The sequence below is a fragment of the Pseudomonas baltica genome, from assembly GCF_031880315.1.
Taxonomy (GTDB): domain Bacteria; phylum Pseudomonadota; class Gammaproteobacteria; order Pseudomonadales; family Pseudomonadaceae; genus Aquipseudomonas.
In genome coordinates this window covers 1,723,689-1,780,714 of record NZ_CP134771.1, presented here as the reverse complement: position 1 = coordinate 1,780,714, position 57,026 = coordinate 1,723,689, and the positions used below count along the sequence as shown (strand labels likewise).

At 61.3% G+C, this 57,026-nt stretch carries 50 protein-coding genes, 1 tRNA gene and 1 pseudogene (2 of these 52 cut by a window edge); 25 read left to right on the top strand and 27 right to left on the bottom strand.

Annotated features, from left to right (window positions below; genetic code table 11):
- Nucleotides 1-156, bottom strand: the 5' portion of a protein-coding gene (gene alkB, locus REH34_RS07790) for a DNA oxidative demethylase AlkB (RefSeq protein ID WP_409373262.1). The gene continues 549 nt to the left of window position 1, outside the view; the window shows 156 of its 705 coding nt (coding positions 1-156); it begins with the start codon at nt 154-156; its stop codon lies off the left edge, out of view.
- A 298-nt stretch (nt 157-454) separates the two neighbouring features.
- Here alkB and REH34_RS07785 point away from each other — a divergent pair, with 298 nt between their 5' ends.
- A complete protein-coding gene (locus tag REH34_RS07785; protein WP_226505127.1) occupies nt 455-1,099 on the top strand; it encodes a LysE family translocator in 645 nt (214 codons plus the stop codon).
- A 48-nt stretch (nt 1,100-1,147) separates the two neighbouring features.
- On the opposite strand, the gene REH34_RS07780 is transcribed toward REH34_RS07785, so the two are convergent.
- On the bottom strand, nt 1,148-2,788 hold the full coding sequence (locus REH34_RS07780) for a phosphoethanolamine--lipid A transferase (protein ID WP_311971298.1): 1,641 nt from the start codon (nt 2,786-2,788) through the stop codon (nt 1,148-1,150).
- A gap of 239 nt (nt 2,789-3,027) precedes the next feature.
- On the opposite strand from REH34_RS07780, the gene REH34_RS07775 reads away from it, so the two are divergent.
- Nucleotides 3,028-3,522 (top strand): SRPBCC family protein, encoded by a 495-nt coding sequence (locus tag REH34_RS07775; RefSeq protein ID WP_311971297.1) that lies wholly within the window; start codon nt 3,028-3,030, stop codon nt 3,520-3,522.
- Between the two features lie 5 nt (nt 3,523-3,527).
- Here the strand turns inward: REH34_RS07775 and REH34_RS07770 are convergent, their stop codons facing one another.
- Together REH34_RS07770 and REH34_RS07765 are read right to left on the bottom strand one after the other, a co-directional pair.
- Nucleotides 3,528-4,712: an ATP-binding protein gene (locus tag REH34_RS07770; RefSeq protein ID WP_311971296.1), complete on the bottom strand. Its 1,185-nt coding sequence runs from the start codon at nt 4,710-4,712 to the stop codon at nt 3,528-3,530.
- A 138-nt stretch (nt 4,713-4,850) separates the two neighbouring features.
- Nucleotides 4,851-7,460 (bottom strand): EAL domain-containing protein, encoded by a 2,610-nt coding sequence (locus REH34_RS07765; RefSeq protein ID WP_311971295.1) that lies wholly within the window; start codon nt 7,458-7,460, stop codon nt 4,851-4,853.
- Between the two features lie 376 nt (nt 7,461-7,836).
- On the opposite strand from REH34_RS07765, the gene REH34_RS07760 reads away from it, so the two are divergent.
- Nucleotides 7,837-9,174: a DEAD/DEAH box helicase gene (locus tag REH34_RS07760; RefSeq protein WP_311971294.1), complete on the top strand. Its 1,338-nt coding sequence runs from the start codon at nt 7,837-7,839 to the stop codon at nt 9,172-9,174.
- Between the two features lie 221 nt (nt 9,175-9,395).
- Nucleotides 9,396-9,521, top strand: a complete 126-nt coding sequence (locus REH34_RS07755; protein WP_260524817.1) for a PA1414 family protein — start codon at nt 9,396-9,398, stop codon at nt 9,519-9,521.
- Between the two features lie 142 nt (nt 9,522-9,663).
- On the opposite strand, the gene REH34_RS07750 is transcribed toward REH34_RS07755, so the two are convergent.
- From REH34_RS07750 to speB, 5 genes are all read right to left on the bottom strand, one after another.
- Complete coding sequence (locus REH34_RS07750; protein WP_226505133.1) at nt 9,664-10,938, bottom strand: glucarate dehydratase family protein; 1,275 nt, start codon at nt 10,936-10,938, stop codon at nt 9,664-9,666.
- Between the two features lie 17 nt (nt 10,939-10,955).
- Nucleotides 10,956-12,269 (bottom strand): MFS transporter, encoded by a 1,314-nt coding sequence (locus REH34_RS07745; protein ID WP_311972058.1) that lies wholly within the window; start codon nt 12,267-12,269, stop codon nt 10,956-10,958.
- 416 nt (nt 12,270-12,685) lie between these two features.
- Entirely contained in the window at nt 12,686-12,982 is a 297-nt protein-coding gene (locus tag REH34_RS07740; RefSeq protein WP_311971293.1) for a carbohydrate-binding protein, read from the bottom strand.
- 33 nt (nt 12,983-13,015) lie between these two features.
- Nucleotides 13,016-14,524 (bottom strand): cytosine permease, encoded by a 1,509-nt coding sequence (locus REH34_RS07735; RefSeq protein ID WP_226505135.1) that lies wholly within the window; start codon nt 14,522-14,524, stop codon nt 13,016-13,018.
- Between the two features lie 181 nt (nt 14,525-14,705).
- Nucleotides 14,706-15,656 (bottom strand): agmatinase, encoded by a 951-nt coding sequence (gene speB, locus REH34_RS07730; RefSeq protein WP_226505136.1) that lies wholly within the window; start codon nt 15,654-15,656, stop codon nt 14,706-14,708.
- Nucleotides 15,657-15,884: 228 nt separating this feature from the next.
- Here speB and REH34_RS07725 point away from each other — a divergent pair, with 228 nt between their 5' ends.
- Entirely contained in the window at nt 15,885-16,778 is an 894-nt protein-coding gene (locus REH34_RS07725) for a LysR family transcriptional regulator (RefSeq protein ID WP_226505333.1), read from the top strand.
- Between the two features lie 163 nt (nt 16,779-16,941).
- Nucleotides 16,942-17,235: a hypothetical protein gene (locus tag REH34_RS07720; RefSeq protein ID WP_226505137.1), complete on the top strand. Its 294-nt coding sequence runs from the start codon at nt 16,942-16,944 to the stop codon at nt 17,233-17,235.
- Between the two features lie 41 nt (nt 17,236-17,276).
- Here the strand turns inward: REH34_RS07720 and REH34_RS07715 are convergent, their stop codons facing one another.
- Together REH34_RS07715 and REH34_RS07710 are read right to left on the bottom strand one after the other, a co-directional pair.
- Nucleotides 17,277-17,741 carry a Crp/Fnr family transcriptional regulator gene (locus REH34_RS07715; protein ID WP_226505138.1) on the bottom strand — a complete coding sequence of 155 codons (465 nt, stop codon included), beginning with the start codon at nt 17,739-17,741 and terminating at the stop codon, nt 17,277-17,279.
- A gap of 69 nt (nt 17,742-17,810) precedes the next feature.
- The gene (locus REH34_RS07710) at nt 17,811-19,859 is read right to left on the bottom strand and encodes a S9 family peptidase (protein ID WP_311971292.1); all 2,049 of its coding nucleotides are present in this window, start codon (nt 19,857-19,859) and stop codon (nt 17,811-17,813) included.
- A 244-nt stretch (nt 19,860-20,103) separates the two neighbouring features.
- Between REH34_RS07710 and REH34_RS07705 the strand changes: the two genes are divergently transcribed.
- From REH34_RS07705 to REH34_RS07695, 3 genes are read left to right on the top strand one after another with little or no spacing between them, the layout of a single operon-like run.
- A complete protein-coding gene (locus REH34_RS07705) occupies nt 20,104-20,586 on the top strand; it encodes an MFS transporter (protein ID WP_226505140.1) in 483 nt (160 codons plus the stop codon).
- A 22-nt stretch (nt 20,587-20,608) separates the two neighbouring features.
- A complete protein-coding gene (locus REH34_RS07700; RefSeq protein WP_311971291.1) occupies nt 20,609-21,394 on the top strand; it encodes a class II glutamine amidotransferase in 786 nt (261 codons plus the stop codon).
- Between the two features lie 10 nt (nt 21,395-21,404).
- The gene (locus REH34_RS07695) at nt 21,405-21,935 is read left to right on the top strand and encodes a DUF2937 family protein (protein WP_226505142.1); all 531 of its coding nucleotides are present in this window, start codon (nt 21,405-21,407) and stop codon (nt 21,933-21,935) included.
- Nucleotides 21,936-21,962: 27 nt separating this feature from the next.
- On the opposite strand, the gene REH34_RS07690 is transcribed toward REH34_RS07695, so the two are convergent.
- The 3 genes from REH34_RS07690 to REH34_RS07680 form a co-directional block, all read right to left on the bottom strand.
- A complete protein-coding gene (locus tag REH34_RS07690) occupies nt 21,963-23,141 on the bottom strand; it encodes a VWA domain-containing protein (RefSeq protein ID WP_311971289.1) in 1,179 nt (392 codons plus the stop codon).
- Nucleotides 23,142-23,171: 30 nt separating this feature from the next.
- Nucleotides 23,172-24,017 (bottom strand): MoxR family ATPase, encoded by an 846-nt coding sequence (locus REH34_RS07685; RefSeq protein WP_226505144.1) that lies wholly within the window; start codon nt 24,015-24,017, stop codon nt 23,172-23,174.
- A gap of 128 nt (nt 24,018-24,145) precedes the next feature.
- Entirely contained in the window at nt 24,146-25,225 is a 1,080-nt protein-coding gene (locus REH34_RS07680) for a DUF748 domain-containing protein (protein ID WP_311971288.1), read from the bottom strand.
- 124 nt (nt 25,226-25,349) lie between these two features.
- Here REH34_RS07680 and cysK point away from each other — a divergent pair, with 124 nt between their 5' ends.
- The gene (cysK, locus tag REH34_RS07675) at nt 25,350-26,324 is read left to right on the top strand and encodes a cysteine synthase A (RefSeq protein WP_226505146.1); all 975 of its coding nucleotides are present in this window, start codon (nt 25,350-25,352) and stop codon (nt 26,322-26,324) included.
- Between the two features lie 183 nt (nt 26,325-26,507).
- Nucleotides 26,508-27,446 (top strand): aspartyl/asparaginyl beta-hydroxylase domain-containing protein, encoded by a 939-nt coding sequence (locus REH34_RS07670; protein WP_226505147.1) that lies wholly within the window; start codon nt 26,508-26,510, stop codon nt 27,444-27,446.
- A gap of 65 nt (nt 27,447-27,511) precedes the next feature.
- On the opposite strand, the gene REH34_RS07665 is transcribed toward REH34_RS07670, so the two are convergent.
- Nucleotides 27,512-27,913 (bottom strand): heme-binding protein, encoded by a 402-nt coding sequence (locus REH34_RS07665; protein ID WP_226505148.1) that lies wholly within the window; start codon nt 27,911-27,913, stop codon nt 27,512-27,514.
- 310 nt (nt 27,914-28,223) lie between these two features.
- Between REH34_RS07665 and REH34_RS07660 the strand changes: the two genes are divergently transcribed.
- A complete protein-coding gene (locus REH34_RS07660) occupies nt 28,224-28,742 on the top strand; it encodes a GNAT family N-acetyltransferase (RefSeq protein ID WP_311971287.1) in 519 nt (172 codons plus the stop codon).
- A 30-nt stretch (nt 28,743-28,772) separates the two neighbouring features.
- On the opposite strand, the gene REH34_RS07655 is transcribed toward REH34_RS07660, so the two are convergent.
- From REH34_RS07655 to REH34_RS30155, 4 genes and pseudogenes are all read right to left on the bottom strand, one after another.
- Nucleotides 28,773-29,645: a formate/nitrite transporter family protein gene (locus REH34_RS07655; RefSeq protein WP_311971286.1), complete on the bottom strand. Its 873-nt coding sequence runs from the start codon at nt 29,643-29,645 to the stop codon at nt 28,773-28,775.
- Between the two features lie 69 nt (nt 29,646-29,714).
- A complete protein-coding gene (locus REH34_RS07650; protein ID WP_311971285.1) occupies nt 29,715-30,617 on the bottom strand; it encodes an alpha/beta fold hydrolase in 903 nt (300 codons plus the stop codon).
- 129 nt (nt 30,618-30,746) lie between these two features.
- Nucleotides 30,747-31,502: a methyl-accepting chemotaxis protein gene (locus REH34_RS30160; protein WP_409373316.1), complete on the bottom strand. Its 756-nt coding sequence runs from the start codon at nt 31,500-31,502 to the stop codon at nt 30,747-30,749.
- 102 nt (nt 31,503-31,604) lie between these two features.
- A pseudogene (locus REH34_RS30155) lies at nt 31,605-32,405 on the bottom strand (MCP four helix bundle domain-containing protein); the annotation flags it as partial.
- Nucleotides 32,406-32,662: 257 nt separating this feature from the next.
- On the opposite strand from REH34_RS30155, the gene REH34_RS07640 reads away from it, so the two are divergent.
- Together REH34_RS07640 and REH34_RS07635 are read left to right on the top strand one after the other, a co-directional pair.
- Nucleotides 32,663-33,337 (top strand): UPF0149 family protein, encoded by a 675-nt coding sequence (locus REH34_RS07640; RefSeq protein WP_226505152.1) that lies wholly within the window; start codon nt 32,663-32,665, stop codon nt 33,335-33,337.
- A gap of 65 nt (nt 33,338-33,402) precedes the next feature.
- Nucleotides 33,403-33,479 (top strand) — tRNA-Val (locus tag REH34_RS07635).
- Between the two features lie 84 nt (nt 33,480-33,563).
- Here REH34_RS07635 and REH34_RS07630 read toward each other — a convergent pair.
- A complete protein-coding gene (locus REH34_RS07630; protein ID WP_311971284.1) occupies nt 33,564-34,178 on the bottom strand; it encodes a hypothetical protein in 615 nt (204 codons plus the stop codon).
- Between the two features lie 167 nt (nt 34,179-34,345).
- On the opposite strand from REH34_RS07630, the gene REH34_RS07625 reads away from it, so the two are divergent.
- Nucleotides 34,346-35,791 (top strand): surface-adhesin E family protein, encoded by a 1,446-nt coding sequence (locus REH34_RS07625; protein WP_311971283.1) that lies wholly within the window; start codon nt 34,346-34,348, stop codon nt 35,789-35,791.
- Here REH34_RS07625 and REH34_RS07620 read toward each other — a convergent pair.
- The 5 genes from REH34_RS07620 to REH34_RS07600 are packed head-to-tail and all read right to left on the bottom strand — an operon-like array spanning nt 35,776 to nt 41,469.
- Nucleotides 35,776-36,909 carry an MFS transporter gene (locus tag REH34_RS07620; protein ID WP_311971282.1) on the bottom strand — a complete coding sequence of 378 codons (1,134 nt, stop codon included), beginning with the start codon at nt 36,907-36,909 and terminating at the stop codon, nt 35,776-35,778. The two genes, REH34_RS07625 and REH34_RS07620, sit on opposite strands and share 16 nt — an antisense overlap.
- Nucleotides 36,910-36,927: 18 nt before the next feature.
- Nucleotides 36,928-38,166, bottom strand: a complete 1,239-nt coding sequence (locus REH34_RS07615; protein ID WP_311971281.1) for a hypothetical protein — start codon at nt 38,164-38,166, stop codon at nt 36,928-36,930.
- Nucleotides 38,163-39,269, bottom strand: a complete 1,107-nt coding sequence (locus REH34_RS07610) for an aminotransferase class I/II-fold pyridoxal phosphate-dependent enzyme (RefSeq protein WP_226505157.1) — start codon at nt 39,267-39,269, stop codon at nt 38,163-38,165. Before REH34_RS07610 ends, REH34_RS07615 begins: the two co-directional genes overlap by 4 nt.
- Nucleotides 39,270-39,298: 29 nt before the next feature.
- On the bottom strand, nt 39,299-40,261 hold the full coding sequence (locus REH34_RS07605; protein ID WP_226505158.1) for a C-terminal binding protein: 963 nt from the start codon (nt 40,259-40,261) through the stop codon (nt 39,299-39,301).
- Nucleotides 40,262-40,293: 32 nt separating this feature from the next.
- On the bottom strand, nt 40,294-41,469 hold the full coding sequence (locus REH34_RS07600) for a radical SAM protein (RefSeq protein WP_311971280.1): 1,176 nt from the start codon (nt 41,467-41,469) through the stop codon (nt 40,294-40,296).
- A gap of 268 nt (nt 41,470-41,737) precedes the next feature.
- On the opposite strand from REH34_RS07600, the gene REH34_RS07595 reads away from it, so the two are divergent.
- The 5 genes from REH34_RS07595 to REH34_RS07575 all read left to right on the top strand — a co-directional run bounded on the left by REH34_RS07595 (nt 41,738) and on the right by REH34_RS07575 (nt 47,179).
- Entirely contained in the window at nt 41,738-43,216 is a 1,479-nt protein-coding gene (locus tag REH34_RS07595) for a PLP-dependent aminotransferase family protein (protein ID WP_311971279.1), read from the top strand.
- 96 nt (nt 43,217-43,312) lie between these two features.
- Complete coding sequence (locus REH34_RS07590; RefSeq protein WP_311971278.1) at nt 43,313-43,819, top strand: hypothetical protein; 507 nt, start codon at nt 43,313-43,315, stop codon at nt 43,817-43,819.
- 241 nt (nt 43,820-44,060) lie between these two features.
- Entirely contained in the window at nt 44,061-44,897 is an 837-nt protein-coding gene (locus REH34_RS07585; RefSeq protein WP_311971277.1) for an aldo/keto reductase, read from the top strand.
- Nucleotides 44,898-45,162: 265 nt separating this feature from the next.
- Nucleotides 45,163-46,317: an L-dopachrome tautomerase-related protein gene (locus REH34_RS07580; protein ID WP_311971276.1), complete on the top strand. Its 1,155-nt coding sequence runs from the start codon at nt 45,163-45,165 to the stop codon at nt 46,315-46,317.
- A gap of 25 nt (nt 46,318-46,342) precedes the next feature.
- A complete protein-coding gene (locus REH34_RS07575; RefSeq protein WP_311971275.1) occupies nt 46,343-47,179 on the top strand; it encodes an aldo/keto reductase in 837 nt (278 codons plus the stop codon).
- 146 nt (nt 47,180-47,325) lie between these two features.
- Here the strand turns inward: REH34_RS07575 and REH34_RS07570 are convergent, their stop codons facing one another.
- On the bottom strand, nt 47,326-48,957 hold the full coding sequence (locus REH34_RS07570) for a methyl-accepting chemotaxis protein (protein ID WP_311971274.1): 1,632 nt from the start codon (nt 48,955-48,957) through the stop codon (nt 47,326-47,328).
- A gap of 393 nt (nt 48,958-49,350) precedes the next feature.
- Here REH34_RS07570 and REH34_RS07565 point away from each other — a divergent pair, with 393 nt between their 5' ends.
- The 3 genes from REH34_RS07565 to REH34_RS07555 are packed head-to-tail and all read left to right on the top strand — an operon-like array spanning nt 49,351 to nt 52,708.
- Nucleotides 49,351-50,298, top strand: a complete 948-nt coding sequence (locus tag REH34_RS07565) for a TAXI family TRAP transporter solute-binding subunit (RefSeq protein ID WP_311971273.1) — start codon at nt 49,351-49,353, stop codon at nt 50,296-50,298.
- A 2-nt stretch (nt 50,299-50,300) separates the two neighbouring features.
- Nucleotides 50,301-52,328 (top strand): TRAP transporter permease, encoded by a 2,028-nt coding sequence (locus REH34_RS07560; RefSeq protein ID WP_311971272.1) that lies wholly within the window; start codon nt 50,301-50,303, stop codon nt 52,326-52,328.
- Complete coding sequence (locus tag REH34_RS07555; RefSeq protein WP_226505335.1) at nt 52,325-52,708, top strand: DUF1850 domain-containing protein; 384 nt, start codon at nt 52,325-52,327, stop codon at nt 52,706-52,708. Before REH34_RS07560 ends, REH34_RS07555 begins: the two co-directional genes overlap by 4 nt.
- A 7-nt stretch (nt 52,709-52,715) precedes the next feature.
- On the opposite strand, the gene REH34_RS07550 is transcribed toward REH34_RS07555, so the two are convergent.
- Nucleotides 52,716-53,135, bottom strand: coding sequence for a GFA family protein (locus tag REH34_RS07550; RefSeq protein WP_226505168.1), 420 nt, complete (start codon nt 53,133-53,135; stop codon nt 52,716-52,718).
- 200 nt (nt 53,136-53,335) lie between these two features.
- Between REH34_RS07550 and REH34_RS07545 the strand changes: the two genes are divergently transcribed.
- Nucleotides 53,336-55,516 carry a TonB-dependent siderophore receptor gene (locus REH34_RS07545; protein WP_311971271.1) on the top strand — a complete coding sequence of 727 codons (2,181 nt, stop codon included), beginning with the start codon at nt 53,336-53,338 and terminating at the stop codon, nt 55,514-55,516.
- A gap of 164 nt (nt 55,517-55,680) precedes the next feature.
- Nucleotides 55,681-57,026 carry the 5' portion of an AAA domain-containing protein gene (locus tag REH34_RS07540; RefSeq protein WP_311971270.1) on the top strand. The gene runs 2,149 nt beyond the window's last position, so only the first 1,346 of its 3,495 coding nucleotides appear in the window; it begins with the start codon at nt 55,681-55,683; its stop codon lies off the right edge, out of view.

Genomic DNA, 57,026 nt, shown 5'->3' with positions numbered 1-57,026 from the left:
CGCGGCGATGTAGGGCAGGGCGAAGCCTTCGAGCACGAATGCCTGACCGCCGATGGCGCGCACGCCACCCGGTGCGCCGGGCAGATCGTCGAACAGGCCTAGGGTGTATTGCACCTGGGTTTTCTCCGATTTTTTGGGGGGAGCCAGTAGGTTCATCGGGCGGGGATAGCGGCCCCTACGCGAGCACGCTTTGCTCCCACAGCTGCACGACTCAGGATCGGTTTGCACTGTGGGCGTGTTCGACGGCGAAGATGCCCGCAGCATCGCACCCGCTCCTGCGGCTGACCATAGACTCTTGCACCTGGTACGACTATGCGTCTGCTGGCACCGCGGGAGCAAGGCTTGCCCGCGAAAATGCGCATGCATGAGAACCCAGGACTCGCACCCATCGTTCAAGTTTGCAGGACATGCAGGTATTCTGCCCGGCTTGATAACTGATGCGATGGAACCCGCCATGCAATTCACCAGTGGCTTCTTGCTGAGCCTGTCGTTGTGCCTGGATATCGGTGTGGCGAACATCGCCATGATCACGCTGGCCATGCAGCGGGGCTTTTTGCCTGGGTTCTGGTTGGGCCTTGGCACCTGTTTCGGTGATCTGGCCTATGCCGTACTGGCACTGGCAGGCATGACGGTGCTGCTGCAATACCAAAGCGTGCGCTGGGTGCTGTGGCTCGGCGGTTCGGCGTTGTTGATCTGGTTTGCCGTGCGCATGCTGGTGTCGGCAGTCACTAGCAGCAACGAGCTGGCAGTGGCGGGCGAGGCCGGGCAGCGGTCGTCGATCAGAGCGTTTGGCCGTGGGGTGTTCCTGGCGATGTCGTCACCCAGTGCGATTCTGTGGTTTGCGGCGGTCGGCGGCGTGTTGATTTCCCGCGCTGGGGCCTCGGGGCCGATGGGCACCGGGTTGTTTCTGGGCGGGTTCTTCAGTGCCGGGGTGTTGTGGTGTCTGGCGTTATGCGGCGTCGCCAGTCAGGGCGGCAAGCTGCTGGGCGCGCGCCTGCTGAAGGTGTCGTATCTGGTGTCGGCGGGGATTTTCGTGTGGTTCGCGGTGTTCGTGATCATGTCGGGGTACCGCGAGTTCATTCTTGGGGCCGCATCATGAAGTTGAAGTGATGCGGCCGGCCTCTTCGCCAATCCAGGCCCCGGTGAATCAGCGCTTGCAACTGTGGAAGATATCCAGCGCCGGCTGATAGACCGCCGTTTGCACCGAAAACAGCCCCAGCACCGAGTGGAACATGTAGTCCTGGCTCAAGTCCGCCTGGTCGCGCTTGTTCGCCAGGCAGTCGCGATCAACACCTGCCGCCGGCAAGGTGCCGTCACCGAACCACATCACCATCGGCACGTGAATCTGCGCCTCTGGCGCAATCGCGTAAGGCGCTGCATGCAGGTACATGCCGTTCTCGCCCAAGGATTCGCCGTGATCGGAGATGTAAATCATCGAGGTGTCGTACTTGTCCTGATTCTTCTTCAGGAAGTTCACTACCTGCGCGAGGAAGTGGTCGGTGTAAAGAATCGTGTTGTCATACACGTTGACCAGTTCGTCCTTGCTGCAACTGCCTAGCTGGTTGGTGTGACAGACCGGCTTGAAGCGCTCCTGATCGGTAGGGTAGCGATCGTAATATTCCGGGCCGTGACTGCCGTCTGCGTGCAGGACGATGATGGCGTTGTCCTTCAGGCTGTCGACATAAGGCTGCAGGCCCACCAGCAGCGATTCGTCCAGGCAGCGATTGCCATCGCAGAAGGCGCTCGGCTGGTTCTTGGGGATGTCCTTGTGCGGCACGCGCAGGCAGGCACCCTTGCAGTCGCTGTTGTTGTCGAGCCACAGCACCTGGACGCCGGCGCGCTGCATCACGTCCAGCAGGCCCTCGTAGGTCTTGCCTTTCTTGTCGCTGTAATCCTTGCGCGGGAACATCGAGAACATGCAGGGTACCGACACCGCAGTCGAGGTCCCGCAGGAATGCACCTGGGTGTAATTGAGGATATTGAGCTTGGACAGCTCCGGGTTGGTCTCGCGCGCATAGCCATTGAGCGAGAAGTGGTCGGCGCGAGCGGTTTCACCGACCACGAAGATCATCAGCTGTTTTTTCGGGCGCTGCAGGGCCGCGTTGCTCAGCACGGCGTCTTCGCCGATCTTCTGCACCACCAGGTTTTCCTTGATGGCGAAGCGTTGTTTGATCAGGCGGTTGCTGGCGTAGATATAGTTGGTCGGGTTGATGAAGTGCGTGAGCTTGTCCTGCTGGCGGAAGATCGGCGCGTAGGTGGAATAGAAGCTGCCCACCGATGCTGCCACCAGCACCAGACAACCAACGATCACCAACACCTTGTTGATCAGCCCCGGTAACCAGCGCCGATACACCACTGGCCAGCAGCAGACCAACAGCGCGGGAACGACGCCGAGCAGCAACAGATAACCGAACAGTTTCGGGCTGAGCAGCGCGGCGGCCTCGCCAGGATTGGTTTCGAGGACGTTCTGCATCATGTCGGTATCGATGGCGATACCGTAGGTGTCCATGAAATAGGCCGCCGCCGCCGAGCACAGGAAGATCACCACCAGCACCGGTTTGAACACAGGCCGAAACGACACCACTGTCAGTAACACGGTGAAGGCCGCCCACAGGAATACGGCGAACGACAGGTTGAACGCCAGCGCCTTGAGACCCGAAAAATTCACCAGTGCGTCAACGGCTTTCCAGGTGGCCAGATTGTAGATCGCCACTAACACTGCGGCGCAGAGCATCACCAATCGTTGGCTGCTGATGGAGGGGAGGCGACGGCTTATAACGCTGATCATCGATGGCTCTTGTTGTTAGAGGGAGTGGCGGAAGAGGGACGCCAGGGGCTAACTGGCGCGCCCGTCGACTGTAGATTGCCACTTATCGAAAAATTGTGAAAAGGCTACGACCAGGCACGCAGCGGCGATACGAAATGACCTCTTCGTCGTGAATTTTGGCATTGCCGATTTTAGCTTTGAGGCGCCATCATGGGCCGGCGAATCGTCAGCGTTCCAACCCGAACGAAGGAAATAACAATATGAGCCTTCAATCCCTCGCCGTTGCTTCACCTGCCTACGAACTGTCCATTACCCGCCTGATCGACGCCCCTTGCGCCCGCGTGTTTCGCGCCTGGACCCGCGCCGAACTGCTCAAGCGCTGGTGGGGACCCCACGGCATGACCACCCCTGAATGCACCCTGCAGCTATGGCCCGGCGGCCTGTTCAGCACCCTGATGTGCGCCCCGGATGGTAGTGAGTATCCGACCCAAGGCGTGTTCCTGGAAATCGAAGCGCCGCGCCGGATCGTGTTCACCGATGCCTTTTTGCCCGGTTGGATACCCTCGGCCAAGCCCTTCATGACCGCCGTCATCGAACTCGAGGACGTGCACGGCAAGACCCGCTACACCGCTAGCGCCTGGCATTGGAGCGCCGAAGATTGTCGCAGTCATGAGGCAATGGGGTTTCATCAGGGCTGGAATGAAAGTCTGGATCGGCTGGTGGAGCTAGTCACCCGCGAGTTACGCGATGATTGATCGGCTCACTCCGGCTTGAGCGCCAGCCTGAAAGTGAACAGCGTGCCCGTCTCGGCCGTCGAAGACACCTCCATATGACCGCCATGGGCGCGGGCGATCTGATCGGCGATGTACAGCCCAAGGCCCAGGCCGCTGGGCGGTGCATCGGCGTTATGGCGGGTGAAGGGCTGAAACAGTTGCGCCAGCACCGGCGCCGAGATGGGCGTGCCCTGGTTGTGCACGCTCAGGCGAAATATCCCGTCTTCGACGTCCGCTTCAATGATCACCGGACCCTCTTTCGAACCATGGTGAATGGCGTTGGCCACCAGGTTGGAGAGCAGTTGGGTGATACGCTCGCGATCGCCTTTGAGATCGCGCAGGTCGCCAATATGCAGATTGAACACCCGCTGCGGATTGACTCGATGAACTTCGGCGACCACATGTTGCAGCGCCTCGGCCAGATCGGGCATCGGCACCATGTTCACGGTGATGCCGGAGCCCAGGCGACCGCGGGCGAAGTCGAGCACGTCCTCGACCAGCCGCGAAGCGCGATTGCTGCTGGTAATGATGTGCTCGATGATGCTGATGCTGCGCTCGTCCACGGCGCGGCGCAGAAGCATTTCGGCCCCGGCGTTGATGGCGAACAGTGGATTGCGCAGGTCATGGCCCAGCACGGCGATGAACTGCTCGCGCAATTCGGCCACCTGACGCTCCTGCAGCAGCGCCTGTTCGGTCTCGACGAAGGCTTCTTCACTTTCCATCTGGATCGATAGCAGGCGCGCGAAGGACTCGATCATCGGCTGAATGGCCGAACCCTTGAGTTGTACGGGATTGGGGTCGAGCGCGCAGATGGTGCCGAAAAACTCGCCGTTGGTGCGGAACACCGGCACCGAAATATAGCTCTCGAACTTGTAGATGCGCGGGGTGTGATGATCGCAGTAAAGCGGGTCGGTGCTCGCCTGATCCATGATGATGGTGCGGTGGTGATCGCGAATCTCGTCACACAACGTGGTGTTGAGCTCGAGTTCGCCACCCACTTGCAGACCAAATCCAAGGTTGTCGAGCACCGCGCAGGCGATCCAAGCCGTATCCGTCACCCTCGCGACGGCCGCAAAGCGCATGCCAGTGGTCTCGCAGATCACCTGCAATAACGCGGGCACGGCATTGATTCGGCCGATGGTGGCGATATCGGCAGCAACGGTTTTCGCCATGGAGCAGTGGATTTCCCAGAAAATGGAAGCGGCTCGCGTCGGTTCGAGCATACAGTAGCTGGGAGTCTAAGCGAGACCGTAGTGCGCTGTAAAAAGATGTTTTCGGACCGCATTATCTGCTGTCAGGGCCCGCATGGCTCATGCGCTACGACTGGGCAACCGAGCTTCATCCTGCTGGGCCGACAGCCTGCCCAGCGCCAGTTTGTCGATCGGCCTGCTCATATAGAAGCCTTGCACCTCGTGACAGGCATCGGAGCTCAAGAGCGCCAGTTGCTGCTCGGTCTCTACCCCTTCGGCGGTGACCTTCAAACCCATGGCCTTGCCCAGGTTGATGATCGCCTGTACCACCGCGCGATCGTTGCTGCCCAGGGCCATGGCGGCGATGAAGCGCTTGTCGATCTTGATGCTGTCGAAAGGGTAGGTACGCAGATAGCCGAGAGACGAGTAACCGGTACCGAAATCATCCATGTTCAGGCGCACGCCCAGCTCCTTGAGGGCGTTCATGATGTGCAGGGCATTGTCGATATCGTTGAGCATGACGTTTTCGGTGATCTCCAACTCCAGGCGATGGGCCGGCAGGCCGGTCTGGATCAAGGTCTCGCGTACATCCGCGACCACATCGCTGCGGGAAAACTGCGCGGGCGACAGGTTCACCGAGACCATCAGATCGCCCGGCCAGTGGCGCGCCGTCTCGCAGGCTTCGCGCAGCACCCAGCGGCCGAGGGGCACGATCAGCTCGGTCTGTTCGGCCAAGGGAATGAAGGCATCGGGGCTGATCAGGCCCTCGATCGGATGATCCCAGCGTACCAGTGCCTCGACGGAGACGATGGTCATGCCGTCGAGCTCGTAGCGCGGTTGATAGTGGAGGATGAACTCGTGGTTCTTGACCGCCAGGCGCAGTTCGTTTTCGAGGTGGCGGCGATGCTGGATTTCCTCGTTCATCTGCGCCGAGAAGTAGCGCCAGGTGTTCTTGCCTTCGGCTTTGGCGGCGTACAGGGCGATGTCGGCGCAGCGGATCAGTTCAGTCGGATCCGGCCCCTGCAGATGGCTTTGGGCGATGCCCATGCTGGCGCCGATGTACAACTGTTGATCGCCATGGACGATGGGCTGGCGCATGCTTTCGATCAAGCGCGCACAAAAGCGATCGATCTCCTTGTCGTTGGTCAGGCCGCTGAGCACCATGAGGAATTCGTCCCCGCCCAGGCGCGCCACCAGGTCCTGCTCGCGGGTGGCGTCGCGCAGGCGCTTGGCGACTTCGAGCAACACGGCATCGCCGACGGGGTGGCCGAGGGTATCGTTGATCGGCTTGAAATCGTCCAGATCCAGCAACAGCAAAGTCAGGCCATGGGCATTGCCGTGGTTGCCGGGCGGATGCGACAACCGACCAAGGGCCTCTTCCAGGTGGCGAGCCAGCAAATTGCGGTTGGGCAGACCGGTGAGGGCGTCGTGCATCGACAGGTGCTGGATCTGCGCATGGGCGGCCACTTCGTCGGTGATATCGCTCGCCGTGCCGCGAAACCCCGCTACCTGGCCATCCTGCAGTATCGGCCGAGCCGACACCCGGCAGTAACGTGGTTGCGCACAATGATCTCGGTAAGTGCAGCGCAGATGAGCCGTGTGGGGCTGGCTGTTGCGCAGATCGGCCAGCCAGGTGTCGATCGGCAACGTGTCGCAATGCAGCAGCTGCTCGAGGGGTTTGCCCAGCCAGTCGTCACTGGTAAAGCCGGTCACCGCCACGAATCGCGTCGACAGGTACAGGATCCGGCCTTGCTCATCGGTTTCCCAGATCCAGTCCGAGGCAGCCTCTGCCACCGCGCGAAACCGCTCCTCACTGGCTTCCAGCGCCTGGTTGCTGACTTTCAAAACCCGGTAGTTGGAGTCCATTTGCTGTGAGGTGCGCAAAGCGAACCGGAAGAAGTAACCCAGCAGCAGGCATAGCACCATACCGGCAGCCAATAGGGGAGGGACCACCGACCACAGCAGCTCGTTGCCCGGTCGCGGCTGATCCCAGGTCAGGCGATAGCCGGTGTGGCCCAGATTGAGTTGCGGACGCGACGAGGTCTGCACCCCTGGCGCCTCGATCGCAAGGCCCGTGAGGCCATAGGCTTGACCCAGTTTGAGCAGTTTGGCCGGGGTCAACTGGTCGACGAAAATCATCACCGACAGGGAGGCCGGATCGACCCGCGTGCCGTCGTCACCGGGTTGAATCGCCGCAGCCGTGACCAGCGCCGGCCAGCCATTGAACAGCGCGAAGCGGTCTACTGCCCGGGCCTGTGCGGCGGCATCCTGAGCGGCGTCGATCAGGCTGCCCAGCGAGGTGTCCAGGTACCGCGACAGCGCAACCTCGGTGAGGCGTCCGTTGAGCAGGCCGTATTTGGTGCTCTTGCGGTCGATCACGAACACGCCTTCGTAGCCGTTGCTGATGAACAGCGGATCGCCCAGATTGCGCTCTTTATAGGCCCACTGAGTGTCGGCAATGCCGTTGAGGTGGTCGTAGGCGCTGTCCCAGACGGCAAAGGAGCTGATCAATGCCGCCGACGTCGCAGTGCGGGTTTCCAGGGCCTTTTGGGTATAGAAGTAGCTTTTCTGCAGCTCTTCGCTGTTGAGGTTGCGGGCGATGTTGATCAGGGCGCCCATGCCGAGCAAAAACGCTGCGGCGAACAACAAGCCGATCAATGCCACCAGCGTGCGGGTATGGGGCGTTTGGGGTAGGGCAGGTAAAGACGAATCCGCATTGGTTTTATTCATTATTGTGCTGATCCTTGCGATTGTGCGTTGGATTGACTGACCCTGGCACTTTTGCTTCCTGCAAAGGGCGCCCTGAAGCGTCGGCAGCCCTTGTTCGTAGAGTCTGGTTGTCATACGTAAATGTGTCGAACTCGACGACAAGATGCGCTGAAAAAGCAGACGAGTGGTGGAAGGACCTTTGGTAATAAATTGTCACGTTTGTGGGAATTTGCCCCATTGACCAAAGCGGGTGGTTGCAGGATCAGCGCTGCGAGCACCGCCTCCAATCGGTAGCCAAGTCGGAGATTTAGCCTTGGCGAGTAAAGAAATTCGGCCTTTGGCGTGGAAACCGTTACGCTATGCCGTTGAATTTCCGAACTGCGCCGAGGTAACACCCGTGTTTTCCCAATTTGCCCTGCACGAACGCCTGCTCAAAGCCGTGGCCGAACTGAAATTTGTCGAGCCTACGCCAGTGCAGGTCGCGGCCATTCCGCTCGCGCTGCAAGGCAAGGACCTGCGGGTAACCGCCCAGACCGGCAGCGGCAAGACGGCAGCGTTTGTGCTGCCATTGCTCAATCGCCTGATGGGGCCGGCCCAGGTACGCGTCGATATCCGCGTGCTGATCCTGTTGCCGACGCGCGAACTGGCGCAGCAGACCCTCAAGGAAGTCGAGCGCTTCTCGCAGTTCACCTTCATCAAGGCCGGCCTGATCACCGGCGGTGAGGACTTCAAGGTCCAGGCAGCCATGCTGCGCAAGGTCCCGGACATCCTGATCGGTACCCCGGGCCGCCTGCTGGAGCAACTCAACGCCGGTAACCTGGACCTGAAAAAGGTCGAGGTGATGGTCCTCGACGAAGCCGACCGCATGCTCGACATGGGCTTCTCTGAAGACGTCCAGCGCCTGTGCGACGAAGCTGTCAACCGCCAGCAAACCCTGCTGTTCTCCGCCACCACCGGCGGTGCCGGCCTGCGCGACATGATCGGCAAGGTGCTCAAGGACCCTGAGCACCTGCTGATCAACAACGTCAGCGAGCTGGCCTCGGGCACTCGTCAGCAGATCGTCACTGCCGACCACAATGTGCACAAGGAACAGATCCTCAACTGGCTGCTGGCCAACGAGACCTACCAGAAGGCGATCATCTTTACCAATACCCGGGCCATGGCCGACCGTATCTATGGCCGTCTGGTGGCGCAGGAATACAAGACGTTCGTCTTGCATGGCGAAAAAGATCAGAAGGACCGCAAGCTGGCGATCGACCGCCTCAAGCAGGGCGGCGTGAAGATCCTGGTGGCCACCGATGTCGCGGCCCGTGGCCTGGATGTCGAAGGCCTCGACCTGGTGATCAACTTCGACATGCCCCGCAGTGGTGACGACTACGTGCACCGTATCGGCCGTACGGGCCGGGCTGGCAACGAAGGCCTGGCTGTGTCGTTGATCTGTCATGGCGATTGGAATCTGATGTCGAGCATCGAGCGCTACCTCAAGCAGAGCTTCGAGCGCCGAGTGATCAAAGAGGTCAAAGGCACCTATAGCGGCCCGAAAAAGGTCAAGGCATCAGGCAAGGCCGTCGGCGTGAAAAAGAAGAAGGCCGACGGCAAGAAAGCCGACAAGAAGACTGCCGCCAAGGGCCCGACCAAGCGCAAGACGGTCAATCGTCCGAAAGCCGACCCGTTGGTGAGCGGTGATGGCATGGCGCCGCTCAAGCGCCGCAAGCCAGAGGCTGCGGCCGAGTAAGGCGAGGCCCCGTAGCGAGGGGGCTTGCCCCCGATTGGGCTGATCAGCCATCACGATAGTGCTGGCTCCCCCTTTCGGTGGCTAGCCTGCTCGCTAAGGGCTCTGAAATGAAATGTGGCGATATTTGGTGATTTAAGGCAAGCGCTGCTATGGACATCGGACTATCATCAGTTTGAAGCGCAGCAGTTCTGCCGCTCAGTATCACCCTGAAGGGGGGCTGTATGAGAAATCCACTGTACAACTGGCTCCATGACCTCGCCGTCGCACTCGGCCTGGTGCCTCCACCTTTGCAACCCGTGCCTATTCCCACCGAAGACAAGCGCCGTCAGCCGCCACGCCGCCGCTGAATATATCCAAAGTCCGCACGGCTCTTTCGCGGTATAGCCTTGCTCCCAGAGGTGTGCGCCCACAAGCGGAGCACACAGTGGGAGCAAAGCTTGCTCGCGAAGAGGCCCGCAGGATGCCTTCACCAGCAAGCCCTCACGCTGATCAAAACCGAGGCTTGACCTGCGTCCAGTCAGGTTTGTACTTGCGCATCTGCTTCACATCATCCCGGCTGCGAATCCCGCAGCTCAAGAATTGCTCGTGCAGCTTGCCCAACTGATCGTAATCCAGCTCCAGGCCCAACCCAGGGGTCTTGTTGATCTGCACGGCGCCGTTGACGATCTTCAGCTTGCCGCCCTTGATCACTTCCTCGTCCGGTTCCTGCCACGGGTAGTGGGTATCGCAGGCGTAATCCAGATTCGGCGTCGCCGCCGCCACGTGAGCCATGGCCATCAGGCTGATCGCCAGGTGCGAGTTGGAGTGCATCGACACGCCCAGGCCCCATACGTCGCACATCTTCGCCAACGCCACCGTGTCGCGCAGGCCGCCCCAGTAATGGTGGTCGGCCAGTACGATCTGCACGCTGTTCAATTCCACGCTGCGGCGGAACTCGTCGAAGTCGGTGACCACCATGTTGGTCGCCAGTGGCAGACCGGTGCGCTTGTGCAGCTCGGACATTCCGTCCAGGCCCGGGGTCGGGTCTTCGTAGTACTGCAGGTCGTCGCCCAGCAGCTCGGCCATGCGGATGGCGGTTTCCAGCGACCAGTTGCCATTGGGGTCGATGCGCAGCGGGCAGTTGGGGAAGGCTTTTTTCAGCGCCTTGATGCACGCCACTTCGTGTTCCGGGTCCAGCGCGCCGGCCTTGAGCTTGATGCTCTGGAAGCCGTTCTCGTCGATCATGCGCTTGGCCTGGGCGACGATCTGCGCTTCGCTGAGGGCTTCACCCCAGGAATCCGGCGCGTAGGGGGAGTCGATATGCTGGGCGTACTTGAAGAACAGATAGGCACTGAACGGCACTTCGTCACGGCAGCGGCCACCGAGCAGGTCCACCAGCGGCAGGTTCAGCGAACGTGCTTGCAGATCGAGGAACGCCACTTCGAAGGCCGAATAGGCGTTGCTCACCGCCTTGCTGGCGTGGGAGCCCGGGGCCAGTTCGGCACCGGCCAGGCTGGCGGGCCGATGTTTGGCCACCACGCTTTTGACCACTTCGCGCAGGTGGTTGAGGTTGAACGGATCCAGGCCGATCAGTTCGCCTTTGAGGGCTTCCTGGATCGCCAGTGCCGGCGCATCGCCGTAGCTTTCACCGAGGCCAATGTAGCCGTTGTCGCTTTCGATTTCGATGATCGAGCGCAGTGCATAGGGCTCGTGGATGCCGCTGGCATTGAGCAACGGCGGGTCACGGAAGGCAATCGGGGTGACGGTTACGCGTTTGATTTTCAAGACTCAGCTCCTAAGACTTAGTGAACCATGGCCGGGCCGGCCGGCTGCGAGCCGGCCTTGTCACCCTTGGGTTTGGTGCGCGCGAAGAAGATCACGATGGCGGCCAGCAACGAGGTCGCGGCCAGGCCATACAGGCCACCCTGGATCGACCCGGTTTTCTCTTCCAGAAAGCCGAACACGGTCGGCGCAACGAAACCGCCGAGGTTGCCCAGCGAGTTGATCAGCGCAATCACCGCCGCTGCCACGCGAGCATCCAGGTAGCCCTGCGGAATCGGCCAGAACAGCGCCGATGCCGCCTTGAAGCCGATTGCCGCAAAGCAGATGGCCACGAAGGCGAACACCGGGCCGCCGTAGGTGGAAGCGAACATGCCGATCGCCGCGATCACCAGGCAGGTCGAGACCCAGGCCTGCTGAAACTTGAACTTCGCAGCCAGGGCGGCAAAACCGTACATGGCGATGATCGAGATGATCCACGGAATGGAGTTGAACAGGCCGACTTCGAAGTCGCCCATGTTGCCCATCTTCTTGATCATGCTAGGCAGCCAGAAGGTGGCGCCATAAATGGTCAGGGCAACGGAGAAATAGATAAAGCAGAACAGCGCGATCTGCCGGTCCGCCAGCAAGCGCATCAGCGACGGACGCACAGTGTATTCGGCGTCCTTGAGGCGTTGTTCTTCTTCGATACAGTCGATCAGTGCGGTTTTTTCGGGTTCAGTCAGGTACTTGGCTTCGCTGATATGCGAATCCAGCAGGGCGTAGACGAAAAAGCACAGCACCACCGAAAAGCCGCCCTCGATGATGAACATCCACTGCCAGCCATGCAGGCCCAGACCGGAGACGCTGAGCAGGGCGCCGGTCACAGGCCCTGAGATCACCGAGGCGATGGCCGAGCCGCTGAGGAAGATCGCCATGGCTTTGCCGCGTTCGCTCGAAGGCAGCCACTGGGTGAAGTAGTAAATGATGCCTGGGAAGAAGCCCGCTTCCGCCGCGCCGAGCAAGAAGCGCAGCACGTAGAAGCTAGTCTCGCCCTTGACGAACGCCATGGCCATGGCCACCACGCCCCAGGTCAGCATGATGCGCGCCAGCCAGGCACGGGCGCCGAAGCGTTGCAGCAGCAGGTTGGAAGGTACTTCAAAAATCGCGTAGCCGACGAAGAACAATCCGGCGCCCAAGCCATAGGCGGCCGCGCCGATGCCGAGGTCGGTTTCCATGTGCGTGCGCACGAAGCCGACATTGACGCGGTCGATGTAGTTGACGATGAACATGATCACGAACAGGGGTAATACGTGCATCTTTACTTTCGCCACCGCCGACTTGAGCGTTTCGCTCATCGGGGTGCCGGACACTGCAGACGGAGTCTTCACATTACATCTCCCACGCGGTTGTTTTTTGAGTGCGGGTCAGCGTATGGGTGAGTCAGGGATAGCGGATAACGTGCGGGAGGAGGGGCGTTTGCAGCGGACGTGCGGGTTGGGCGTAGGACATGGTGACACCTGGGCTCGTTTGTTTTTATGTGGCGGAGATTAGCCTGATTTGTCTGTCATCGTACAACTGTGGGAGTGGCGCCGCAATGGCTTTTTGCACTCGTGGCGGGAGGTATGGACTGATGCAAAGAGGGCGATTCGTCGCCAAAGCCCGCGCGCCGATTGGCAAACCCCAGGGTATGCCATCAGCAACGCGCGCTCTGCCGCGAAAAGAGCAGTGGATCGCTAGATCATCTACGGAGGCCATTCATCGCCATAAGGGCTCAGGAGGCCACCCGCGTCCATAACGTAATTGCCTCGGTCGGCTTCCAGCCGATATTGGAGGTGTGTCTCTGGGTGCATTTGTACACGTTGCCCAGATAAGTCACGCGATCGTCCACCTCGTAGAGCTCGCCAGCCTCTATCCACTCTGGCGCTCCTGGAGTGCCCTCAGTGCTGACGTTCAATTCGTTGCTGGCGGGTGAGTACTGCCCGAGTGTGTCGATCGCCTTCACTACATAACGATAAGCAGTGCCAGGTGCCAGGCCGTGGTCAGTGAACTCCAGCGTGCGCTGAGGCAAGCGCGCAACTTCTTCGCCATTACGATCCTTGGGCTACAAGGAGGGCGTTGACTTCAGGCCTGCACCGTGCGGCGCTTGGGCAACGGTATGCCCCGGCCCATAGACTGCGGCAGGTTCCGGAAACAGCTTCAGCAACAGGCCATACAGCAGCGCCGCCAGCCCCAGGGTTACCAGCAAGCTGATATCGATGCCATCCGCCAGATTGCCCAGTGGCCCGACGAATTGCCCCGGCAAGTTGACGAAGCACAAGCCCACCAGCGCGCTCGGGATCCAAGCCCCCAGCCCGCGCCAGTTCCAGCCATGGTTGAACCAATAACGGCCACCGGTCTCGCCGCGCGTGAACACTTGCAGGTCCTGCGGGCAGTACCAGCCGCGGCGCACCAACAGCCCGATGAGCATGATCACCATCCACGGTGTGGTGCAGGTAATGATCAGCACTACGAAGGTCGATACGCTCTGCACCAGGTTGGCGGCGAACCGGCCGATAAAGATGAACGCAATCGACATCGCCCCGATTAGCAGCGTCGCCTTGACCCGCGACAGCACTCGCGGGAACACGCTGGACATGTCCAGGCCCGTGCCATACAGCGCCGTGGTGCCGGTGGACATGCCGCCGATCACCGCCAGCAGGCACACAGGCAGGAAGAACCAGGTCGGCGATACCGCCAGCAAGCCACCCACATAGTTGTTGTTGGTGATGTAGTCCGGCGCCTGCGCCGCGACGATGGTCGCGGTCGCGAGGCCGAATACCGAGGGCAGCAAAGTCGCCAGTTGCGCCAGGATCACCGCACCCAAGATTCGGCTCTTGGCCGTGGTGCGCGGGATATAGCGCGACCAGTCTCCCAGGAAGGCGCCGAAGGAGATCGGGTTGCTCATGGCCACCAGAGAGGCGCCGATGAACGCCGCCCAGAAACCTGCCTGGCCGTGGGCGAGACTGCCGGCGAAGTTGACGTCGAAGCTGGGGGCGAACGCCACGATGCCCAGCAGGAACAGCGCGCTGGCCGTCCATACCGCCACCTTGTTGACCCACAGCATGAAGCGAAAGCCATAGATGCACACGGTCAGCACCAGCAGGGCGAACAGGCCGTAAGTCAGCGCCAGTGACAGATCATTCTCAGGCAGCCCGACCAAGCGCTTGGCGCCGCCGACCAAGGCATCCCCCGAACTCCACACCGACAGCGAGAAGAACGCGATGGCGGTCAACAGCGACAGAAACGAGCCGACGATACGCCCGTGCACGCCGAAATGCGCCCCGGAGGACACCGCGTTGTTGGTGCCGTTGATAGGGCCGAACAGGCCCATGGGCGCCAGAATGACTGCGCCTACCAGCGTGCCTAGCAGGATCGCCGCCAGGCCGGCCTGGAACGACAGCCCGAACAACACGGGGAAGCTGCCCAGCACGGCGGTGGAAAAGGTGTTGGCGCCGCCGAATATCAGTCGGAACAGGTCCAGCGGGGTGGCGGTACGTTGATGGTCCGGAATCTGTTCGACGCCGTTGGTTTCGATTTCATTGATGCGCTGCGCATTTTTATTGTCGTGCATGATCAGCTCCGAGCATGCGGTGGATTGGTGGCAGTGTTTTTTGGGTGGGGCGATTTTTATTAGGTCTGTGGTGAATGGGCCGGCCTCTTCGCGAGCAAGCTATGCTCCCACAGGTGTACGACGTACCACTGTGGGAGCAAGGCTTGCCCGCGAAAGCGATTTCAAGACCGAAAACGATGCATCAGCGGTGCACGACCCCTGGTAGCACGCAGAGCATTTCGTACAGCAGGTTGGCACCCAGCAAGGAGGTATTGCCGGTGGTGTCGTAGGGCGGCGACACTTCCACCAGGTCGCAGCCGACCAGATCCAGGCCCTGGCAACCGCGGATGATCTCGATGCCCTGAATGGTGGTCAGACCGCCGATTTCCGGGGTCCCGGTGCCCGGCGCCCAAGCCGGGTCGATGCCGTCGATATCGAAACTCAGGTACACCGGGCCGTCACCGACCTTGGCGCGCACTTCTTCCATCAGCGGTTTGAGCGACTGGTGCCAGCACTCCTCGGCCTGGACCACGCGGAAACCCTGCTTGCGGCTCCAGTTGAAATCCTCGGCGGTATAGCCCTGGGCACGCAGGCCGATCTGGACCACGCGATCGCAATCCAGCAAGCCTTCCTCGACGGCGCGGCGGAAGGTGGTGCCGTGGGCGATCTTTTCGCCGAACATATGATCGTTGACGTCGGCATGGGCATCGATATGCACCAGTCCGACCTTGCCGTGCTTCTTGTGAATGGCCCGCAGGATCGGCAGGGTGATGGTGTGGTCGCCACCCATGGTCAAGGGGATCACATTATGTTCGAGGATTTCGTCGTAGGCTTCTTCGATGATCCGTACCGAGTCGAGAAGATTGAACGTGTTGATCGCGACGTCGCCGATGTCGGCCACTGACAGCGAATCGAAAGGCGCGGCGCCGGTGGCCATGTTGTAGGGACGGATCATCACCGATTCGGCGCGAATCTCGCGCGGCCCGAAGCGGGTGCCGGGGCGCAGCGAGGTGCCGATGTCCAGTGGAATGCCGACAAAGGCTGCATCCAGACCTGCGGCGCTCTGCAAGTGCGGCAGGCGCAGCATGGTAGCGATACCGCCAAAGCGCGGCATTTCGTTGCCACCCAGGGGTTGGTGATAGATTTTTTCCACGGCTGATATCTCCCATCTCAAGCTTGAGGCCCGTTCAGGAACGGGCACGCATCGCCGGAGTCTGGGCATTGCGGGGAAAGGGAAGAATCGCTGTCGAGAAATACTTAGTTCAGGATTTTCTGAAGTAAACTCCGCCCCGAGGGAGTGCGCTCCTTCCATCGTGTCAGCGCCATTATTGCGGCTGACTCACCGTTATCGGGGGCGAGCCCCCTTGCTAGAGGGGTTGTGATGGGTAACGCGCTGCCGGATCTGAAGCTGCTGCGAATTTTCGTCAGCGTCGTGCGCCATCAGGGGTTCGCCACCGCCCAGCAGGAGCTGAACCTGTCGACCTCGGCGATCAGCACCTACATGAGCCAACTGGAAACCGCGCTGGGGATCGTCCTTTGCCACCGCGGTCGCGGGGGGTTCAGCCTGACCAGCAAAGGCGAGCTGTTCCACCAGGAAACCCTGCGCCTGTTGGCTGAAATGGAAGGCTTCGAGCAATACGCCGCGGCGCTCAAGGGCGAATTGCGCGGTACGCTCAACCTAGGTGTGATCGATTCCACCGTCAACGATCACTCCTTGCCGCTGGCTGAAGCCATTGGTGCCTATAGTCAGGAGCATCCGGCGGTGCACCTGCACCTGTCGGTACTCAGCCCCTATGAATTGCAGCTGGCGGTGCAGGACAATCGCCTCGACCTGGCCATTGGCGCGTTTTCGACGCGTATGAGCGGGCTGGTCTATCAGCCGCTGTATCGCGAACAGCATTGGTTGTACTGCAGCAGCCGCCATCCGCTGTTCAGCGAGCGGCGCATTCCACCACAGGTGATCACCCAGCAACGCATGGTCGGGCGCGGTTACTGGAGCCAGGCGGAGCTGGCGCGTCATGGTTTCAAGCACAGCGCGGCGACGGTCGACAGCATGGAGGCGCAGCTGATTCTGGTGCTCTCCGGCGCCTATGTCGGCTACTTGCCGGAGCACTACGCCCAGCCCTGGGTCGATAAAGGCGATTTGCGCGTGCTGTCGCCAGCGACCTTCGGCTACCAGGCACCCTTTACCTTGATACTGCGCCGTGGCCGCAGCCGCGAGCCCTTGATTCAGACATTCCGTGATCTGCTCAAGACTCAGCTCATTCAGGTCTGACGATGTGTATCGACACCGTCGGCCCTTTCGCGAGCAGAGCTCGCTCCCACAGGTGCTCACGCTCCAGTGATTCGCTTGGTTTTGAATGAAAGTGTCGCCGCGACAAGCGCAATTTGCCCCGACAGGGAGTAGCCTTGTGATCGGCATGGTGCTGGAGTGTTACATGAGGTCTGGTTTTATTCTGGTCATTGCGACCTTCGCCTGTTTCACCCTGGCTCAGGCCCACGCTGTAGAAGCGCCTGAAGGGCCGGTGCTGCCCGTGCCGCAGAGCCCGACCGCGGCGGCCGCAACCCCTTATCCGCAGGTCTCGACACAGGCAGTGTTGACTGGCAGCCCGCTCACTGACAGCCAGCCAGCATTGCCACCGATACAAGTGCCGACGCCACCTGCCCGCGAAGCCGCCAGTACCCCGGATACCGGGGAGGATGCCAACAAGAGCAAGCCACCTGGGGGCTGATGTCGTCAGTACTGGCCTGCTCGGTCAGTGCATTTCCCGGATCACGACACCCGCTGCCCATCCGCCATGCGCAAGCGCTTGGACATCGATACCGCCAACACGCGGATGATCTTGGCGCCCACCTTGGGCACATCGTTGAGCATTTTTTCCAGCGAGTCCTTGCCCAGGTTCAACAGCTTGCAGTCCTGCGCGGCGATACAGCTGGCCGAACGCCGTTCGCCATCGAGCACCGCCATCTCGCCGAATGCGCGGCCTTTGCGCAAGGTTGCCACTTCCACTTGCTTGCCTTCGCTGTCGGTCTTCTGGATCGACACCTGGCCATAGTGAATGATGCACATGAAAGTGCCGGCATCGCCTTCGCGAAAGATCGCTTGATCCTTGGCGACGTCGACGATGCTGAAATAGCCCGAGGCTACCTTCAGGTCGTCAGGATGAATCTGCACGAACATGCCGCAGTCCATCAGCATGTCGCGAATTTCGTTGTTCAGGTAGGTCGGATCAGGCATGGCATCAGGTCTTTGCTATGGGTGAAAACCCCGGGGCGAACGCCGAATCGCCCGCAGGGTAGTAGGAATTTATACCAGCTCGAGCACCTTGAACACGAATCCATACTCCAGTGCCACATCTCGCAAGCCCTGATAGCGCCCGCTCATGCCGCCGTGCCCGGCACCGAGCTCGGTCTTGAGCAGCAGTAAGTGATCATCGGTGCGGGTGGCGCGCAACTTGGCGACCCACTTGGCCGCTTCCCAATACTGCACGCGGCTGTCGTTGTAACCGGCAATCACCAATGTGGCCGGATACGCCTGGGCGCTGACGTTCTCATAAGGAGCGTAGCTCTTGATGCGCGCATAGACGTCAGCTTCTTGTGGATTTCCCCATTCGTCATATTCGGTGACCGTCAGCGGCAGGTCCGGGTCGAGCATGGTGTTGAGCACGTCGACGAACGGGACTTCGGCAATCGCTGCCCGGAACAGTTCAGGGCGTTGATTGAGCACCGCACCGATCAGCAGGCCACCGGCACTGCCACCGCTGATCACCAACTGGGCGGGGCTGGTCAGTTGCTGCTCGATCAGGTGCTCGGCGCAGGCGATGAAGTCGCTGAAGGTGTTGGCCTTGTGTTCCTGCTTGCCGGCGCGGTACCACGCTTCGCCCAGCTCGCCGCCACCGCGTACGTGGGCGATGGCGAAGGCGACGCCGCGCTCCAGCAGGCTCAAGCGAGCATGGGAGAACCACGGATCGAGGCTCTCGCCGTAGGCGCCATAGCCATAGAGGTACAGCGGCGTAGCGGTGCCCACGGTATCGCGGCGCTGCACCAGGCTGATCGGCACCTGAGTACCATCGGCTGCGGTCGCCCACAGCCGCTGGCTCAGGTAATCGTCGGCGTTGAACGGGCCGAGCACCGGGGTTTCCTTGAGCACCACTTGGGCGCCGTCGGCGAGGCTGAGCTGGCGCACCTGAGCGGGGCGATTGAGGGCCTCGTAGCGCAGGCGGATGCGGGGGTTGTCGAATTCCAGGCTGTCGGAGATATACAGGCTGTAGGCCGCATCCGGCAGTTGCACGCGATATGCGGCGGCGCCTTGCGGGTGCACCTCGATAATCGGCAAGCCACCTTCGCGCAAGCTGAGGCTGTAGGCCTGGGCATTGAGGGTGACGCCTTCGAGCATGCTGTCCTGACGGTGTTCGATCAGGGTTTGCCACTGTTCGCGGCCCGGCACCTGGCCGGTGTCCGCTGCCTGGTAGAGTGCGAAGTTGATGCCGGCCTGGTTGCTGCGGATAAACCAGGTCCACTGGCCTTCGAGCTGGCCGTGGTCGGGGTAGTACTCGTGATCCTCGACCCGCGGCGCCAGGCAGGTGAAATCGCCCAGCGGTGTCTCGGCGTCCAGCACCCACGCTTCACTGGTGGTCTTGCTGTTGAGCAGCAGGATCAACTGGCGCTCGGAGCTGGCGCGGTAGCAGTGCAGGAAGAAGCGCCCGTCGGTTTCCTCGAACACCGGCTCGGCGATGTCGCTGCCCAGGCGATGGCGATACAGCTTCCAGGGGCGGTGGGTATCATCCAGTTCGCCGAAAAACAGGGTCTGGCTGTCGTTGGCCCAGGTCATGCTGCCGTCACATTGCTCGAACGGCAGCTCGGTGATCGCGCCGCTGCTCAGCTCCTTGATGTACAGGCGATAGGTTTCCTCGCCGTTGGTATCGAGGCTGTAGGCCAGGCGCTGTTGGTCCGGGCTGATGCTGAAGGCGCCCAGCGAGAGGAAGCCGCCTTCGGCCAGCACGTTGGGGTCGAGCAGCAACTGCTCGTGCTGTTCGTCGACGGTCGGCGAGTCATCGGCCGGGCGCGGGCAGCGGTAGTGGCGAGCGTATTCATCGCCGGCGGTGGTGCGGGTGTAGTACAGCCAAGGGCCCCAGGGCGAGGCGAGCGACAGATCGGTTTCGCGGATCCGGCCTTTGATTTCTTCGAACAGCTGCTCGCGCAATTCGGCTTGATCGGCCAGTTGCGCTTCCTGATAGGCGTTTTCGGCCTTGAGGTAGTCGAGCACGGCATCGGTGTCGCGCTCTTGCAGCCAGGCATAGGGGTCGTCACCCGCGGCGCGACGGGCGATGGGAGGCAGGGAGGGGGTCGAGGCCATGAGGATTCCTGAATTATCTGAAAGTCGAGCGCCTGGGATGGGCTTGCAAATGATGGCGTTCATACGGGCCTCTTCGCGGGCAAGCCTTGCTCCGACACCTGTACGGTGCGGGACCTCATTGCACTGTGCAAGCAAAGCTTGCTCGCGAAGAGGCCATCAGCAGCACCACGACGCTCTCGGGGAAGCTTTGCTTCCATAAAGCCGTTATCATAAGCGTCTCTTTGCCAGCCTTACCACGGACACCATGACCGAGCACGATTATTTCCTCGCCTGGGGCATCTACGCTATCGCCGCTGTCGGCTGCTTGTTGGTCTGGTTTCGCCTGACCCGCTGGATGTGGCGCTATCTACGCGAGCCGCTGCGCGTGCTGGCCCTGGTGCTGCTGGCCACGCCGACCATCGTCGATCCACTCAAGGAGCTTTACGCGCCGGCCATCGCCATCACGGCCCTGGATCTGCTGGTCAAGGCAGGTAACAACATCCTGCAGGCCGCGTCCGATCTGGCCATGTATGGCATGTTCGCCTTTGGCCTGTACCTGATCTTCGTGCTGATTCGCTGGCCGATCGTCAGTGCCTCGCGCCGACGCAAGGCCGAGCAGGCGGTCGCCGCCGAGCGTCGCGCCGCCGAAATCAAGGCCGAGGAAGAGGCCCAGGAACGATTCGAGGCACGCGGCGAGCGCCGTCCCGCTGCGGCCAATACAGGTTATCGCGTAGAACCGCGCCTCTAACGCTGATTGCGAGAACCCGCACATGTGCGAATTGCTGGGCATGAGTGCCAACGTTCCGACCGACATCGTTTTCAGCTTTACCGGGCTTATGCAGCGCGGCGGCCGCACCGGGCCGCACCGCGATGGCTGGGGCATCGGCTTTTACGAAGGCCGCGGCCTGCGGCTGTTCCAGGATCCGACCGCGAGCAGTGAATCGCAAGTCGCACAACTGGTGCAACGTTACCCGATCAAGAGCGAAGTGGTAATCGGCCACATCCGCCAGGCCAATGTCGGCAAGGTGTGCCTGGCCAACACTCACCCGTTTGTGCGCGAGATGTGGGGGCGCAACTGGTGTTTCGCCCACAACGGCCAGTTGGCCGACTTCAACCCGGCAGTCGGCTTTTATCGGCCGGTGGGCGATACCGACAGCGAGGCAGCGTTTTGCGATCTGCTCAACCGCATCCGCAGTGAATTTCCCGAGCCGGTCAGCCTCCAAGCGCTGCTGCCGGTACTGGTCAAAGCCTGTACCGAGTACCGCAGCCAAGGCGTTTTCAACTGTCTGCTGAGCGACGGCGATGGGCTGTTCAGTTTCTGTTCCAGCAAGTTGGTGCACATCACCCGGCGGGCACCTTTCGGCCCGGCGCGCCTCAAAGATGTGGACATGATCGTCGATTTTCAGGCCGAGACCACGCCCAACGATGTGGTCACGGTGATCGCCACCGAGCCACTGACCGAAGACGAGATCTGGCATCGCTACGCCTCGGGCGAATGGCGCCTGTGGCGCGGCGGTGAATGCACAGACCATGGCCAGACAGCGGTTATCGAATAGGGAAGCTCCCATGCTGCGAAGTTACGCGCGCTTGATTCTGTTTACCTTCGGCCTGCTGGTGGGCGTGCAGGTGCCCGGTTTCATCAACGATTACAGCCATCGGGTCGAGGCGCATCTGAACGAGGCGCAGCAGAGCCTCAAAGGTTTCAATGACACGGCCAACCAGTTCTTCAACGGTAATCTGCAGGCGCTGGTCGAGCATTATCGCAGCAGCGAAGACCCGGTTTTCCGCAGCGACGCTACCAGCATCGGCACCTTGGCCAGTCGCCAGGCCGCGCTGGATGCCGAATGGATGGCGCTGCAGGGCCCCTGGTATCAGAGAGCCTGGCACGTGATCACCGCCGCCGATCCGGCGATTCTTGACGAGACCGCCAATGGCTACAGCTATCAAGTGCTGCTGGCGCCCGAGGCCATTGCCTGGGGGATGGCCTGCGCGTTCCTGCTGGCGTGGCTGATCGAAGGGTTTATCGTGCTGCTGGACTGGGCGTTTGCCGGTGGACGGCATCGGGGCAAGATCAGCAAGCACGAGAGCTGGCGCTGAGCCTGACCCGCTCCCACGGGGGCCGCGTTATTTGGCCAAATAACGCATCCCTTCCTCCAGGCCGCGCAGGGTCAGGGGATACATCTGGTCCTCGACCAACTCCCGGATGATCTGCGTCGAGGCGGTATAGCCCCAAGTGTCCTTCGGATATGGATTGATCCAGATCAACTTCTTGAATTTCTCCCTGAAACGCTGCATCCACACATACCCGGCTTCCTCGTTCCAGTGCTCGACGCTGCCGCCTGGCTGAGTGACTTCATAGGGCGCCATGGCCGCATCGCTGACGAAGATAACTTTGTAATCGGCGCCGTATTTGTGCAGCAGGTCCTGGGTGGAAGTGCGCTCGGAGGTGCGCCGCAGATTGTTCTTCCAGACCGATTCATAGATGAAGTTGTGGAAGTAGAAATACTCCAGATGCTTGAACTCGGTCTTGCAAGCCGAGAACAACTCTTCGCACACCTTTACATGGGCATCCATCGAGCCGCCGATATCGAACAGCAGCAATAACTTTACCGAGTTGCGTCGTTCCGGTCGCATCTGGATATTCAGCAGGCCGGCATCGCGAGCGGTGTGGTCGATGGTGCCATCGATGTCCAACTCATCAGCCGCACCTTGGCGGGCGAATTTGCGCAAGCGCCTCAAAGCGACCTTGATGTTGCGAGTGCCGAGTTCGACTTGATCGTCGAGGTTCTTGTACTCGCGTTGATCCCAGACTTTCACCGCCTTGCCCTGGCGCTTGCCGGCATCGCCAACGCGGATACCTTCGGGGTTGTAGCCCCCCGAACCGAACGGACTGGTGCCGCCGGTGCCAATCCATTTGTTGCCACCGGCGTGGCGTTCTTTCTGTTCTTCAAGGCGCTGCTTGAAGGCTTCGATCAACTGGTCGAGGCCGCCGAGGGATTGAATCTCGGCGCGCTCCTCGGGCGTCAGCGAGCGCTCGAACTCCTTGCGCAGCCAGTCTTCCGGAATCAGTGCTTCGAGGTGTTGATCGAGATTTTGCAGGCCATTGAAGTACGCCGAAAACGCCCGGTCGAACTTGTCGAAATGGCGCTCGTCCTTGACCAGAATCGCCCGCGACAAATAGTAGAACTCATCCATGTCGGCAAAGATCACCCGCTGTTGGAGAGCGTTGATCAAGTCGAGCAACTCGCGCACCGACACCGGCACCTTGGCGGCGCGCATTTCATTGAAGAGGTTGAGCAGCATGGCCGTCGCCCTTTGGCAGAAAATCGAAAGTCAGCGGTTGCCGCGACGGCTCATGAACGCGAGGCGCTCAAGCAACTGCACGTCCTGTTCGTTCTTCACCAAGGCGCCTGCCAGGGGCGGGATGGCCTTGGTGGGATCGCGCTCGCGCAGGACCGCTTCGCCGATGTTGTCGGCCATCAACAGTTTGAGCCAGTCGACCAATTCCGAGGTGGAGGGCTTTTTCTTCAGGCCCGGCACCTTGCGTACATCGAAGAACACGTCCAGCGCTTCGCTGACCAGTTCCTTCTTGATGTTGGGGTAATGCACGTCGACGATTTTCTGCAGTGTGATGCGATCGGGGAAGGCGATGTAATGGAAGAAGCACCGGCGCAGAAAGGCGTCCGGCAGTTCTTTCTCGTTATTGGAGGTAATAATGATGATCGGCCGCTGCTTGGCCTTGATGGTCTCGTCGATCTCGTAAACGTAGAACTCCATCTTGTCGAGTTCTTGTAGCAGGTCGTTGGGGAACTCGATGTCGGCCTTGTCGATTTCATCGATCAAGAGGATGACCCGGTCTTCGGATTCGAAGGCTTCCCATAACTTGCCCTTCTTCAGGTAATTGCGCACATCGTGGACTTTGTCGACGCCCAGTTGCGAGTCGCGCAGGCGGCTGACGGCATCGTATTCGTAGAGGCCCTGATGGGCCTTGGTGGTCGATTTGATGTGCCAGGTGATCAGCCGTGCGCCGAAGGATTCGGCCAGTTGCTCGGCCAGCATGGTCTTGCCGGTGCCGGGTTCGCCCTTGACCAGCAAAGGCCGTTGCAGAGTGATGGCTGCGTTGACCGCCAGTTTCAGGTCGTCAGTGGCGACATAAGCGGCTGTGCCTTCGAATTTCATCGGTGCAACTCCGGTCTTGTTGAATGAATATTCCCGACTATAACGCGGGGGCTAAATCATGGGAACGCGACACCGTCCATGTGGCCGCACGCGCGAGCTCGCTCCCACAGGTTTGACGTTGCTACCTGCTATTTATCAGCACTTGGCGGCGCTTGTTCATATCGGGCATTGAACGCTTGCACGAACCCATTGCGCAGGATCTCCCAGAACGCCTCCAGGGCGCTGATATCCTGGCGGTGCACATTACCGCTGAGGTCCACTCGGGTGGCGAACTGGTTTTTACTCTGGTTTTTCAGCAGCGTCTGCGAGCCGCCGACAATGGCTTCCCAGATGGAACGGAAAATGCCCTTGTCCTTGTTCTCGACATCCTGCTGCCAATTGAACACATCGACGTTGTGCAGCAGCGGTTTGATATAGCCGCTCAACTGAGCCTTCCTGGCATCGGCCTCAATGACGATATCGCCGGTGCCCGCATTGAAGTCGAACTTGCCATAGGCGCTGGAAAAGTCATTGAGCCGGCGCAGTTCGATGCCTGTAGCGCGCAAGCGAAATTCGAAGTCCTCGAAGTTACTCAGCGGATCGAAGGTCGCTGTGGTTTCCACCGGGGCCTGGCCGAACAGCTGGGCCTTGGCCGTGAAGCGCGCGTCACGTTTGCCTTGCACATCCACCACGTTGGTCAGGTTATAGACGCTGGCATTGACCTGGGTGGCCTGCAGATCGACCGGTGGCTTGGAGGTGAAGTTACGGAAGCTGATCTTGCCGTCGTCGATGCGCACCTCGTTGAGGGTAATCGGCAACAGCTTGCCCAGTTGTGCGCGCCAGTCGGTGCCGCTACCGGTCTGCGAGGCTTGCTTGTTGGTGCCGCCGTCGACGAAGTTGAGCGTCGGACGCACAAACTCCATCTCGGCCACCACGGCATGGTCGTACCACAGCGAATGCCAGCTCACCGACAGATCGATCAACGGTGCGTCCAGCAGCGGCACGGGCACCTTGCCGTCGACCTTGGTGATCTGCAGGCCGTTAATCCGGTAGGCGCCGCGCCACAGCGCCAGGTCGACGTCATCGACATGGCCATGGTAGTCGCCCATGCTCGCCAGCTTGTCATTGAGGTAGTTGCGCACCACGTAGGGCAGGGCGATATGCACCACGACCAGGATCAACACCAGACCGACAAGGGTCCACATGGGCCAGCTGTAGCGACGTTTCATGACCAGGTTCTCGTGAGATATGGACGGTTGACTGCGGGGCACGCCATCGGTTCGCCGCGACTGGACTCGTTCGCCCGGCAGGCATACCCTTGAGTTTTGACGCTGATGCATAAGGACCCGTCCCATGAGCCGCATTTTCGCCGACAACGCGCATTCCATCGGCAATACGCCGTTGGTGCAGATCAACCGCATCGCCCCGCGGGGCGTGACCATCCTGGCCAAGATCGAGGGGCGCAACCCCGGTTATTCGGTCAAGTGCCGGATTGGCGCCAACATGATCTGGGACGCCGAAAGCAAAGGTCGGCTCAAGCCCGGCATGACCATCGTCGAGCCCACCTCCGGCAACACCGGTATCGGCCTGGCCTTCGTGGCTGCGGCGCGGGGCTACAAGCTGTTGCTGACCATGCCGGCGTCGATGAGCGTCGAGCGGCGCAAAGTGCTCAAGGCGCTGGGAGCCGAGCTGGTGCTCACCGAGCCGGCCAAGGGCATGAAGGGCGCGATCGACAAGGCCGCCGAGTTGCTGGCCAGCGACCCTGACAAATACTTCATGCCGCAGCAGTTCGAGAACCCGGCCAACCCGGCCATTCACGAGAAGACCACGGGGCCGGAAATCTGGAACGATACCGACGGCGCCGTGGACGTGCTGGTGGCGGGGGTCGGCACCGGTGGGACCATTACGGGCATCTCGCGCTACATCAAGCACACGCAGAAGAAGTCGATTCTCTCGGTGGCCGTGGAGCCGATCGGTTCGCCGGTGATCACCCAGGCGCTGGCGGGCGAAGAAATCAAGCCAAGCCCGCACAAGATCCAGGGCATCGGCGCCGGTTTCGTGCCGAAAAACCTCGACCTGTCGATCGTGGACCGTGTCGAGCTAGTGAGTGACGACGAGGCCAAGGCCATGGCCCTGCGCTTGATGCAGGAGGAGGGCATTCTCTGCGGCATTTCCTGCGGCGCGGCCATGGCGGCGGCGGTACGCCTGGCGGAGAAGCCGGAGATGCAAGGCAAGACCATCGTGGTGATCCTGCCGGATTCGGGTGAGCGGTATCTGTCGAGCATGCTGTTCAGCGATTTGTTTACCGAGGCTGAGTTGCAGCAGTAGTGATGTAGGCAGGGTTGGCCCCTTCGCGGGCAAGCCTTGCTCCGACAATGCTCGCGAAGCGGGCTCGCGAAGGTGCCGGCACAGGCTGCTCCATTGACCCAAATCACCCACCCCGTCGCCACAGGTGTTCCCCCGCTGCAATCGGGTTTATCATGGTGGACTGCCTTTTCGTGGAGTCCACGCATGACCCTTTCTCTCGCCGCCAAGCTACTGGTGCTGCTGATTTTCGTCGGCAGCATCCTGTACGTGCATTTGCGCGGCAAGGCGCGGCTGCCGGTGTTGCGCCAGTTCGTCAATCATTCGGCATTGTTCGCGCCTTATAACGCCCTGATGTACCTGTTTTCCAGCGTACCTTCCACGCCATATCTGGACCGCAGCAAGTTCCCCGAACTCGATGTGCTCAAGAACAACTGGGAAACCATCCGCGAAGAGGCCATGCACCTGTTCGACGAAGGCTATATTCGCGCCGCCGCCAAGGACAACGATGCCGGATTCGGCTCGTTCTTCAAGAAGGGTTGGAAGCGCTTCTACCTGAAGTGGTACGACAAGGCCCTGCCATCCGCAGAGGCGCTGTGCCCCAAGACCGTGGCGCTGGTCAACAGCATCCCCAACGTCAAGGGCGCGATGTTCGCCTTGCTGCCAGGCGGCAGTCACCTCAACCCGCACCGCGACCCGTTTGCCGGCTCGCTGCGCTATCACCTCGGCCTGTCGACGCCCAACTCCGATGCCTGCCGCATTTTCGTCGACGGCAAGGAATATGCCTGGCGCGACGGAGAGGACGTGATGTTCGATGAGACCTATGTGCATTGGGTCAAGAACGAGACTGACGTGACCCGAGTGATTCTGTTCTGTGACATCGAGCGGCCGCTGTCCAACCGTATCATGGGACGGGTGAACAAGGCCGTGAGTGACTTTCTCGGTCGCGCTACGGCACCGCAGAACACCGACGACGAACGCGTGGGCGGTATCAACCAAGCCTATGCCTTCAGCAAGCGCTTCAGTAATGGCTTCAGCGCCAAGGTCAAGGCCTTCAAGCGCCGCAATCCCAAGGCCTACCGCGTGTTGCGGCCAGTGCTGGCGGTGGTGGTATTTACGGCGGTGGGCTACTGGTTGTTCGGCTGACACCGCCCATACCCGAGTGGCGACGTGCAAGCCCGCTCCCAAAAGGGGGGAGGGGGCGGCGTGATTCAGGCGAGGATTGCCGCGCCCGCCCGCGCTACCTGCACGTCATCCTTGGACGCCACGCCCGACACTCCCACCGCACCGATGACCTGACCGCCGACGATCACGGGCACCGCGCCTTCGAGGCTGGTGAGCACCGGGTTGGACAGGAACGAGGTGCGCCCTTCGTTGACCATCTTTTCGTACTTGCTCGACTCGCTGCGCCCCAAGGCCGAGGTCCGTGCTTTTTCGGTGGCGATGTACGCTGTGCTCGCGGCCGCGCCATCCAGGCGCTCGAGGCCCAACAGATGGCCACCATCGTCGACCACTGCGATAGTCACTGCCCACTGGTGTTGCTGCGCCTCCGCGCGGGCGGCAGCGAGGATGCGGGTGACTTCGGTATGGCCGAGAATCAATTTACTCTGCATGGGAAGAGGCTCCATCTAGGGAAACGGCCATCATTGGCTTTTTGCGCGCGGGCTGTCCAGTGTCGATCCGTTGATCGAACCGTACGAAAATATTCCCATAGGTGTAAGTCGCCTGCCCTGTGGGCTTTCAACCCAATGGCGGGGATTTAGCAAGGCTGAGTGTTCCATGTATTGATCTGTGTCATGAAAATGGCGTCAAACACACTTGAATGAATTGGTAAAAAAAAGACACAATTCGGATGGATGTCTTCAGGAGCTGTGATGCGAGGGATATTTCGCACCTGGGAAATACCACTGGAAGCTCGACTGTATGATTGATCTGCATGTGCGCACGGCCACCCTTGAGGACGCCGCCGCGCTGCTCGCCCTGCAAGCTGGCCCGCCTGATGTTTCACGGCGCGAGTTTGCCGAGCTGATACAACAGACCCTCAAGCTGTACCCCTTTCTGGTGGCAGAGCAGGCGGGCCGCGTGTTGGGTTATGCCTATGGCGCTGCGCACCGCTCACTGATGGCGCTGCGCTGGTCAGTGGATGCTCGCGTCGAAGTCCCGGGGCAGGATCCCGACGTAGCCGCTGCGTTGTATAACAGCCTGATTCGGCACTTGGGTGAGCAAGGCTTCATGGCGATTTACGCTGCGGTGTCGGTGCATGACAGTGACAGTGCCGATTTGCACAAGCGCTTGGGGTTCGCCCCGATCGGCGTGCACCAGAGCATCGACGTGCACTGCGAAGCGGACTACTGGTGCATGACCCTCGCGGCCAGCCCGGCGCGCGAAGAGCCGGTATCGTTCAACGTGCTGCAGCGGCGCCTGGAACTGTGCGGCCGCTGAGCGGTGGGCTGTGTTTCAGGGCCCTTGATTTCAGGCCCCTTGCGGCGCGCTGTCGCTGCGCACCTGGGCGTGGCTTATCAGCGCGAAGATGAAACTGCCGCCGATGATGTTGCCCGCCAGGGTCGGCCCGGCGAAGTGCGCCCAGAATTCGCCCCAGCTCAGTTCACCGGCCCAGACCAGATACGACACCTCTGCCGAGCCCACCACGATGTGGGTGAAGTCTCCCAGCGCCATCAGGTAAGTCACCATCACGATCAGCCAGATCTTGCCATCCTTGACCGAAGGGATGATCCACACCAGCGTGGCGATCATCCAACCCGAGATGATGCCCTTCGCGAACATCGGCCAAGGCGCGTTTTCCATGACCTTGCGGCCGATCTCAAGGAAGGCTTGATCGGTTTTGCTATCGAAGATCGGCAGGTGCAGCATCACGTAGGACACCAGCAGAGTGCCCATCAGATTGCCCACCAGTACCACGCCCCAAAGCCGTAGCAGGCGGCCGAAGTTGTTCAGCGTCGGTTTGGTCATCACCGGCAGCACGGCGGTCAGGGTGTTTTCGGTAAATAACTGCTGGCGCGCGAGGATCACCGCCAGGAAGCCCGCGCAATAGCCGAAGCTGGCGATGACCTTGAAGCCTTCAGCGTCCGGCAGCCGCGAATTGAGCAAACCCATGGCCATGAGCGACAGGCCCATGGTCAGCCCCGCCGCCAGCGCGGACCAGAACAACGCCGCGAAACTGCGTTCCAGCTCATGATCACCCTGGCTGCGGATGATCTCGTGCAGCACCGCCGCCCGGGAAGGCTGCTGTTCGTTGGCTTCCTTTTTCTCGTCCTTGGACAAACCGGGCGTTTCGCCGTCCTTGTGAGGCTCGGGGGAGGTATCGGGTTGTGGCCTGGAGTCCATGCTGAATCCTTGAACGCTGAAGTCATTCGGGGTTCTAGCACAGACTCTGGCAGTGGCGAGTTAGTTGCGTCAGCCGGCGCCTATATCCGCATCGACCTTGAACAGCTGGCGAATCGCTTCAGCATACTGTCGGTTACCGACGATCATGCTGTTGTTATGGGTGCCGCCTGGGATCAGCAGCAGCTTCTTGGGCGCCATGGCGGCCTCGAACAGTTCTTCGCTCAAACGCGGCGGGATGTATTGATCTTCAGTGCCGTGCACGATCAGTACCGGAATGCCGACGTCGGCGATCTTGTCGATGGAATCGAATTTCTCCGACAGGATCCAGCGCACCGGCAGCGACGTCTTGATCACCGCCTGGGCGGCGGCGCCCATGTCGGTGAAGGTCGATTCGATGATCAATCCCGAGGCCTTGGGCAGGTCGTCCTTGTCGATCTGTTCGGCCAGGTCGATGGCGATCGCGCCGCCCAGCGAATGGCCGTAGATCATGCGTTTGCCGGCATCGGGTTGCAGTTGTACCAAGCGTTTCCAGGCGGCCTGGGCATCCTGATAGACGCTGCGCTCGGAAGGCAGGTCGCCGGGGCTCTGGCCAAAGCCGCGGTAGTCGATGGCCAGCACCGCGAAGCCCATGTTGTGCAGGGCGGTGATGCGGCCCAATTGGGCGGTCAGGTTCCAGCGCATGCCGTGCAAGTACAACAGGGTCGGCGCGTTACTGCCGCGTGCCGGCCACCACCAGGCGTGCAGGTACTGGTTGCTGCTGAGGGTCTTGTCGATCGGGATGTCGAGTTCCTGCATGCCGGCGGGTATGCCGGTGAACCACCCGGCATTGCCCGGCTCGATACTGAAGATCAGCTCCCGCTCCTTGTGGACCAGCTGCGAGCAACCGTAAGGCAGGCCGACGCCGATGAACAGCGCCAGCAACAGCCAAGGCAGCCAGCGACGGCGTTTGATGGGGGCGGCAGGTGTGGGCATGGCGCGGGCCTGGTACGGGGGGATGGCTTCCAAGATGGCGAAAAAATTCGGGAGCGGCAAGGGCTGGTTCAAGTCTCGACATGTCAGTGTCGGGGCTGGCCTCTACGCCGCCTGACGCGCGGTATAGGTTTACAACGAAAACCGCCCCAGCATGCCATTGAGCTCCACTGCCAGCTCCCCCAGCTCCTGACTCGCGGCGCTGGTCTGTGCCGCGCCGGTAGCACTCTGCAGCGACAGATCGCGAATCCGCACCAGATTGCTATCCACCTCGCGCGCCACCTGGGCCTGCTGTTCGGCCGCACTGGCGATCACCTGATTGCGCTCATCGATGGTCGCCACCGCCTGGGCAATACTGCCCAGCACATCCTTGGCCGCCTGCGCCCGTTCTCGGGTTCGCCCCGCCTGGCTCGCACTGGCGGCCAAGGCCTGCACGGCCAGGCCGGTGCCCTGATGGATACCGCCCATCATCTGCTCGATCTCTCGGGTCGAGGCGCCGGTGCGGTGAGCCAGGGCGCGTACTTCGTCAGCGACCACCGCGAAACCTCGTCCCACTTCCCCGGCGCGGGCCGCTTCGATGGCGGCGTTGAGGGCCAGCAGGTTGGTCTGCTCGGCGACATTGCGGATCACATCCAGTACCTTGTTGATGCCGGCCGTTTGCGCGGCCAGATCCTGGGCGCGGGCGGCGGCCTGCTCGACTTGGTCGGTGAGTTCGCCGATGTCGGCCATGGTCTGGTCCAGTTGCGTCTGGCCCTGGCGCACCGCCGTACTGGAGGCGCGAGAGTCGGTGGACGTCGAGACCGCGTTGCCGGCCACCTCTTCCACCGCCTGGCTCATTTGCGTGACTGCCGTAGCGGCCTGCTCGATCTCGTTGTACTGCTGCTGCATGCCCTCGGCGTTGCCTTGCATGATGGCGCCCATCTCGTGCGTCGCGGCATTCAAGCGCGTCACTGCACCGCCGATCTGGCTGATCACCCCATGCAACTGGTCGCGCATGTGGCCGAGCATCTGCAACAGCTGTGCAGCCTCGTCCCGGCCTTCGGCGTGCACCGCTTGGCTGAGGTCGCCAGCGGCCACGGTGTGGGCGACCTGCAGGGCCTGACGCAACGGCCGAATGATGCTGACGCTCAGGCGCCAGGCCAGCAGCAGGGTGATCAGCAGCGCGACGGCAATCGCAATGGGGATCACCAGCCGCGACTGCGCATCGGTCTGGGCCGAGGCGGCCAACGCATCGGCGGTGGCCTGCTTGTTGAGCTCGCGCAGCAACTGCACCTGCATGTCCATCATCGCGCCTTGATTGCCCAAGGCTCCGTTGGCCATGGCATTGGCCTCGCTGGTACGGTTCTGCTCGATCAGGCCGATGGCGTCCTTGAGCGGGGCGAGGAACTGCTGATAGGCGTCCTGCAGCAGCATGATCGAGTCGTGCTCGGTGCCGGCAGGCACGTTGGCCAGGTAGTCCTTGAAGCCCTGATTGACCTCGTTGGCCAGTTGCTCGACGTTGATCTTGCGGTTCACCGTTTCGCTCGGATCGTGGGCGTAAGCCAGCAGCAGCGCCGCTTCCAGCCGCAGTTTGACCAGGTCGATGGCGATGGCATCGGCCTGGGCGATGCTGGACAGCGGCCCGCGTTCGATCAATTCGCCCTGATGGCGGATCTTCTGCATTTCCAACAGGCAAAAGCCGCCCAGCGCGCCCATCAGCAAAGCGGTCAGGATGAACCCGGCCAGCAGACGCGGGCCGATGGCCAGGCGGCGCAGCAGGGGACGACGCAATCGAGTGATCAAAGCTTTCACGGCACGAACCTGAGTAATCAACTGTTCATGGTGTTGTAACAAAACAAGATGATGGCTTTATGACACTCGATTGACGTCAACGCATTGAATACGCTTTTTTCCGGTGCGAGCGGTGCTTTTAGACGGCCTGCAAGATTGGGGTGAGCAACGTGCACAGCAATAGGCCACAATGGCGGCTTTCCTGCGAGCACGAATACCTTCTAGCGCTGTTACGTGCCCGGCCGTATTTTCATCCTTCCAAGAAGGCGATCGCTTCAATGAACACCCCCCTCAGCACCGAACCCTTGACCGACGACGAACTGGACGAGCTCCAGAGCGCCCTGGATAGTTTCCAGAGCGAAGACTCGGTGCGTGATATTTCCGAACTCGACGGGTTTTTCACCGCGCTGATTTCCAGCCCGGAAATCCTGCCGTTCAGCGTTTGGTACAACGCGCTGTGGGGCAACCCAAAAGTCCTGCCCAAGTGGAAGGATGAAAAAGCATTCGATCGTTTCGTCAACCTGCTGGTCCAGCACATGGGCAATCTGGAGCTGGTGATCACCGAGCATACTGCCGAGTTCGCGCCGATCTTCAACGAGGTGCTGGACGACGACAACGAAGACGCCGATGGCATGCCAAGCCTGCAGGAATGGTGCTATGGCTACCGTCGCCTGGCTGACAGCTGGCCGAAGATGCCAGACGACCAGGACGTGATGCTCTCGATGATCGTCCTGCAGTCGTTGGGCGATGATGCCTACGAAGAGGGCGAGCTGCCGGAGATCGACGTTTTCACTGCTGCCGATATGATTACTCATTCGGCTGTGCAGTTGCATGAGTACTGGACCGAGCAGCGCCCCACCAACACCCCAGTGCGTGCCGCGGAAAAGGTCGGTCGCAATGACCCTTGCCCGTGCGGCAGTGGCAAGAAGTTCAAGCAGTGCTGCGGGGCCTGAGACCGCACGGGTTGAAACTAGCCGTTGACAGCTTCGTATAAACCCGTAAAATCCCGCGCCACAGCAGGCACGTAGCTCAGTTGGTTAGAGCACCACCTTGACATGGTGGGGGTCGTTGGTTCGAGTCCAATCGCGCCTACCAAACAAAATCCGCTCTGCTGGGCGGTGAAAAAAAGGGCGACCCGAGAGGGTCGCCCTTTTTTGTGGACGTTACTATGTCGCGTGGCTACTTGGCCGCTGGCGCCTTGGCGCTGACGATCTGCTGCACGAACGCGTCGTGGCTGCTCTGATCGGCAGCGCGGGAAACCACTTCCACGGCAGTCATGCGCGCGCCCGAGCCCGCGACCAGGGTGGTGGTGATGGTCTTGCCGCCGCCCATGGTGCCGGTGCTGTCGATCTGGCGTACGCCGAGGGTGTTGATCTTCATGCTCTTCTCGCTGACTTTCTGATAGTCCGGCAGCCCTGCGCGTTGCTGGCTCGCCAGGCCGGCGGCGGCGCCGTCGAGGAAGGTGTCGTCGTTGTCGCTGACCTGGGTGCCATTGGGGATCGGCGATTCGGTGACGATGATCACCCGTTTGAGCGCCTCGTTCAGGTACATGGTGCCGCTGGCGCCTTCGGTGCCGTGGGCCGCATCACCAGACGGCAGCGGGTTGGCAGCGTAGCCGGCGGGTAAGGTGAAGGCGAACTTGCCGCCCAAGGTCGAGACCTTGAGCGCGGCGCTCGCCGGCGCTTCCTTGGCGGGCTCCTGCTTGTGCTTGCTGGCGGCGTAGCCGGTGACGGGCGAAAGCGCCGCGAGCACAGACAGGCTCATGGCAGCGAGAAGCGGGCGGTACGACAGCATGGGCAAGGTCCTTTGACAGGTAAACGTGGTGCATTGATGGCCAAGGGTGAATCATCCCATATCGCGTAGGTCTAGAGCTCATCGAAAATCGCGGTGTGCGTCGGGTTGCCGAGGTCCGTAACGCGACTGATAGAATCCAATCCCCTGCCCATACTGGAAGCTTTCGCATGGAAGGCCGTCCCGCCTCGTTTCACCGCCTTGCCTTGGTCACCTTGACGCTTGCATTGCTGGCCGGTTGCAGCCATACCCCGCCTGTGCCCGAGCAACCACAGTCGCCCGGCCTAGCGATATTCCAGGAGGCCGTGGCCTTGCCGGCGGTGACCAGTTCGGTGGTGCGCGAAGGTGATCAGGTCTCGTACCTGGTCAGTCGCCCCGCCAGCGGCGATCAGCCCGAAACGCTCATTGCTCGTTTCAATGCCTCTTGCACTCAGCCCCGCGGCCAGATGATGTATCCCACCGGGGGCGGCATGGCGTTTTTTGCGGCCATGCCGCGCAAGATCGGGGATGAGTCGCAACTGCCTGCCGAGCAACTTGACCAGTTGCAGGGCAGTGCACAATTGCGTCAGGCCTGTGCCGACAATCCTCCGGCCGATTGGCGCAGGCTTAAAGGCGAGTCTGGCCAGTCATGGCTGTTGCTCGATGGCGCGAGCCTGCACCGTGAAGGCCGCGAGGTGCTCTTCTGGGGCGCGTACGATTACCCTCGCGAACAACTCGATAGCCAGCGCAGCGGCTACTACGTTCAACGCCGCGAGCGCTTTGCGGCAGATTGCTCGCAGCAGCGTTTTCGGCGCTTGAGCGCGTTTTATGTCGATGCCGACAACGGTGTCGGTGCCGGCCAGGTGTTGCTCGAAACCCAGGTGCACCCGCTTGCCGATGCCACTGTCGATGAGCGCTTGCTGTTGCAGAAAGTGTGCGCGGCACCCGCCAGCCTGGCGTCGCTGCCGCGCTACGAAGGGCGGATCAAAGCTCCGGCCAAAATGCCTGTCCCACCCGTCGCCGCGCCTGTGACTGAAGCAGTGCAAGGGCTGATGTTGCCGCCGCCGCCAAAAACCCTCAGCCGCTTGGGTCTGGTGTATGACGCCACTGTGCTCAAGCGCAAGATTGCCGACAACGACAAGGCTCAGTGGTTTTTCAGCACCGATCCGGCCACTGGCCAGATGGTGATCCAAAAGCGTGGTCTCACGGCCGCGGGCAATATCGAGGTGAGCTTCAGGGGCTTGATTCCGTTGTCTGCGGCCATTTCCGATCCCTCCGCCGAAGGCCCGAAAGCCAATGTGATTGCCCTGACTTACCTGCACTTCGACGGTGACTGGCAGAACCTGCCGGTCGGTAAGACCGTTAGCTACAGCCGGGCCTACAAGCCCTTGGTGAACGGTGAGCCGAAGCTGGGCGACCTGATCACCCTCTACTGTTCGATCGATAGCGAACAACCGGCCAATACCCTGAATCCGGTACTGCCAGGCACCGCCAAACAGGTCACCTGCAAGGGCGAGAACGAGCGCGCCACGGGCGTCGGCCATTACGCTTACCTGAGCGCCTACGGCTTGTTTTTCCCGTTGCGCACAGTGGATCAGATCAGCGACTGGGCATGGCGGATTCAAGCGGTCGAGTAACCTCCTCGGCCCCACACGATTGCTACCACCAGCGCAGCAGCCACCGCAGCCAGGGTGAACAGGGCGGCGGCATGGCCCTGCGCGACCATGTACACCCCCAAGGTGGTGGCGGCGGTCTCGGCCAGCGCCCAGGTGAAGGTCAGTACCGCCATGGCGAAGGCCGGGCGACCAGGGAACAGCTGGATCGACATCGACTGGTACAGCGGCCCGAAGATCATCTCGGCGAGGGTCAGCAACAGGATGGCAGCGACCATCGCGGTCATTTTTTGCGTGGCGAACAGCAATGCATACACCCCGATGGCCAACGCCAGGTTGGCCGCGGTAATCAAGTCGCGGCGGTAAAGCCGGGCACACAGGCGGGTCAGGGGGATCTGCAGGATGACGATCAATACGCTGCTGGCAGCGAAGAACAGCCCGATCTTTTCCGCCCCCAGGCTGTCTTCGGCATAGAACGGAAACACGTTGTAAAACTGCGCGAAGGCAAAGAACGACAAAAAGTTGATGGCCAGAAATTGCACACGGCTTTGGCCATTCGGGCTTCGTGCCTGCGGTTCATTGCAGGTGAGTGGCTGCTGCTGCGCGCAAGTGATCCGCATACAAAGTGCGACAGTGGGCAGGCAGTACAGCAAGGCGAACGCCAAATACCAGTCCGGTAAGTGGGCAAGCACCAGGGCCGACAGGTAGGGAGTGATCCCGGCACTCAGGTTGAGCGCGACGTTTTCCTTGGAAAACGCCGTGACCGTGTCGTCTTCGGCATGACCGCTGGCGATGAAGGTCAGTTGCGTCAGGGTCGATACCGAGTTGGCGATGCCGAACAACGCGACGCCCAGCAGCCAGGCCGCTAGCGAATATACCTGATGCAGGTGCAGCCATTGCAGCCAGATGATAGCGGCCATCAACAGCACCTGCATGCAGACCATCACAGCGCGAAAATCCCATCTGCCGATCCAGCGGGTGAACAACAGCGCGCCAGCACGGTTGGTCATTGCGACGGTGCCGGCAATTATCGCAATGTCGGCGGCGCTGAAGGGGGCCGACGTCGCCAGCCATACGGCAAAAAAGGTGAAGAGGATGCTCCATGCGCCCCAAGTGAAAAATCGGATGATGTAAAGGGTCATAGTGCTTCCTGTTGCCCTTCAGTCCAGCGTGAATGCAGGATCGGTGGTGCCTTTTTCGGTCCGCACAGTGATGCAGTGGATGTCGGCGAGCACCTCTTCCTCCGCGCCGCAAAGCAGGCCCACCCACCCGTAATCCGACGTTCCCACTGTGGCCAGCTGGCTGCCTTCGACCGCGAATTGTGTGTGCTGGCTGCGGATCTTGGGTAGCTGCACGCACTCCAGGGTGCCGGCCTCGGGTAGGCCATACCAGATACCCAGCGTCCTCTGCGGGGCCAGCCGTGCGCTGGCGCATAGCGACAGTGGGCATTTGCCGCGCAACACCGGCAATAACAGCACGTGGGCCAGCAACTGCCGAGGATTGATGCTGTGGGCCAGGGCCACTTGTTCGAGCACGGTGGCGCCGCCGATACGACCGACATTGGCATCCACTAGATAGATGCTGGTGGCGGTCTGGATGAATTCGCAATGGAAATAGCCGAACTGATAGCAGGATCGGCTGACCAGCGTTTCTACGCAGTCCCAGCCGCGGGCGATGATGGCCTGGCTGAGGTGGTCGTCTGCCGGGTACTTGTTCGCGACCTCGGTAAAACCGATACGCGAGCGACTGGAGATCCCCAGGCGGCGCACCCATCCCGCTTCGACGAAGCCTTCGAAACTCAACAGACGTCCGCTCACTTCCTGTTGCAGTATCCAGTCGGTGTCGGCGTGATAGCCGCTATGGTGCAGGTGAGCTGCCAATTCCGCCTTCAAGGTGCCGCTGGTGGCCAGATGGTGTAGCCCCAGCCCCCCAGATGAGCACGCCGGCTTGAGCACCAGCCGGGGGCCCCAGTTATCGACTCGACGCAGATTCATCGAACGCAATTCATGGCTCTTGAAGCTGAGGCTGGGCGGGCTGAATTCGGGAATCAGCGACAACACGCTGTGCTTGTGACTCAGCCAGGCCAGCACGGGGCCGGAGTACGCCCAGTCGAATTCCTTGGCCAAGGCTTCTACCAGAGTGAATTGCTCGTCGAACAGGCTGGTCACCGCGACTACCCCGTCGAAAGCGACCGGATGGACACGGATGTAGTTGATGACCTGTGGGATGGACGCGGTGTCGACTTCGTGGATTTCCAGCTCATCCAGGTAGTGTTGTATCTGCTCCGAGAATGCGCCTCGGCGCGCCAGCAGCACGGGCTGGTAGCCGAAAGGCTCCAAGGCTTGCACTAGGTACTTGAGGGCAACGCAGCCAACGCCGGTAATCAGGAGTTTCTTCATGGTAGTGATCTCCCGGGGCGCGCAAAGATCAACCGCGCGATCTGTGGGACGAATATGTCGGGTTGCAGGGTGATGCGGATCAGGCTCTGGCCATTGATCGTGGCCGGCTTGCTGACGCTGACACCCAACTCGAGCAAGGCCCACTGCAAGTGGTTGGCGGCCTCGGGGCTGGGCATGCACAGGGTGACGAAGTTGGTGGCGCAGGGCAGGCAGGTCAGCCCGGCTTCGTCGGCGAGCTGCTGGAAGCGCACTCGCAGTTGGAGAGTTTGCGCTCGTAACTGAAGGCTGTAGGCGCTGTCGTCAAGGGCTTGTTCGGCCAGCCACTGGGAAAGGCCGCAGACCGAATAATGGATACGCGCTTGCACGAGATAATCAAGCAATGTCACCGGTGCCATCGCATAGCCGATGCGCAGCCCGGCCAAGCCGTAGGCTTTGGAAAAACTGCGCAGGCGCAAGGTATTGGGCCAGAGGCGGACGGGGTGCAGATCGTCGACGGCGAACTCCAGGTAGGCTTCGTCCAGGAGCAGCAAAGTCTCCTCGGGCAGCGCCTGGGCGAAGGCCTGGATGGTCTGCTCGTTGTGGTAGTGCCCGGTAGGATTGTCCGGATTGGCGAGGTAGAGCACGTTCGGGCGAATGTCCCATGCAGCGGCTAAAAGCCCCGGCAGGTCGTTGCGCAACTGCATACCTTTACCTGCGTAGGGCATCAGCCTGACCTCCAATCCCTGTGCGCGGGCGAAGTATTCGAAGGTGGGATAGGTCCCTGTCGAGCAGAGCACCTGATCACCGGCTCGGGTGAAGGTGCGCAGGGCAAGATGGATCAGGCTGTCGGCACCCGCATCCACCAGCACCTCGTCGATACCGATGCCTCTGTGCCGACCCAGTGCCAGGCGCAGGCTATGGGCTGCGGGGTCTGGGTATTGGCGGCATTGGTCGAGGAACTCTTCGCGATAGGTCCGCAGCCATTGGTCGGGATGGATCGGCAGGGCTTCATTGCCGCTGAGGCGGCTGATGATGGGACGTCCCAGTTCGCGTTCCAGTGCCGGGATACCCGGGAATGGGTTCTCCAGGGTTTTATCGATGAATTGCCGAGCGGCGAGGGGCATGGCGGGCTCTCTGTGCAGTGGTCCAGGATTCAGTGCGGGTTGACCAGGTTGCGGTGCCAGCCGCTGAGCAGCAGTTGCAGCACGCATCGCGCCGCCTTGGTGCGCAACTCGCCTAAGGCGCGATCCGAATAGAAGGCGACGTGGGGTGACCACAACACCTCTTCACCTCGCAGCACAGCCGCCGGGAGGCGGGTTTCGTCGGCATGCACGTCCAGTCCCAGACCGCGCAGTTGTCGTCGTTGCATGGCGCTTTCCAGGGCATCGGGGTCGATCAATGCGCCCCGAGCGGTGTTGATCAGGAACTTGCCATGCAAGTGCTGCAAGCTGTGCTGGTTGATGAGGTGGCGGGTATCGGCGTTCAGCGGTGCATGCAAGGTGACCAGATCAGCGAAGTCGAGCAGGTCATGCAGGGTTTCGCAGCGTTTGAGCCGCAGGGTTTTCTCCCAGCCACTGCCAATGTGCGGGTCGTGAAAGGCGATATCGCAGCCGAATGCCCGGAAGCGCTGTGCAACTGCGGCACCGATCCGGCCAAGGCCGACGATACCGACGCGCAGGTCGCCCAAGCGCGGGATCGAGCCGACATCACGCCAGTCCCAACTGCCGCTACGCACCACGCGGTCGGCGGCCTTGAGCTTGCGCAGCAGCGCCAGTGACAGTGCCAGCGTGTGATCGGCGACTTCGTCGGTGCCATAGTCCGGCACGTTGGCGACCTGAATCTGACGGCTGCGGGCGTAATCGAGGTCGATGTTGTCGAACCCTACCGCCGCCCGCACGATGGCCTTGCAGCGCGTGAAGCGGCTCAGCGCAGCACGCCCCAGTGGCACGAGATGCCAGGAAATGATCGCATCGCACTCCAGCGCGCTGGCCGGCAACTGGTTGACGGTTTCGACGTGATATAGCTCAACCTCAGCGTATTCCTTGAGGTACTGATACTCGAGGTCCGGCTCGGTGACGTAAGCGTTGAGAACTGAATCCAGGATGATGATTTTCATGGGGGCTGTCCGGTCAAATCCGAAAGGATGGTTCACTGCGGGAACACGCAACGGGCATCCTGCCAATTGGTGAAGTGCATGAACTCATTGCCCGATTCATCCTGATGCAAGCGTGCCGCAGGCTTGTCGAGGTCCAGCGGTACGCTGTATTTGCCCTCGCGATGGGGCAGCACGAACTCGGGGACCGCCAGGTTCGACAGTCGCCGCTTCATCTGTGCAACCAGTGCGATGCCGCTGCGCAGCGGCGTGCAGAAGTGTTCGGCGCCCGGCGAAAAGGGCATGAACTGGTACAGGTAGTGGGGCACGATGCCCAAGCCATAGAGACGCATGCACAGGGTTTTGAGCTGCGGGTAGTTGTCGTTGATACCGGCCAGCAGCGGCATGTTGGCGAACAGCACGGGTACGGCCTTGCGCAAGCGCATGGTCGCATCGATGAAGGCTTCGCTGATTTCCCGGGAATGGCTGATGTGCAGGCCGAGCGCGTTGACGTTCCATTTTTCAAGCACCGCCAGCAGCTCGTCGGTGATGCGGTAGGGGTTGAAGGTCAGAGCGCGCGTATGCAAACGGATGATGATCTCGGGGCGGTGCGCGCGTAGCGACGCCAGCAATTCGTCGAGGCGGCGATCGGACAACATCAACGGCTCGCCGCCGCTGAGGATCACTTCATCGACCTCGGGGTGGGCGACCAGATAGTCCAGTGTCAGTTGCCACTCGCTCTTCCTGAATGCCTGTTTTTGGCTGTTGCGCTCCAGCGTGCGCAGGGCCTCGTAGCAGAACTGGCAATAGGCATGGCAGATATTGGCGGTACGCACCAGCACCCGGTTGTCGTATTTATGCTGGCAGATGGGGGTAACCATCTCGCCGGGCAGCTCCCAGTTTTCTGCCGTGCCGTCGTAGGCGAAGGCATTGCCGGGGACGTGCTGGTTGTGAGTGTGGGCTGGCCACAGCGGCGCTACTTGGCGCCAGAGCGGATCGTCGGGCAACGGGCAACCCAAGGCATCGGTCTCGATCAGGCTGGCGAAGTAGGGGGTAATTCCCACTTTGCGGGTGCCGAGATGTTGGACGATATTGCTCAGCTGTGCAGTGCCGCGCAGCCCAGGGAACGCCTTGAGCAGATCGTCGGCGGATTGCAGCGTGTTGCGCTGTTGCCACTGCCAATCCTGGTAATCGGCAGGCGCGCAGGTGGCGAGAATCTCCACTGGGGTCATGAGCAGGGCGTCCTTGTTCTGTGGGGCCAGTAACAGTGCCGATCAATGGCAAGGCCGTGAAAGTGGCAGGGAGAATATCGTCAAAGGTGGGGGGCTTTCCCTAACAGAGGGGCGCAAAAACTGGCGGCTGTTAGATAGGTTTTTCTAACAGCCCCGGCGGGGCGGGGGCATGTCGATTTCGAAACACTTGGTCTCAATAGCGCAGTTGCCCTGGGTACTGTGCCCCCCTAACGTGGTCCGGTCGGTCAATGCGAAAGGAGTTTCGCTCGTGCACTTCAATGGAAAGCCCCATTCAAAACCCCCCGCGCGTACTGCCCCTCTTTGCCCGGTCATGACCGTCGCCCGGCGCCCTTCGTTGGCTGCCGAGCAACTGGCGGCGCGGCTCAGCCAGGAGATCGCCGACGGGCGCCTTGTCTGCGGGCAAAAGATCCCTTCCATCCGGCAAATGGCCGCAAGCCTGCGCATCAGTTTTCATACTGTCGTCAGTGCTTATGAGCGGCTAGAAGCGCAAGGCACCATCAGGGTCGAGCCGGGGCTCGGCTATTTCGTCGCCACGGCGGGCGTGTCCTTGCCCGCATGCGCGAAGCCGGCAACCGAAGGGCCGCTCGACCCCCATGGCATCAAGGCATTCTGGCAGTTGTTCCATGGCAACGACCAATGCCTCAAGCTGGGGTGCGGCTGGCTCCCCGCAGGCTGGCGCGATACCCAGGCACTGGCGCGGGTAGTACGGCGAACGGCCAATTTTGCCCACAGTTCACTGGTCGACTATGGCGATCCGGCCGGTTATCTGCCATTGCGGCAAAAACTCGTTGCGCATCTGCAGCGCCGGCTCGGGGTAGCGTTGGCACCTGATCATTTGCTCACCACTCTGGGAGCGACACAAGCGCTGGATCTGATCATTCGCCAGCACATCGAGCCGGGTGACCGAGTGCTGGTCGACGACCCCTGCAACAATAATCTGGTGCAACTGCTCAGGCTGCGCGGCGCTATCATCCTGGGCATCCCTCGCGGTCACGATGGTCCTGATATTCCAGCGGTGGCGGCACGTCTGGGGGAGGGCCGGGTCAAGGCATTCTTCCTCAATTCCAGGCTGCACAATCCCACCGGCACCTCGCTCAGTGATCACGGCGCATTTCGCCTGCTGCAACTGGCCAACGAGCACGATCTGCTGCTAGTGGAAGACGACGTGTACGGCGATTTCTGCCCGGCTGGCCAAAGCCGTCTGGTCGCCCTCGATGGGCTGCACAGGGTCATCTACATCGGCAGCTTTTCCAAGACCCTCTCGGCCAATCTGCGGGTGGGATACATCGTTGCGCCACCGGCGGTGATCCAACCCCTGGCGGATCTCAAATTGCTGACCAGCGTCGCGGTGCCGGGGTTTTGCGAGCGGTTCGTCAGCGCCATGCTCGCCGACGGCAGTTACGAGCGTCATCTGCGCCGCGTGCGGCGGCAACTGCAAACCGCTCAGGTCACAGCGCAGAAGCACCTTCAGAGCTGGGGTTGGGAGCTGTTTCATACGCCAGTGGATGGCATGTTCCTGTGGATCAGGCACCCACAACTGCCGTGCCTTGCGGCCTTTATCGAGGCTGCTTTTCACCAGGGTATCCTGCTTGCTCCGGCCACGTTGTTCAGCGCCCAGGCGCAGGCCGGACCGTGGTTGCGAATCAATGTCGCACATTTTCACGCGGACCTCGCACGCCCCTTGTTTCATTGGCCCAAGACGCCGTCGTCGAGCACAAATATTTAAGTTGCCCTACAGGGAATGCTGCCCGGGCCGATAGCCTGTACAAGCAAGCAGAACACTGCAGTTCATTCCCTGTTATTCACTTTTCAAGGACTCAACATGGCCAAGTCCCTCGCCCCGATGACCGCATCCGAATGGTTCGATCTGTTCGAGCATGGCTTGCGTTCGCTGGGTGATCGGCTGCCTCAGGCGCTGCGGCTCAATGGTTCGGGCGAGCAGTGGATTCAGGCGCAATTGAGCCTGTATGCCTGGTACCAGCACGACATGGAAATCTGGAGCGGTGACCGCAACGCCCCGGACTTGCCCGGTCGCCTGTTCACCCATGACCAGCAAATGGCCGTCGAGATCAAGTACCTGCGCAAGCCCCAGCGCGCGCGCTTGACGGCCACCGCGCCGCTGGACCGCCCGTCAGCGGTCAATGATGCCAGCCTGTGCGACGATATCGAGCGCCTGAAATCCCTGCAGGGCTACCAGCACCGGTTCATGGTCGTGGTGTCCGCTGACGGCATCGACAACGCCGTCGACACCGACACACTCACTCATGGTGCGATGATGCAGCGCCAATTCGCGGTGGCTGGCGGTTCGATCCGCGTTTGCCAGATCTGAGCAATCGCTTCTACACCTAGCCCTCTGCAATGGCGGCGATCCGCGCAATGTTCTAGCCCCACCTACAACCTTCGGGGCAGAGCCCCCTGACGTATTCCCCTCAAAATCCCCTACCGGTTTGCTGGCGTCCACGGAACTCCCATTCCTAGAATGCCTTCAACAGCAGGGCTGACGGCGCATGGCGTTCATTGCCTTGCGACAGCCGTCTTCGCCTCTAAAACCAAGAAAGGAAGCCTCCTGTATGACGATCCCTGCCATCTCCCTCAACGACGGCACCACTATCCCCGCCGTCGGCTTCGGTACCTGCAAGCTCAACGGCTCGCCGGGCGTAGAGGCCATATTGCGGGCCATCGATTCGGGCTATCGCTTGCTCGACAGCGCCTTTGCCTACGAGAACGAAGGAGCCGTGGGCGAAGCGGTGCGCCAGACCACGATCCATCGGGCGGAACTGCGCGTCACCTCGAAGCTCCCCGGCCGCTACTACAAATATGAGGACGCATTGGCCACCGTCGAAGAATCCCTCTATCGCACCCGGCTCGATTACATAGACCTGTACCTGCTGCACTGGCCCAACCCGCAACAGGGGCTGTACCTCGAAGCCTGGAGCGCTCTGGTCGAGGCCCGTCAGCGTGGCTGGGTGAAATCCATCGGTGTGTGCAACTTCCTGCCAGCACACCTGGAAACACTGATTGGCGCCAGTGGCATCACGCCGGTCGTCAACCAGATCGAATTGCACCCGTACTTCCCGCAGGCCGAGCAGTTGGCGTGGGACAAAGCGCACGGCATCGTCACCGAGGCGTGGAGCCCGATCGGCCGCGGTAACGACCTGCAACACCATCCGCTACTGCAAGGTATTGCGCAGCGCACCGGCAAGAGCGTGGTGCAGGTGATCCTGCGCTGGCAGTACCAACTTGGCGCCGTCGCGCTGCCCAAGGCAAGCTCGGCCAAACGCCAAGAGGAAAACCTCGCGCTGTTCGATTTCGAATTGTCGGGAGAAGAGATGAAGGCCATCGCCGGATTGGCGAAGCCGGATGGGCGGATCCTGGGGCAGGATCCGGCGAGTTACGAAGAGCTCTGATCGATAAGGGGTGTGCTTGCGGGGGATTCAGGTCCCTCGCTGCTCGCGCTCCGCTGGCCTGGCCACAGCGTAAATACTCACCCAACGGAACTCCCCGGGCCCACAGCCTTCAATAGTTAAACCGCAGCTAAAAATATCGTCACAAAGCTTGAGGCGCAGGAAATCTATAGTTGACCTTCGTGTGCATGGCCTTCGGGCTTTTTTTTGCACTGGATCTGAAACCGGTTTCAGTCTTTTATCCACCCTCAACGAAGTAGGTCCGTACGTGAACAACCTGTCTTTGAAACCCCTGTGCCTGAGCCTCATGATGGCTATTGCGCCGCTCGCTGCCCACGCCGAAACCGCCGACCGCAGCCAGGTCCCCGTGGGCTCGCTGACTGAAGTGGCCGCCTTCGCCGGCCCTGGCCCTTCCGGCATTGTCGTCACCCCGCAAGGCCGCACCTTCGTCGGCTTCCCGCGGCACGCTATCGACCACCCCGGCATGACCCTCGGTGAACTGGTCAACGGCAAACTGCAACCCTATCCTTCGGCGCAGGTTAGCGAACCTTCGGCCCTTACCGACGCGCAACGCCTGATCTCGGTTCACGGCATGACCCTCGACACCAGCGGTATGCTCTGGTTGATCGACGATGGCAAACACGCCGGCCACGACGGTATCGCCCCAGGCGCCGCGAAAGTCGTCGGCATCGACCTGAACACCAACAAAATCGTGCACTCCGTCGTGCTCAAGGATGCGCTGCTGCAAGACAGCCACATGAACGATCTGCGCGTCGACCTCACCCACGGTGCCCAGGGCACCGCGTTTGTGGCTGACTCGTCGTTCGGCGACTCGCCGGCCATCGTCGTGGTCGACATCGCCACCGGCAAACAGCGCCGCGTGCTGAGCAACGATCCTTCAGTGGTGCCGCAAAAAGACTTCGTCACCCAGCTCGACGGCGTGCCGATGCGCTATGAGGGTGGCAAATCGCTGTTTCCCCATGGCGGTGTCGACAGCGTCGCCTTGGCCCCGGATAGCTCGCGCCTGTACTACTCGCCGCTGACCAGCCGTCACCTGTGGAGCCTGCCAACTGTGGCTCTGGCGAACTTCAGCCTGGATGACAAGCAACTGGCCAAAGAGATTCGTGACGAAGGCGAAAAAGTCATGACCGACGGCATGGACATGGACCGCCAGGGCCGCCTGTACCTCACCGACGCCGAGCACCACCAGATCCTGCGTCGCTGGCCCGACGGCCACCTCGACGTGGTGCTGCGTGATCCGCGGCTGGTCTGGCCAGATGGGCTGTTCGTCGCCGGCAACTCGGTATACGTCACCCTTGGCCAGTGGGACCGCCTGGGCAAAAACGTCGACACCCGCAAGCCACCTTACCTGTTGATCCGTACCTCCACCGACGGGACGCCGAACTTCAACGCGCAACCCTGAACCCCCTAGAAAAGGAAGCCTCGCCATGACCATTCCTGCCATCACCCTCAACGACGGAACTGATATCCCTGCTGTCGGTTTCGGGACCTACAAGCTCAACGGCGAAGACGGCGTGAGTGCCATCGTCAATGCCATCGACTCCGGCTACCGATTGCTCGACAGCGCCGTCAATTACGAGAACGAAGGTGCGGTCGGCGAGGCGGTGCGCCGCAGCCGTATCCCCCGAGAAGACTTGCGCATCACCTCCAAGCTGCCCGGCCGCCATCATGCCTACGACCAGGCGCTGACGTGCATCCAAGAGTCGCTGTTCCGCACGCAACTGGGCTACATCGACATCTACCTCATGCACTGGCCCAACCCCAAGCAAGGCCTGTATGTGGAAGCCTGGAGTGCCTTGGTCGAAGCGCAGAAACGCGGCTGGGTGAAGTCCATCGGCGTGTGCAACTTCTTGCCGGAGCATCTCGAGAAAATCATTGCCGCCAGCGGCGTGACGCCGTGCATCAATCAGATCGAACTGCATCCGTACTTTCCCCAGCACGCGCAGTTGGCCTGGGACAAGGCGCACGGCATCGTCACTCAGGCCTGGAGCCCGATCGGGCGCGGCAATGACATGGCCAAGGACCCAGTGTTACAGCAGATTGCCGACCGGGTAGGGCGTAGCGTGGTGCAGGTGATTTTGCGCTGGCACCACCAGCTCGGCGCCGTCGCACTGCCCAAGGCCAGCTCGGTGAAACGTCAGCAGGAGAATCTGGCGCTGTTCGATTTTGAATTGACGGCAGCGGACATGGCCGCGATCGCGACCCTGGCCAAGCCTGATGGGCGTACGGCGGATCAGGATCCGGCGCAGTACGAGGAGTTCTGATTCGGCCTGGATCTGTGGCTGCGCTGATATCTTTAGCGTTGCGGCTGACCCCTCCGCGGGCACGCTTTGCTTGCACAGGTGCACGGCGCAGTAGGAGCAAAGCTTGCTCGCGAAGAGGCCATCGGCCTCATCGCGAGTCATCAGGCTTACACCTTGAACCGCAACACCACCTGATTCAGCGCCACCGCCAACTGCGACAACTCCCCACTCGCCGCTGACGTCTGATTGGCCCCGGCCGATGTCTGGATCGACAGATCCCGAATACTGGTCAGATTGCGATCCACCTCTCGCGCCACCTGCGCCTGCTCCTCGGTTGCCGTCGCAATGCTCACGTTGCGCTCATTGATCTGCACGATCGCCTGAGTGATCTCGGTCAACGCCCGCCCGGCGGCTTCAGCCACATCCAGGCTGGCCCGCGCGCGCTCGCTGCTATGGCCCATGGCCGTGACCGCCTTGCTGGCACCGCCCTGGATCGAATCGACCATCTTTTCGATTTCAGCCGTCGACTGCTGCGTGCGATGCGCCAAGGCCCGCACCTCATCCGCCACCACCGCAAAACCGCGCCCGGCCTCACCGGCGCGCGCCGCTTCGATCGCCGCGTTGAGCGCCAACAGGTTGGTCTGCTCGGCAATCCCGCGGATCACATCCAGCACGCCGCTGATGCCCTGCACCTGCACCGCCAGGCCATCGATCTCGACCGCGGTCGCGCCCACTGCCGCATGCAGCTCGTTGATCACGTTGACGGTTTCACCTACACGCTGACGGCCGTTTTCTGCCGACTGGCTGGAATCGCGCGCGGCCGTCGAAGCCGCTGCCGCATTACGCGCTACTTCTTCCACCGCAGCGCTCATCTGATTGATGGCGGTCGCGGCCTGGTTGATCTCGTCGTTCTGACGCTGCACGCCGCGCAGCGAATCCTCAGTCACGGCGGTCATCTCTTCGGAGGTCGAAGCCAACTGGTTCGATGAATCGCCCAGCTCGCCCAAAGTGCGGCGCAGGTTCTGCTGCATCACCGACAGCGCCACCAACAAGCGGCCCGGCTCGTCACGGCCCTCGACATCGATCGGCTTGCTCAAATCGTTAGCGGCGATCTGCTCGGCCACTGCCAGTGCCTTGGCGATCGGCGCCACCAGGCTGCGGGTGAACAGCGCGGCCAAACCCAGGGTCGCGGCAAGGGCGACGATAATCGCGGCGATGGTCACGTTGCGCGTTTGCGTGTAGGTATCGTCGGCGCGGGCGTCGGATTCTGCCGACTTGAGATCTGCCAGATGGGTAATGTTGGCGATGTCCTTGGCCAGCGCATCGGCGGCCTGCGTCTGCTCGCCAGACGGCGCGGTCAAGCTGCTGATCAAGTCGTCACGCTTGTGCGCCACAGCATCCAGATAACGCGAATGCACCGCCAGGTAAGCGCGCATATGGCTTTCCATATCGCTGTACGCCGCCTGGCCACGCTCAGTGATCAGCAGCGGCTTGAGCTTTTGGGTATCGGCTTCCAGATCGCTACGGCCTTGGGTGATGCGCTTTTGCGCCGCAGCAATACTGTCAGCATCCTGCGCGGTACGCAGATTGGTATTGCCCAGACGGATGGTCAGCAGGTCGCTCTTGATCGCCGCGATGGCCTGAATGGTTGGCAACACGTTGTTCTGCAACGTCTCGCGCGCCTCCTTCAGACCTACAGCCTGCTGCAGCGAGAACAACCCTAGCGCCGTGATCAGCACGGCGAAAAAGCCGAAGCAAAGCAAAGAACGGGGAGCGATGTTGAGGTTTCTCAGATTCATGCGGGTGGCCCGTCAAGAAAGTAATTAACCCAAGGTATCGACATGAATCGTTTCACCTTTAGTCATCCAGATGAATATCTCTATGAAACTCGACCACCGCAGGTGAATTATTCTTTTTGGCAGGGCAAATGATCTGATGGGTTATTCGAACCTTTTCAAGTGGGTCCAGCCCGCCGGGTATCGAACAATCTATTCGATTGACTTTATTTTAGTTCAGCCAAGAATTGGAAAATGTAAATAAGAACTATCTGATTTTTGCTGAAAAACCTAGTTTTTACTAGATATTTCCGTGCTTTTTCCTGAGGTTCATTCCTGATATAGATTCCGCTTCCGTTAACGAGTGGCATTCAATCGAATGCACTTCGGCATAATAAATCCAATGGAGCGCAACCGATGAAACTCTTCTGTCACCTTCTAGTTGCCCTGGCGCTGTCCACCTTCGGCCTGGGCGCGCAAGCCGGCCCGACGTTTATCAACATCCTTACGGGCGGCACCAGCGGGGTCTATTACCCCATCGGGGTCGGCCTCTCACAGATCTACGGGCAGAACATCGCCGACGTGAAGGTGACGGTGCAGGCCACCAAGGCTTCGGTCGAGAACCTCAACCTGCTGCAGAACGGCCGCGGCGAGCTGGCCCTGGCCCTCAGCGATTCGGTCGGCGATGCCCGCCGCGGCGTTGCCGAAGCCGGCTTCAAGCAGCCATTGGACAAGCTGCGCGCCATCGCCAATGTCTACCCCAACTACATCCAGATTGTCGCCAGCCAGCAGTCAGGCATCACTCGCCTGGAGGACCTCAAAGGTAAGCGCATTTCGGTCGGGGCGCCGAAATCCGGCACCGAACTCAACGCTCGGGCTATCCTCGCGGCGGCGGGCATGAGCTACGCCGACATGGCGCAGGTGCAGTTTTTGGCCTACGCCGAATCGGTCGAGCTGATCAAGAACCGCCAGCTCGATGCCACCTTGCAATCTTCCGGCCTCGGCATGGCGGCGATCCGCGACCTGGCGGCCAGCGTGCCGATCCGCTTCGTGCCGATACCTGCCGAGGTCGTGGCTGCCATCGACGATCCGGCCTACCAGGCCATGCCCATTCCCGCCGGGACCTACGACGGCCAGGACGCCGACGTACCGACCGTGGCCATCAACAACATTCTGGTCAGCCACACCGGGGTGTCCGACGACACGGCCTATCAAATGACTCGCTTGATGTTCGAGAACCTGCCGCGCCTCGGCAACGCCCATTCCGCCGTCAAATCGATTGATGTAAAGAATGCCGCCCAGCACCTGCCGATCGAATTGCACCCCGGCGCCAAGCGTTACTATGAAGAAGTTGGAGCGCTGTGAGCATGACTGAAGTCGAGCAGCAGGCCCCCATCACAGCGCCGCCCTGGACGCGCGTGCTATTCATCATCGCTATCGCATTTTCAACTTTCCAGATCGTCACGGCGGCGTTCCATCCCTTCTCCAGCCAAGTGCTGCGCGCGCTGCATGTGGGCTTTCTGCTGGTGATGGTCTACCTCGCCGTACCGGCGGCGGGCCAGAGCGTCACTGCCCGTGCCTGGGGTTGGCTTTTGGCGCTGGCCGCCATTGGGACCGCCGCCTACCAGCAGTTTTTCGAAGCCGACCTGATCCAGCGTTCCGGCGACCTCACCGGCGCCGACCTGTGGATCGGTGCGGTGCTGGTGGTGCTGGTATTCGAAGCTGCCCGGCGGCAGATGGGCCTGGCCCTGCCGATGATTTGCGCGCTGTTCATCGCCTATGCGTTGTTAGGCCAGTACCTGCCGGGCGATCTGGCGCATCGCGGTTACGATCTAGACCAGTTAATCAACCAACTGGCCTTCGGCACCGAAGGCTTCTATGGCACGCCCACCTATGTGTCGGCCACCTATATCTTCCTGTTCATTCTGTTTGGCGCCTTTCTCGAGCAGGCCGGGATGATCAAGCTGTTTACCGACTTCGCCATGGGCCTGTTCGGCCACAAGGTCGGCGGGCCGGCCAAGGTGTCGGTGGTGTCCTCGGCGTTGATGGGCACCATCACCGGCTCCGGGGTCGCCAACGTGGTTACCACCGGGCAGTTCACCATCCCCTTGATGAAGCGTTTTGGCTACGGCGCCGGGTTTGCGGGCGGGGTCGAGTCCACGGCAAGCATGGGTAGCCAATTGATGCCGCCGGTGATGGGGGCGGTGGCGTTCATCATGGCCGAAACCCTCAACGTGCCGTTCATCGAAGTGGCCAAGGCGGCGCTATTGCCGGCGGTTCTGTATTTCGTGTCGGTGTTCTGGATGGTTCACCTCGAAGCGCGCCGCGCCGGCCTGAGCGGCTTGCCCAAGGCGCAGTGCCCTGGCCCTTGGGCGGCGGTGCGCCAGCGCTGGTACTTGCTGATTCCCTTGGGCGTGCTGGTGTATTTGTTGTTCTCGGGCCACACGCCATTGTTTTCCGGCACAGTCGGGCTGGCGTTGACGGCCATCGTGATACTCGGCTCGGCGGTGGCGTTGCGGGTCTCGGCATTCAAGCTGCGTTGTGCGTTCTGGATCGCCCTTGGCCTGCTGTGCAGCGGGTTCTTTCAGGTCGGCATCGGCGCGGTATTCGCCGTGATCGCGGTACTGATCGCGCTGTGCGCCTGGCATCGAGGCTCGCGTGCCACCTTGCGGCTGTGCTTGCAGGCGCTGGTCGAAGGCGCGCGTCATGCAGTGCCGGTGGGCATCGCCTGCGCCTTGGTCGGGGTGATCATCGGCGTGATCTCGCTGACCGGCGTGGCGTCGTCGTTCGCAGGGTTCATACTCGGCATCGGCGAGAAGAGCCTGTTCCTCTCACTGCTGTTGACCATGCTCACCTGTCTGGTGCTGGGCATGGGCATCCCGACCATTCCCAACTACATCATCACCAGTTCCATTGCCGCACCGGCGTTGCTCGAACTGGGCGTGCCGCTGCTGGTGTCGCACATGTTCGTGTTCTACTTCGGCATCCTCGCCGACCTCACCCCGCCAGTCGCCTTGGCTTGTTTCGCCGCGGCGCCCATCGCGCGGGAAACGGGGCTCAAGATCAGCCTGTGGGCCATCCGCATCGCCGTCGCCGGCTTCGTTGTGCCATTCATGGCGGTGTATGAACCGGCGTTGATGATGCAGGGCGGCGGCGCATTGGCGGTCATTTACGTGTTCGCCAAGGCCGCCTTGGCCATCGGGCTGTGGGGCGCAGTGTTCACAGGCTTTCTGGCGCAACCGCTGAGGCTTTGGGAGCGCTTGTTCGGCTTCGCGGCCGGGGTGTGCCTGGTGCTGGCACTGCCTTGGAGTGATGCGCTCGGCTTTGCCCTGGCCCTCGGTTTGATTGCCCAGCATCTGTGGCGCGCCCGTCAGTGCAGGGTCGCCTTGGCATGATCGGTGTGTGCCTGGGCCTGGCCGGCGTGATCTGGACGCAATTGCCCGCCAGCGATTTTTCGCTGGCGTGGCAACACAGCGTGGAAAAGGTGCGCTGGGAGGAGGACTACAGAGTCCAGCACCGCCAGCTGTACCTCGAACACGCGCGCGTCGAGGGCAGCGGCGCGGGGATGGAGGTCCCGGCGCAGGCACGTTTCGAGCACGGTCGGTGGCACTATCGGCCGGACATAACCTTGGACATCCTGCGGCTGGGGCGCACCCCCGAGGCGGGGGATTATCAGCTATGCCGGGCCGGTGGCTGCCTGCCGATGGCTCACTGGCTGGGGGCGCCTACCGCAGCGCAACCCGCCGTCGAGCTATGGGTGTGCGAACTGGGTTGAGGCCTGCTCAGGCCTCCCGCTCAAACCTCAACATCCCGAAAACCCCCGAACTCTTGCCATCCGCCGGATGCGCCACCCCATCCAGCACCTGTAGCTCTTCGAAATCGAACGGGCTGATCCCCAGGCACGCCACATTCACTCCGTATTGCTGCGGATTGGAGCGGCGTTGGTGATGGGTATAGATCCCGCATTTGCAACAGAAGTAATGCTTGGCCGTTTTGCTGTTGAATTCATACAGCGTCAGGGCCTCGGCCCCGGCGGTGATATGGATGTCTTCCAACTGCGCACTCACCACCACGGCCCCGCGCATTCTGCAGAATGAGCAATTACAGCGGCGCGCGGTGTGCAGGCCATTGGTGAGCTTGACGCTGAAACGCACCGTGCCGCAGTGGCAGGCGCCTTCGGTGGGGGAGAGGTCTTTGTTCATGGTTCGGCTCGAGTGGCATCAGGGGCGTCATTGCACACTAGAAGATTTTCGCGAATGCGGCAGTACAAGAATGTCAAAAAATCATGAAATAAATGGTAACAGTTTGCAATAACGCCTGATAACATGATTGCCTCTGAGACACATTCGTATTGCCAGGAAGGCACCTCATTCTTGTTGAGCCCTTGCTGGAGCCTCTTTGCATGCCACTTCGTTTCCCCTCACGTCCTACCCTCTTGGCCTTGTGCTGCTCGATCAGCGTCAGCGCCTATGCTGCTGACGGCACACTCGAACTCGGCGCCACGGCGATCAATGCCGAGGCGACCAAGCCCAGCGCCAATGAACTGCCCGAAACCTACGCCGGCGGCCAGGTTGCGCGCGGTGGCCAATTGGGTGTCCTGGGCACCAAAGACAACATGGACGTGCCCTTTTCGCTGACCAGCTACACCTCCAAATTGATCGAGGATCAACAGGCAGAAAACATCGGCGACGTATTGCTCAACGATCCGTCCGTGCGCCAATCCCTGGGTTACGCCAACCAGTCGCAAGTCTTTGTGATCCGTGGTTTGCCATTGAACAGTGACGATATTTCCTACAACGGGCTGTACGGCGTATTGCCCCGGCAGATCATTTCCAGCGATGCATTGGAACGTGTAGAAGTGTTCAAAGGCCCCAATGCCTTCATCAATGGCGCCACTCCGGGCGGCAGCGGCCTGGGCGGTACGGTCAACCTGGTACCCAAGCGCGCGACCGACCAGCCCATCCGCCGTTATACCCAGGACATCAGCACCGATGGCCGGGTTGGCGAGCACCTCGATCTTGGCCAGCGCTTTGGCGAAGACAACCGCTTCGGTGCACGGGTCAACCTGTCTCAGCGTGAAGGCGAAACGGCCGTCGATGACCAGCAACAACGCAGCAAGCTGTTCACCCTCGGGCTGGACTACCGCGGCGATGCGTTCCGCTTGTCTGGCGACTTCGGCTACCAGAAGCAGCGCGTCAACGACACCCGCAACACCGTACAACTGGGCGCGGGCCTGACCAGCATTCCCCATGCGCCGAGCGCCAGCCACAACTACGGCCAGGACTGGGCCTACGCGCAAAACGAAGACACCTTCGGCATGCTGCGTGGTGAATGGGACCTCAACGACAGCTGGACCGCCTACCTCGCCGGCGGCGCCAAGCACACAAACGAAGTCGGTGTGTACGGCACCCCGGTCCTGACGAATGCCAGCACGGGTGCCGCCACCATCGGCGGCTCGATGATCCCCCATAAGGAAGACAGCACCACCGTCATGACCGGCCTCAACGGCACCCTTCAGACCGGGCCCGTCAGCCATCAGATCAGCCTCGGCGCCTCGAGCATCTGGACCCAAAAGGAAAACGCCTACGAGTTCTATGTCCCGGCCGGCGCCACCAACATCTACCACACCCCGGCGCTGGCCAAGCCGAGCACCGTGACGTTCGCCGCCGGTGACATGAGCGATCCAGGCGTGACCTACAAGATGCGCAATCGCAGCGTGGCGTTCTCCGATACCTTGGGCTTTTTCGATGACAGGGTATTGCTGACCGCAGGCGTGCGCCGTCAGCAATTGCTGGTCGAAAACTATGCCTATGAGAGCACCACCGGGGAGGGCGGATCGCGCTCCGACATGTACGACAAGGGCATCACCACCCCGGTGTACGGCATTGTCTACAAGCTCACCGACAACGTCTCGCTGTATGCCAACCACATCGAAGGCCTGGCGCCTGGCCCGATTGCTTCGGGCACTGTGAGCAATATCGGCGAGTCTTTCGCCCCCGGCCGCACCAAACAGTCTGAAGCCGGCATCAAGCTCGACATGCAGACCTATGGCGCAAGCCTTGCGGTATTCCGTCTCGAGAAGCCCACCGATGGCTACGTCGATACCGCTCGCGCCCTCTATGTGCGGGACGGCGATCAGGTCAACCGTGGCGTTGAGCTGAGCATGTTCGGCGAACCGCTCAAGGGCTTGCGCCTGATGGCGGGCGGCACCCGCATGCAGTCCGAGCTGCAAAACACTGCAGGCGGCGCCGCCGACGGCAATCATGCCGTCGGAGTGCCGACCTTCCAGCTCAACGCCTCGGTGGACTGGGACGTACCCGGTCTCACCGGCGTTGCGTTGAACGGCCGCATGCTGCGCACGGGCGGGCAATATGCCGACCAGGCCAACACGCTGAGCTTGCCGACCTGGAATCGCTTCGATGTGGGCGCGCGCTACACACTCAAGGTCGAGCACAAGGATGTGACCCTGCGGGTCAATGTCGAGAATTTGACTGACAAGAATTATTGGGCGTCGGCGAACGGGGGGTATCTGACCCAAGGCGATCCGCGGTTGGTGAAATTCTCGGGCACGATTGATTTTTAAAGGTGGTGTGAGGAGCGCGCTGCTAACAGCGCGCTCTGTGCCATTACCCGTCTACTAAAACCCGCCGGCCCATTAGCGATCCTCGCGCAGACACGCTACCCTCAGCCCCCACTGCCTATCCACCGACCGTCACAGTGAGTCACGGCCCGCACTGAATCAGGATGATGAATCAATATTCTTTCAAACTAGCGAACTACTGGCGTACCTCTCTGGCCGATGCCGAAAATGGCAAAGGCGCATTGCAAGCGGCCCAGGTGGCCACGCTCACTCCCTTGTCCGTCGATGCGCTGCTGCAAGGTTGCGTGAACACTGAAATCCTTGAAGCGTTGTTTGCCGGTGAGCTCGCCGAGCTGCCCAGCGTCGAAGTCACCTTGCGCCCGCTGGTCTACAATCCGCGCCTCGAACACGGCAAGGCCCGCACCGGCACGGCGGCGGCCGTCACTCCGGTGGTCAGCCAGGTGCTGGTCACCCGCGATGGTCGGCTGTACCCGACGGCCAACACGCTGGTGCCCCGCGACATCCTCGAGCCCCAGGCCAACGGCGCATTGGTGGTGGGCGCACAGATCGAGCTGGATGCGTTTTTGTCCCGCCACGAAGTCCCGGTGTTCGAACCGGCCGGGGAGGGCGAGGCAACTAGCGCTGTCGAGCACGCCAAGCAATGGAACGCCTACCTGCAATTTTGCGCAAAAATGTTTCAGCACGTCGGCTGTGATTGGCAATTCGCTGAAGACGGCTTTCAGGTCGCCGACCACGCTTACCTGTTCAAGGAAAGCAATCCCACCGGCTTCACCCAGCACATCCTGCCGCTCTACGATCATCTGCGCACCAACAAGCCCGACGTCGCGCTGTTCGAGCGTTTCGCCCAGCGTGAGGCGAGCCGCGATGAGCCTTGCCTGGCCGCCAACAGCCAGTTCGCCGCGCGGCTCGCCCATGCTGGAGATCGCTATGCGTTGGCCCCCGCCCAACGGGATGCGCTGGGCCATCTGCTGGCCGGTCGCGACGGCGACATGCTAGCGGTCAACGGGCCGCCCGGCACCGGCAAAACCACCTTGCTACTGTCGGTCGTCGCCTCCCTGTGGGCCCGTGCCGCGCTGGCCGGCGGCGAGCCCCCGGTGATCGTCGCCAGTTCGACCAACAACCAGGCCGTCACCAACATCATCAAGGCCTTCGGCAAAGACTTCGCCACCGGCAGCGGCCCGTTCGCCGGACGCTGGCTGCCGGACATCGACAGCTTCGGCGCGTACTTCCCCAGCTTCAGCAAAGAAGCCGAGATGGCGCGCAGCTATCAGACCAAAAGCTTCTTCGAGCAACGTGAGACCGAGCAGTATCTGGCTCAGGCTCAAGAGGCCTATATCGCCGCGGGGGTTATCGCCTTCCCCGATGCGGGCAGCGTGGCCAGCATCGTCGACAAACTCCAGGGCGCGATCCGTCACAAACAGCAGCAACTGCTCAGCATCGAGCAGACCTGGGCGTCGCTTGAGCGCGCGCGTCAGGACTTGATCGATCTGTT

Excerpts from the sequence above, each read along its gene's own strand:
- REH34_RS07785 (WP_226505127.1), top strand. The coding sequence starts at position 455 with ATGCAATTCACCAGTGGCTTCTTGCTGAGCCTGTCGTTGTGCCTGGAT.
- REH34_RS07780 (WP_311971298.1), bottom strand. The coding sequence starts at position 2,788 with ATGATCAGCGTTATAAGCCGTCGCCTCCCCTCCATCAGCAGCCAACGA.
- REH34_RS07775 (WP_311971297.1), top strand. The coding sequence starts at position 3,028 with ATGAGCCTTCAATCCCTCGCCGTTGCTTCACCTGCCTACGAACTGTCC.
- REH34_RS07770 (WP_311971296.1), bottom strand. The coding sequence starts at position 4,712 with ATGGCGAAAACCGTTGCTGCCGATATCGCCACCATCGGCCGAATCAAT.
- REH34_RS07765 (WP_311971295.1), bottom strand. The coding sequence starts at position 7,460 with ATGAATAAAACCAATGCGGATTCGTCTTTACCTGCCCTACCCCAAACG.
- REH34_RS07755 (WP_260524817.1), top strand. The coding sequence starts at position 9,396 with ATGAGAAATCCACTGTACAACTGGCTCCATGACCTCGCCGTCGCACTC.
- REH34_RS07745 (WP_311972058.1), bottom strand. The coding sequence starts at position 12,269 with ATGAGCGAAACGCTCAAGTCGGCGGTGGCGAAAGTAAAGATGCACGTA.
- REH34_RS07735 (WP_226505135.1), bottom strand. The coding sequence starts at position 14,524 with ATGCACGACAATAAAAATGCGCAGCGCATCAATGAAATCGAAACCAAC.
- REH34_RS07725 (WP_226505333.1), top strand. The coding sequence starts at position 15,885 with ATGGGTAACGCGCTGCCGGATCTGAAGCTGCTGCGAATTTTCGTCAGC.
- REH34_RS07720 (WP_226505137.1), top strand. The coding sequence starts at position 16,942 with ATGAGGTCTGGTTTTATTCTGGTCATTGCGACCTTCGCCTGTTTCACC.
- REH34_RS07715 (WP_226505138.1), bottom strand. The coding sequence starts at position 17,741 with ATGCCTGATCCGACCTACCTGAACAACGAAATTCGCGACATGCTGATG.
- REH34_RS07710 (WP_311971292.1), bottom strand. The coding sequence starts at position 19,859 with ATGGCCTCGACCCCCTCCCTGCCTCCCATCGCCCGTCGCGCCGCGGGT.
- REH34_RS07705 (WP_226505140.1), top strand. The coding sequence starts at position 20,104 with ATGACCGAGCACGATTATTTCCTCGCCTGGGGCATCTACGCTATCGCC.
- REH34_RS07700 (WP_311971291.1), top strand. The coding sequence starts at position 20,609 with ATGTGCGAATTGCTGGGCATGAGTGCCAACGTTCCGACCGACATCGTT.
- REH34_RS07695 (WP_226505142.1), top strand. The coding sequence starts at position 21,405 with ATGCTGCGAAGTTACGCGCGCTTGATTCTGTTTACCTTCGGCCTGCTG.
- REH34_RS07690 (WP_311971289.1), bottom strand. The coding sequence starts at position 23,141 with ATGCTGCTCAACCTCTTCAATGAAATGCGCGCCGCCAAGGTGCCGGTG.
- REH34_RS07685 (WP_226505144.1), bottom strand. The coding sequence starts at position 24,017 with ATGAAATTCGAAGGCACAGCCGCTTATGTCGCCACTGACGACCTGAAA.
- REH34_RS07680 (WP_311971288.1), bottom strand. The coding sequence starts at position 25,225 with ATGAAACGTCGCTACAGCTGGCCCATGTGGACCCTTGTCGGTCTGGTG.
- cysK (WP_226505146.1), top strand. The coding sequence starts at position 25,350 with ATGAGCCGCATTTTCGCCGACAACGCGCATTCCATCGGCAATACGCCG.
- REH34_RS07670 (WP_226505147.1), top strand. The coding sequence starts at position 26,508 with ATGACCCTTTCTCTCGCCGCCAAGCTACTGGTGCTGCTGATTTTCGTC.
- REH34_RS07665 (WP_226505148.1), bottom strand. The coding sequence starts at position 27,913 with ATGCAGAGTAAATTGATTCTCGGCCATACCGAAGTCACCCGCATCCTC.
- REH34_RS07660 (WP_311971287.1), top strand. The coding sequence starts at position 28,224 with ATGATTGATCTGCATGTGCGCACGGCCACCCTTGAGGACGCCGCCGCG.
- REH34_RS07655 (WP_311971286.1), bottom strand. The coding sequence starts at position 29,645 with ATGGACTCCAGGCCACAACCCGATACCTCCCCCGAGCCTCACAAGGAC.
- REH34_RS07650 (WP_311971285.1), bottom strand. The coding sequence starts at position 30,617 with ATGCCCACACCTGCCGCCCCCATCAAACGCCGTCGCTGGCTGCCTTGG.
- REH34_RS30160 (WP_409373316.1), bottom strand. The coding sequence starts at position 31,502 with ATGCAGCAGCAGTACAACGAGATCGAGCAGGCCGCTACGGCAGTCACG.
- REH34_RS07640 (WP_226505152.1), top strand. The coding sequence starts at position 32,663 with ATGAACACCCCCCTCAGCACCGAACCCTTGACCGACGACGAACTGGAC.
- REH34_RS07630 (WP_311971284.1), bottom strand. The coding sequence starts at position 34,178 with ATGCTGTCGTACCGCCCGCTTCTCGCTGCCATGAGCCTGTCTGTGCTC.
- REH34_RS07625 (WP_311971283.1), top strand. The coding sequence starts at position 34,346 with ATGGAAGGCCGTCCCGCCTCGTTTCACCGCCTTGCCTTGGTCACCTTG.
- REH34_RS07620 (WP_311971282.1), bottom strand. The coding sequence starts at position 36,909 with ATGACCCTTTACATCATCCGATTTTTCACTTGGGGCGCATGGAGCATC.
- REH34_RS07615 (WP_311971281.1), bottom strand. The coding sequence starts at position 38,166 with ATGAAGAAACTCCTGATTACCGGCGTTGGCTGCGTTGCCCTCAAGTAC.
- REH34_RS07610 (WP_226505157.1), bottom strand. The coding sequence starts at position 39,269 with ATGCCCCTCGCCGCTCGGCAATTCATCGATAAAACCCTGGAGAACCCA.
- REH34_RS07605 (WP_226505158.1), bottom strand. The coding sequence starts at position 40,261 with ATGAAAATCATCATCCTGGATTCAGTTCTCAACGCTTACGTCACCGAG.
- REH34_RS07600 (WP_311971280.1), bottom strand. The coding sequence starts at position 41,469 with ATGACCCCAGTGGAGATTCTCGCCACCTGCGCGCCTGCCGATTACCAG.
- REH34_RS07590 (WP_311971278.1), top strand. The coding sequence starts at position 43,313 with ATGGCCAAGTCCCTCGCCCCGATGACCGCATCCGAATGGTTCGATCTG.
- REH34_RS07585 (WP_311971277.1), top strand. The coding sequence starts at position 44,061 with ATGACGATCCCTGCCATCTCCCTCAACGACGGCACCACTATCCCCGCC.
- REH34_RS07575 (WP_311971275.1), top strand. The coding sequence starts at position 46,343 with ATGACCATTCCTGCCATCACCCTCAACGACGGAACTGATATCCCTGCT.
- REH34_RS07570 (WP_311971274.1), bottom strand. The coding sequence starts at position 48,957 with ATGAATCTGAGAAACCTCAACATCGCTCCCCGTTCTTTGCTTTGCTTC.
- REH34_RS07565 (WP_311971273.1), top strand. The coding sequence starts at position 49,351 with ATGAAACTCTTCTGTCACCTTCTAGTTGCCCTGGCGCTGTCCACCTTC.
- REH34_RS07560 (WP_311971272.1), top strand. The coding sequence starts at position 50,301 with ATGACTGAAGTCGAGCAGCAGGCCCCCATCACAGCGCCGCCCTGGACG.
- REH34_RS07555 (WP_226505335.1), top strand. The coding sequence starts at position 52,325 with ATGATCGGTGTGTGCCTGGGCCTGGCCGGCGTGATCTGGACGCAATTG.
- REH34_RS07550 (WP_226505168.1), bottom strand. The coding sequence starts at position 53,135 with ATGAACAAAGACCTCTCCCCCACCGAAGGCGCCTGCCACTGCGGCACG.
- REH34_RS07545 (WP_311971271.1), top strand. The coding sequence starts at position 53,336 with ATGCCACTTCGTTTCCCCTCACGTCCTACCCTCTTGGCCTTGTGCTGC.